Annotated in this window: 55 protein-coding genes (2 of these 55 running past the window's edge); 53 read left to right on the top strand and 2 right to left on the bottom strand. The window is 31.8% G+C overall.

Annotated features, from left to right (window positions below; all coding sequences use genetic code 11):
- The 25 genes from N5B56_RS01185 to N5B56_RS01065 form a co-directional block, all read left to right on the top strand.
- Positions 1 to 577, top strand: partial view of a YqaJ viral recombinase family nuclease gene (locus N5B56_RS01185; RefSeq protein ID WP_260978135.1) — the 3' end only. 578 nt of this gene lie to the left of the window's left edge; 577 of the gene's 1,155 nt are visible here — the last part of the coding sequence; its start codon lies beyond the left edge, outside the window; it ends in the stop codon at positions 575 to 577.
- A gap of 17 nt (positions 578 to 594) precedes the next feature.
- Positions 595 to 1,029, top strand: coding sequence for a hypothetical protein (locus N5B56_RS01180; RefSeq protein ID WP_260978134.1), 435 nt, complete (start codon positions 595 to 597; stop codon positions 1,027 to 1,029).
- A 1,604-nt stretch (positions 1,030 to 2,633) separates the two neighbouring features.
- Complete coding sequence (locus N5B56_RS01175) at positions 2,634 to 3,779, top strand: hypothetical protein (RefSeq protein WP_260978133.1); 1,146 nt, start codon at positions 2,634 to 2,636, stop codon at positions 3,777 to 3,779.
- Between the two features lies 1 nt (position 3,780).
- On the top strand, positions 3,781 to 3,957 hold the full coding sequence (locus N5B56_RS01170) for a hypothetical protein (protein WP_260978132.1): 177 nt from the start codon (positions 3,781 to 3,783) through the stop codon (positions 3,955 to 3,957).
- Between the two features lie 41 nt (positions 3,958 to 3,998).
- The gene (locus tag N5B56_RS01165; protein WP_260978131.1) at positions 3,999 to 5,492 is read left to right on the top strand and encodes a hypothetical protein; all 1,494 of its coding nucleotides are present in this window, start codon (positions 3,999 to 4,001) and stop codon (positions 5,490 to 5,492) included.
- The gene (locus N5B56_RS01160) at positions 5,483 to 6,955 is read left to right on the top strand and encodes a hypothetical protein (RefSeq protein ID WP_260978130.1); all 1,473 of its coding nucleotides are present in this window, start codon (positions 5,483 to 5,485) and stop codon (positions 6,953 to 6,955) included. Before N5B56_RS01165 ends, N5B56_RS01160 begins: the two co-directional genes overlap by 10 nt.
- A gap of 8 nt (positions 6,956 to 6,963) precedes the next feature.
- Positions 6,964 to 7,350, top strand: a complete 387-nt coding sequence (locus N5B56_RS01155; RefSeq protein WP_260978129.1) for a hypothetical protein — start codon at positions 6,964 to 6,966, stop codon at positions 7,348 to 7,350.
- A gap of 163 nt (positions 7,351 to 7,513) precedes the next feature.
- Entirely contained in the window at positions 7,514 to 8,161 is a 648-nt protein-coding gene (locus tag N5B56_RS01150; RefSeq protein ID WP_260978128.1) for a hydrolase, read from the top strand.
- Between the two features lie 504 nt (positions 8,162 to 8,665).
- Entirely contained in the window at positions 8,666 to 9,925 is a 1,260-nt protein-coding gene (locus N5B56_RS01145) for a discoidin domain-containing protein (protein WP_260978127.1), read from the top strand.
- Positions 9,926 to 10,061: 136 nt separating this feature from the next.
- Entirely contained in the window at positions 10,062 to 10,301 is a 240-nt protein-coding gene (locus tag N5B56_RS01140; RefSeq protein WP_260978126.1) for a hypothetical protein, read from the top strand.
- Between the two features lie 176 nt (positions 10,302 to 10,477).
- Positions 10,478 to 11,656 carry a CAP domain-containing protein gene (locus N5B56_RS01135; protein WP_260978125.1) on the top strand — a complete coding sequence of 393 codons (1,179 nt, stop codon included), beginning with the start codon at positions 10,478 to 10,480 and terminating at the stop codon, positions 11,654 to 11,656.
- Positions 11,657 to 11,777: 121 nt separating this feature from the next.
- Positions 11,778 to 16,490 carry a SpaA isopeptide-forming pilin-related protein gene (locus tag N5B56_RS01130; RefSeq protein ID WP_260978124.1) on the top strand — a complete coding sequence of 1,571 codons (4,713 nt, stop codon included), beginning with the start codon at positions 11,778 to 11,780 and terminating at the stop codon, positions 16,488 to 16,490.
- Between the two features lie 77 nt (positions 16,491 to 16,567).
- Complete coding sequence (locus tag N5B56_RS01125; protein WP_260978123.1) at positions 16,568 to 17,488, top strand: hypothetical protein; 921 nt, start codon at positions 16,568 to 16,570, stop codon at positions 17,486 to 17,488.
- 199 nt (positions 17,489 to 17,687) lie between these two features.
- Positions 17,688 to 18,887, top strand: coding sequence for a S1 RNA-binding domain-containing protein (locus N5B56_RS01120; RefSeq protein ID WP_260978122.1), 1,200 nt, complete (start codon positions 17,688 to 17,690; stop codon positions 18,885 to 18,887).
- Between the two features lie 25 nt (positions 18,888 to 18,912).
- Entirely contained in the window at positions 18,913 to 19,386 is a 474-nt protein-coding gene (locus tag N5B56_RS01115) for a DUF5684 domain-containing protein (RefSeq protein WP_260978121.1), read from the top strand.
- Between the two features lie 16 nt (positions 19,387 to 19,402).
- Complete coding sequence (locus N5B56_RS01110) at positions 19,403 to 19,789, top strand: PH domain-containing protein (protein ID WP_260978120.1); 387 nt, start codon at positions 19,403 to 19,405, stop codon at positions 19,787 to 19,789.
- Positions 19,790 to 20,197: 408 nt separating this feature from the next.
- Entirely contained in the window at positions 20,198 to 20,380 is a 183-nt protein-coding gene (locus N5B56_RS01105; protein ID WP_260978119.1) for a hypothetical protein, read from the top strand.
- A gap of 101 nt (positions 20,381 to 20,481) precedes the next feature.
- Complete coding sequence (locus N5B56_RS01100; protein ID WP_260978118.1) at positions 20,482 to 21,558, top strand: ATPase, T2SS/T4P/T4SS family; 1,077 nt, start codon at positions 20,482 to 20,484, stop codon at positions 21,556 to 21,558.
- Between the two features lie 18 nt (positions 21,559 to 21,576).
- Positions 21,577 to 23,184, top strand: coding sequence for a hypothetical protein (locus tag N5B56_RS01095; RefSeq protein ID WP_260978117.1), 1,608 nt, complete (start codon positions 21,577 to 21,579; stop codon positions 23,182 to 23,184).
- Between the two features lie 15 nt (positions 23,185 to 23,199).
- Entirely contained in the window at positions 23,200 to 23,499 is a 300-nt protein-coding gene (locus N5B56_RS01090) for a hypothetical protein (protein ID WP_260978116.1), read from the top strand.
- Positions 23,483 to 23,653, top strand: coding sequence for a hypothetical protein (locus N5B56_RS01085; protein ID WP_260978115.1), 171 nt, complete (start codon positions 23,483 to 23,485; stop codon positions 23,651 to 23,653). The genes N5B56_RS01090 and N5B56_RS01085 overlap by 17 nt, the downstream gene beginning before the upstream one ends.
- 1 nt (position 23,654) lies before the next feature.
- Positions 23,655 to 24,080: a hypothetical protein gene (locus N5B56_RS01080; protein WP_260978114.1), complete on the top strand. Its 426-nt coding sequence runs from the start codon at positions 23,655 to 23,657 to the stop codon at positions 24,078 to 24,080.
- A 136-nt stretch (positions 24,081 to 24,216) separates the two neighbouring features.
- On the top strand, positions 24,217 to 25,071 hold the full coding sequence (locus N5B56_RS01075) for a leucine-rich repeat domain-containing protein (RefSeq protein WP_260978113.1): 855 nt from the start codon (positions 24,217 to 24,219) through the stop codon (positions 25,069 to 25,071).
- A 10-nt stretch (positions 25,072 to 25,081) separates the two neighbouring features.
- Positions 25,082 to 25,930, top strand: a complete 849-nt coding sequence (locus N5B56_RS01070) for a CPBP family intramembrane glutamic endopeptidase (protein WP_260978112.1) — start codon at positions 25,082 to 25,084, stop codon at positions 25,928 to 25,930.
- Positions 25,931 to 25,949: 19 nt separating this feature from the next.
- Positions 25,950 to 26,159, top strand: a complete 210-nt coding sequence (locus N5B56_RS01065) for a helix-turn-helix domain-containing protein (RefSeq protein ID WP_260978111.1) — start codon at positions 25,950 to 25,952, stop codon at positions 26,157 to 26,159.
- Between the two features lie 28 nt (positions 26,160 to 26,187).
- On the opposite strand, the gene N5B56_RS01060 is transcribed toward N5B56_RS01065, so the two are convergent.
- Positions 26,188 to 27,498, bottom strand: a complete 1,311-nt coding sequence (locus N5B56_RS01060; RefSeq protein ID WP_260978110.1) for a tyrosine-type recombinase/integrase — start codon at positions 27,496 to 27,498, stop codon at positions 26,188 to 26,190.
- A 643-nt stretch (positions 27,499 to 28,141) separates the two neighbouring features.
- Between N5B56_RS01060 and mraZ the strand changes: the two genes are divergently transcribed.
- From mraZ to N5B56_RS00960, 20 genes are all read left to right on the top strand, one after another.
- The gene (gene mraZ / locus N5B56_RS01055) at positions 28,142 to 28,567 is read left to right on the top strand and encodes a division/cell wall cluster transcriptional repressor MraZ (RefSeq protein WP_022088215.1); all 426 of its coding nucleotides are present in this window, start codon (positions 28,142 to 28,144) and stop codon (positions 28,565 to 28,567) included.
- Between the two features lie 30 nt (positions 28,568 to 28,597).
- Complete coding sequence (gene rsmH, locus N5B56_RS01050) at positions 28,598 to 29,533, top strand: 16S rRNA (cytosine(1402)-N(4))-methyltransferase RsmH (protein WP_118565541.1); 936 nt, start codon at positions 28,598 to 28,600, stop codon at positions 29,531 to 29,533.
- A 2-nt stretch (positions 29,534 to 29,535) separates the two neighbouring features.
- Positions 29,536 to 30,021, top strand: coding sequence for an FtsB/FtsL family cell division protein (locus N5B56_RS01045; protein WP_178515385.1), 486 nt, complete (start codon positions 29,536 to 29,538; stop codon positions 30,019 to 30,021).
- Positions 30,022 to 30,027: 6 nt separating this feature from the next.
- Complete coding sequence (locus N5B56_RS01040; RefSeq protein WP_118565539.1) at positions 30,028 to 32,013, top strand: peptidoglycan D,D-transpeptidase FtsI family protein; 1,986 nt, start codon at positions 30,028 to 30,030, stop codon at positions 32,011 to 32,013.
- Between the two features lie 68 nt (positions 32,014 to 32,081).
- The gene (locus N5B56_RS01035; protein ID WP_199663680.1) at positions 32,082 to 33,803 is read left to right on the top strand and encodes a penicillin-binding transpeptidase domain-containing protein; all 1,722 of its coding nucleotides are present in this window, start codon (positions 32,082 to 32,084) and stop codon (positions 33,801 to 33,803) included.
- Between the two features lie 115 nt (positions 33,804 to 33,918).
- On the top strand, positions 33,919 to 34,890 hold the full coding sequence (gene mraY, locus N5B56_RS01030; protein ID WP_022088210.1) for a phospho-N-acetylmuramoyl-pentapeptide-transferase: 972 nt from the start codon (positions 33,919 to 33,921) through the stop codon (positions 34,888 to 34,890).
- 39 nt (positions 34,891 to 34,929) lie between these two features.
- Positions 34,930 to 36,117 carry an FtsW/RodA/SpoVE family cell cycle protein gene (locus N5B56_RS01025; RefSeq protein ID WP_117909840.1) on the top strand — a complete coding sequence of 396 codons (1,188 nt, stop codon included), beginning with the start codon at positions 34,930 to 34,932 and terminating at the stop codon, positions 36,115 to 36,117.
- A gap of 22 nt (positions 36,118 to 36,139) precedes the next feature.
- Entirely contained in the window at positions 36,140 to 37,333 is a 1,194-nt protein-coding gene (locus N5B56_RS01020) for a cell division protein FtsQ/DivIB (RefSeq protein WP_117909841.1), read from the top strand.
- A 170-nt stretch (positions 37,334 to 37,503) separates the two neighbouring features.
- Positions 37,504 to 38,622 carry a cell division protein FtsZ gene (ftsZ, locus tag N5B56_RS01015; protein ID WP_117909842.1) on the top strand — a complete coding sequence of 373 codons (1,119 nt, stop codon included), beginning with the start codon at positions 37,504 to 37,506 and terminating at the stop codon, positions 38,620 to 38,622.
- A gap of 130 nt (positions 38,623 to 38,752) precedes the next feature.
- Positions 38,753 to 39,130 carry a GntR family transcriptional regulator gene (locus N5B56_RS01010; RefSeq protein WP_118565537.1) on the top strand — a complete coding sequence of 126 codons (378 nt, stop codon included), beginning with the start codon at positions 38,753 to 38,755 and terminating at the stop codon, positions 39,128 to 39,130.
- Positions 39,130 to 40,038: an ATP-binding cassette domain-containing protein gene (locus N5B56_RS01005; protein ID WP_260978109.1), complete on the top strand. Its 909-nt coding sequence runs from the start codon at positions 39,130 to 39,132 to the stop codon at positions 40,036 to 40,038. The genes N5B56_RS01010 and N5B56_RS01005 overlap by 1 nt, the downstream gene beginning before the upstream one ends.
- A complete protein-coding gene (locus N5B56_RS01000; RefSeq protein ID WP_118565535.1) occupies positions 40,026 to 41,324 on the top strand; it encodes a hypothetical protein in 1,299 nt (432 codons plus the stop codon). Before N5B56_RS01005 ends, N5B56_RS01000 begins: the two co-directional genes overlap by 13 nt.
- Before the next feature lie 235 nt (positions 41,325 to 41,559).
- Positions 41,560 to 42,435 (top strand): pyridoxal 5'-phosphate synthase lyase subunit PdxS, encoded by an 876-nt coding sequence (pdxS, locus tag N5B56_RS00995; RefSeq protein ID WP_117909846.1) that lies wholly within the window; start codon positions 41,560 to 41,562, stop codon positions 42,433 to 42,435.
- Positions 42,436 to 42,495: 60 nt separating this feature from the next.
- Positions 42,496 to 43,068: a pyridoxal 5'-phosphate synthase glutaminase subunit PdxT gene (gene pdxT / locus N5B56_RS00990; protein WP_260978108.1), complete on the top strand. Its 573-nt coding sequence runs from the start codon at positions 42,496 to 42,498 to the stop codon at positions 43,066 to 43,068.
- 166 nt (positions 43,069 to 43,234) lie between these two features.
- Positions 43,235 to 44,140, top strand: a complete 906-nt coding sequence (locus N5B56_RS00985; protein ID WP_117909848.1) for a sigma-E processing peptidase SpoIIGA — start codon at positions 43,235 to 43,237, stop codon at positions 44,138 to 44,140.
- A gap of 90 nt (positions 44,141 to 44,230) precedes the next feature.
- Positions 44,231 to 44,932, top strand: a complete 702-nt coding sequence (sigE, locus tag N5B56_RS00980; protein WP_243003032.1) for an RNA polymerase sporulation sigma factor SigE — start codon at positions 44,231 to 44,233, stop codon at positions 44,930 to 44,932.
- Between the two features lie 99 nt (positions 44,933 to 45,031).
- Positions 45,032 to 45,808: an RNA polymerase sporulation sigma factor SigG gene (gene sigG, locus N5B56_RS00975; protein WP_022088199.1), complete on the top strand. Its 777-nt coding sequence runs from the start codon at positions 45,032 to 45,034 to the stop codon at positions 45,806 to 45,808.
- 179 nt (positions 45,809 to 45,987) lie between these two features.
- A complete protein-coding gene (locus N5B56_RS00970; RefSeq protein ID WP_117909849.1) occupies positions 45,988 to 46,251 on the top strand; it encodes a PRC-barrel domain-containing protein in 264 nt (87 codons plus the stop codon).
- A gap of 62 nt (positions 46,252 to 46,313) precedes the next feature.
- On the top strand, positions 46,314 to 46,763 hold the full coding sequence (gene nrdR / locus N5B56_RS00965; protein ID WP_022088197.1) for a transcriptional regulator NrdR: 450 nt from the start codon (positions 46,314 to 46,316) through the stop codon (positions 46,761 to 46,763).
- 89 nt (positions 46,764 to 46,852) lie between these two features.
- A complete protein-coding gene (locus tag N5B56_RS00960) occupies positions 46,853 to 47,368 on the top strand; it encodes a YqeG family HAD IIIA-type phosphatase (RefSeq protein ID WP_117909850.1) in 516 nt (171 codons plus the stop codon).
- A gap of 191 nt (positions 47,369 to 47,559) precedes the next feature.
- On the opposite strand, the gene N5B56_RS00955 is transcribed toward N5B56_RS00960, so the two are convergent.
- Positions 47,560 to 48,426, bottom strand: coding sequence for a shikimate dehydrogenase (locus N5B56_RS00955; protein ID WP_118565530.1), 867 nt, complete (start codon positions 48,424 to 48,426; stop codon positions 47,560 to 47,562).
- 406 nt (positions 48,427 to 48,832) lie between these two features.
- Between N5B56_RS00955 and aroD the strand changes: the two genes are divergently transcribed.
- The 8 genes from aroD to N5B56_RS00915 form a co-directional block, all read left to right on the top strand.
- Positions 48,833 to 50,095, top strand: coding sequence for a type I 3-dehydroquinate dehydratase (gene aroD, locus N5B56_RS00950; RefSeq protein ID WP_117909852.1), 1,263 nt, complete (start codon positions 48,833 to 48,835; stop codon positions 50,093 to 50,095).
- A gap of 243 nt (positions 50,096 to 50,338) precedes the next feature.
- Complete coding sequence (locus N5B56_RS00945) at positions 50,339 to 51,487, top strand: hypothetical protein (RefSeq protein WP_118565529.1); 1,149 nt, start codon at positions 50,339 to 50,341, stop codon at positions 51,485 to 51,487.
- A 139-nt stretch (positions 51,488 to 51,626) separates the two neighbouring features.
- A complete protein-coding gene (gene efp / locus N5B56_RS00940; protein ID WP_117910655.1) occupies positions 51,627 to 52,184 on the top strand; it encodes an elongation factor P in 558 nt (185 codons plus the stop codon).
- 221 nt (positions 52,185 to 52,405) lie between these two features.
- Positions 52,406 to 53,350, top strand: coding sequence for a D-2-hydroxyacid dehydrogenase (locus N5B56_RS00935; protein ID WP_117910656.1), 945 nt, complete (start codon positions 52,406 to 52,408; stop codon positions 53,348 to 53,350).
- Between the two features lie 74 nt (positions 53,351 to 53,424).
- Positions 53,425 to 54,288, top strand: a complete 864-nt coding sequence (locus N5B56_RS00930; protein WP_117910657.1) for a hypothetical protein — start codon at positions 53,425 to 53,427, stop codon at positions 54,286 to 54,288.
- Positions 54,289 to 54,663: 375 nt separating this feature from the next.
- Positions 54,664 to 55,293 carry a single-stranded DNA-binding protein gene (locus N5B56_RS00925; protein WP_022088190.1) on the top strand — a complete coding sequence of 210 codons (630 nt, stop codon included), beginning with the start codon at positions 54,664 to 54,666 and terminating at the stop codon, positions 55,291 to 55,293.
- A 291-nt stretch (positions 55,294 to 55,584) separates the two neighbouring features.
- The gene (locus tag N5B56_RS00920) at positions 55,585 to 57,234 is read left to right on the top strand and encodes a glycosyl hydrolase (RefSeq protein ID WP_260978107.1); all 1,650 of its coding nucleotides are present in this window, start codon (positions 55,585 to 55,587) and stop codon (positions 57,232 to 57,234) included.
- A gap of 219 nt (positions 57,235 to 57,453) precedes the next feature.
- Positions 57,454 to 57,671, top strand: the 5' portion of a protein-coding gene (locus tag N5B56_RS00915; protein ID WP_260978106.1) for a fibronectin type III domain-containing protein. It continues 934 nt past the right edge of the window; 218 of the gene's 1,152 nt are visible here — the first part of the coding sequence; its start codon is at positions 57,454 to 57,456; the stop codon falls past the right edge of the window.

Here is a 57,671-nt window from a genome sequence, read left to right as displayed (position 1 = left end):
TGAAAATTCATTGTTTATCAGGAGAGTAGACAGGGATTTGGATATTGAGGCAGAAATAATAGAGGCAGGACGTAATTTTTGGCAAAATAATGTTGAAAAAAGAATTGAGCCTGTTTATACAGAAGATGGAGATATGATTTTAAAATCCGTCAGAAATCGTCTCAGAAATGCAAGCAAAATAAACAATCTTGAACTAGATGGAGATGATACAGTTGAAAACGGTGATGAAGAATATACTCTTGAAGAGTTAGTTGACAAATATTTTGAATATTCGAAGGAAAAAAGTAAATACGAAAAGAAAAGAATGGAATATGAAAGTCAGATGAAAAAAATTCAGGCTTTTATCGAAACTAAAACTAATGTTAGTGAAGGTTTAATAATTTTAAACGATAATGCTGAAAAAAACTGTCAGATTAAATATTCTAAAAGATGTAGAACATCAATTAACAAAGAATCGTTAGAAAAAATGCAAATTGTAGATAAAGAATTATATGATGAATTAGTTGGTAAGGGATATTTAACAACTTCTGAATGTAATATTTTTAAACCTAAATATGTCAGAAAGGGCAATGATTAAATTGACAGGTTAAGTGTATGACATATGAAAGCATAAGAGAAAGTAAATGCGTCAAATGTAACAAGGCATATTTACTTGACAAACAAATTACAGACATTCAGAAAAGCAGAATCTACCTACATAACATTAATAAAACGATTGCAAACAACAGTAATGTGTTGCTTCAAAATAACATGACTTTATGGAACAAATTAGCCGATTGCAATTTACACAAAGTCATTCCTTGTGGAAAGTGTTTTAAAGCAAACATGGCTAGGCATCAAAAAGAAAGTGTCTTATTTTTAGATGAATTAACATATTACTGTGTATTTTTAAGAGGTAAAGATACAAGAAGTGAAAGTATTAAGTGTATGTGCAGGGTTATTGATATGTGTAAAAAAATATCACCTGAATATGAAAATATAATAAAAGCAGCTTCTTTTTTACCACTAAGAAAAAATAAAACTAAATAGTTTTTAAATCAGGCAAGGATTTTCTTGCCTGATTTAAAATATGGTGACAAAAACTATGTAATATTGTATAATACAAAATGAAATTGAAATCCTTGAAAGGGTGTAAATATTAAAACAAATATCTACTTTTGTAGACTTCGTCTTTTAATTTGCTGATTAGTTCGTTTAAGAAAAAAATAAATATCTACTGTTGTAGACCCTATTAATTCCAATGAGCCATTAAATGTTTAAGAAAAGAATAAATATCTACTGTTGTAGACTGAAACAGGAAACTGGAAAATGTGTATTGTTTAAGAAAAAAATGAATATCTACTATTGTAGACCAACTAACAGAACCATAATAGTTAAGTTTAAATAAAAAATAAATATCTACTGTCGTAGACCTAACCGTATCCATAGTTACAACTTAGTTTAAGAAAAAAATAAATATCTACTTTTGTAGACACTATTTTCGTTAATTGGTATAAAATGGTTTAAGTAAAGAAAGAATATCTACTTTTGTAGACAGCTTTGCGTGTAGCTCTGTTGGGATTGTTTAAGAAAAAAATAAATATCTACTGTTGTAGACTTTAGAAATATTAAGGTCCGTCATTAGTTTAAGAAAAAAAATAAATATCTACTGTTGTAGACTTATACAACATATTGTTTTATTTTTCAGTTTAAGAAAAAAAATAAATATCTACTTTTGTAGACCAACTAACAGAACCATAATAGTTAAGTTTAAATAAAAAATAAATATCTACTTTTGTAGACACTTTGCGTATATATCGTTCATATAAAGTTTAAGAAAAAAATAAATATCTACTTTTGTAGACACGATATGTAAATCTCCCATTCTTGCAGTTTAAGAAAAAAATAAATATCTACTGTTGTAGACTTTAGAAATATTAAGGTCCGTCATTAGTTTAAGAAAAAAATAAATATCTACTGTTGTAGACATCATCGGTAATGTCTAAAACTTTTATGTTTAAGAAAAAAATAAATATCTACTGTTGTAGACTTTGGTTATTGTTTATATATATAAAAGTTTAAGAAAAAAATAAATATCTACTGTTGTAGATTTACATAACGAAAACAATCGAAGGGGAGTTTAAGTAAAGAAAAAATATCTACTTTTGTAGACATTAAAATTAAAAATATGATTAATAAAAGGTTTAAGTAAAGAAAGAATATCTACTTTTGTAGACTCGTCGTCTTTTAATTTGCTGATTAGTGTTTAAGAAAAGAATAAATATCTACTGTTGTAGACGGAGCCATTTTATAACGATTTTGAACGTTTAAGAAAAAAATAAATATCTACTTTAGTAGGCTTTATAATTGTAAATGTAGATTATTAATTAGACAATTAACAAATCATAATAACAATTCAGTAAAAAACCACCATAAGTACATTTGTACTGAAGGTGGTTTTTTTGCATTAAAAATCTAAATTAATTATTGACAAAACTAAATTATAATATATATTTTATACAAAGATTGATGAATGCTTAAAGCACTTAATGATAAGAGACATCAGTCTTTATTTTACATACCCCCATATCATTAGTAAAAAGAGATACCATTAGGTGTCTCTTTTTGCGTTTATAAAAGAAAGGAGACATACTATGGAAAATAGTAACTTACAGATTTTGCTTCAAGAAGCAATGAAAGACGATTATGAAAAGAAGTTTGACTCATTTGAGGAATTATCAGAATTTGCAAATGCAGTTGAAAAAAATGCAGAATGGATAGTTATACCAACTAACAGTATTATGGCTGAGGCTACAACAGATGTTTGTGACGATTTTGAAGATGCAAAATTATTACAAGATACAGATAAAAACACCGGATTGGTATTAAATCTTATCGGTACTCAGTACTGCGTAGGATTATCTACATTGTCAACTTTGTTTCCGAGAGCAGGCATAAGCGGTCCAGCTCTTAGCAAGGTTAGCAAGAAGGAATTGGCTGAAATATTGAATTACTGTGTACAAACACGAAAAGGTGATTCAAAAATAAGAATTGATACAGGAAAAATCAGGGCTGTTCATAGTGGTGATGAACATGACTATGCCGAGTTAGCTGTTCCAAATCTTTTGAGAGCGGCAAGACAGGAAATATCTTCATATAAAGATAACTGTACTTTCGTCAGAGGTTCTTGGTCACATTACATTTGTTCGGCTATCTGGGACATACACGACAAAGAAATTTGCGAACATTATGCAAAACTCTTTAAGAGTATGGATTTGGAAATAGATGAGAAAGATATTAAGACTTGTTTGGTATTTCAGACTTCAGATGTTGCCGTATGTGGAGCTAATGTAAACTATATGATTCAGGCAAAAAACACATCATTGGCTTTAAATGGAGCAATAAAATTAAATCATAAAGGCAAGGCAAGCGTTATGGATTTTAAATCAAATATGAACATGGCTTTTTCAGGATTCAAAGCAGCATTTGAAGATATTGAAAAACTAAAGGACATTGAGATTAATTATCCGGAAGATTGTATTATCAATATGGCTAAAAAAGTTGAACTTCCATTAAAAGCAGCAAGAAAAGCAGCGGAGCATTACTACGAGATTTTTGGTAGTAAAAAGGCTAACGCCTTAATGGTGTATACTATTGGTCTTAATCATATCGTAGATATTTTAAAAACTGAATCAAACAAGAGAATGTCAGAGCGTACACTTCTTGATTATCAGGAAAAAATTGCAAGATGCATTCTTATGAATTTTAAGGATTATGATTATATGCGAAAGGTTGACTAAAATGAATAAAGTAAGAAAGAAAATAACAGGAGTTGACTTAAGCACACTTGAAATAGGAAAAAATGCAAAAGTTTTGTGCTGTGGAGAGTGGTTACTTACTTCCCCTGTGATTAATTATTGCAAGCATGGTGGAGTTGTTATTATCGAGACTAAGAACTCGATATACAGCACAAAATAGAGGGGATTTTCCCCTCTTTTTTATTAAGAAAGGAGAACAGAATGGCTAAATATGACAAAAATATTGGAGAAAATTTATATCATCAGGCTAAGAGACTGATAAATAAAAGTATAAATTTAAAAACAGCCGAAAGAGATACAAATAATGATTATATTTGTTTTGAAGGAAGAAATAGACAGTTATATGAAAAAAGAGCAGTAATGTGTTGTAGTAAGTGTAATACAATTAAATATTTTGAGAAGGAAGATACAAAATCTTTTAAACAAGATGATGATTATTACAGTTATTACAGTTCGACTCCTATTCAATGTCCTGTTTGTGGAAATAAACTTGCTAACGAACGAAGATATTTTAGTTCATTTAATAATTCAGTATATCTATACAAGACAATAGGTTACGACAAGGATTCAAATACGGCAGCAATTATCGAAATGCAGGGCAAACCTTTTGAAATTACTGAAAAGAAGACAATTAAAGGAATAGACAGTTTGGTTCTTGCAGATTTTTTCCCTTCTCAAAGTAATAATGATGTCTACGGATGCCATGAAATGGGAAAATATAAGTTCATACCGGAATTATTATTACTTCAATACTATTTGGATTTTCACCATTGTGAAGATTTTGGAAATGACATAGAAGAACTTGTAAAAGAATATTTAAAAAAGAACAACATGGATATGGATTTATCTTATCACTGTTTAGAAATAGAAGATGAATTGGAAGTAATTAGTATAATAAAAACAATGCTTTATTTACTTTTCAAGGAGCGTCCTTTTTTTGCAGAATTATTCAAAAAGGAAGCTGTGTTTAAAAATATTTTCTTTAAACTTTTTGAAAGCATCAGCAAATTAGACAGTTACAGTAAATACATAAAACCTCTGATGAATGTAACAAATTCTAAAGCAAAGACATATGATGAGTTTTTGAAGATTCCAAAAGAACTTGTAGAAAAATGTAATAATATAGATGACGTTGTATATTGGACCAAAGCAGTTAAAGATGGAATCCAGAATAAAAGTGAATATGAAGGAAGTCTTGCTGAATATGTAAAGATTATTACAAATAAAAAAACTTCATTTCAGGAGTCTTTTAATAATAAGGCAAAGAACATTATGAAATATTCACCTGTAGAAAAAGAAAAAACGGTTAAGTTATTTTTATATTGGTGCTTAAAGTCACGCTTATTGCCAAGTAATATTTTAAATATTATGGAATTAGGTTTTAAGTTAATGAATGAAGGTAATGTTAAAATTGAAGATTTGTATTATATAAATCAAAATAACATATATAAAAATGGCTTTTATTCTTGGTATTCATATTACAATCAGAAAACAAATATGATGTTTAACATTCACGACTATACGGAAGAACAACTTTATGCTGAGTGTCAAAAAGAAGCTGTTAATATAAGTAATTTGGAATTTCTAACAAAAGAAGGGATTTTGAGCGTATATAAAAATGATGTTGGAGAAATGGTCATAAAAACTAAAGATGGAATAATTTTAAAGGAAGGAGCGAACGAAGATTGGATTTAACAAATGTTATAGAAGAGATGAAAGAAGAATTAAGGCAGCAAATGATTGCTTTGGAAAAAGGAAATTCTTATTTTCATTTGTCTTATATGAATAATTATCATCTCGATTTTGCATATTGTAATGGTTGTGATGAAATCATAGAATATGATGAGGAAAATGATAGTAGATTCATCAATAAAACTACATCAACATACAGCTCAAATTTTAATTATGTAGAATGTAAGGAATGCGGAAAAATCATTTCAAAAAAATCAACTTTTTCATATTGCGTATCAAAGATGATTTATAATGAGGAAGACAATAATTTATATAGAATTTTGGTAACTATGGAAAACGATTTTGCTGATAGTATATCTTTTGATAAAGCAGATATATTCAACATGGTAAATTCTTGCAATATTGAAAAAGTAGATTTTATACGATGGTGCGATATTACTGATTTGACAGACTATAGAACTTTAAGAAAGCAAATTGAATCAAAAATTGACATAAGTGATTATATCAACGATTTTGCTTGTTCATATAATTCAAAGGATAATGTATCAATTGATTATGTAAAATTGGTCTGCTACAGCCTTATAAAAACTGAGAAAATAGAAAGAATAAAATATGCTTTTAAATACAGGGAATTGTATAAATTTATCAGCATTGTTTTGGATGAATTAATTCCTTTGCTTTTGAAAACAAATTCAACATGGGTAAACAAGGAAATAAAAAGCATTGTTAGTGAAGTCAATCTTCAGCTATCTAAAAAATTAGATGATAACAATGCGGCAGACGAAATTCTACAGACACCTTTGCAGTTTTTAAATTTTTCAGAAGACATTAAAGAATTAAGAAATTATAGACTGTATTGTAAAAATAACAAAATCAGCAATACAGACAATATAAATAGAACGGACATGTTGTTGACTAAGATAATTGGAGACAAATTATTCAAGAAAATTAATAAAATTAGAGCCAGAAACAGTTCACTAACAAGCGAAATTCTTTGCAAATGGTTCATAATAAAAGCTGCTAATACTCCGTATGACATTGAAAAATTGCTTTCTAATGCGATTAATGGAGAATACGAACTTACATATGATGAATGGACTAAAAGATGCTTTTTAGACATTAGGAGTGTTGTTGATTTTAACAAAAAGACACGTTCTCAGTATCAAAAAGGTAAGGATTCAGCAAACGGAAAAGATAATGGTTATTCTTATTTTGAAGGTAGTTACCGTTCTTATGACGAAACATTTGCAAATGTTGATAATGAACCCTTTATGACAGAGGATGATTTGTCATATCCAATTGATAACGCAGAAGTGTTTTTAGACGTATGCGATAAAGCAACCATATGTACACAGATATATCGTTTCATAAAGAGAGGTATTATTACATTAAACATTTCAGCAACTCAAAATAAAGCATATATTATCTTCGATAAAAAGGTAATTGCTGAATATGAATGGAGATGATTTTATTTATGACAGAAGAAAAGAAATCATACAACAAGAAAATGATAGGACTGATATTTAATAGTGCTGCATTAGTTACTAATGGTAATTTTGACTTACATAATCATGTAAAAGATAAAGTAAAAGACGATAAACAGCTAAACAACTTTTTTATCGCCGTACATGATTTTGGAGATAATGACACAAGTAAGGTAATGGAAGTGCTAAAAAAATGTGTTGAGTTCTATAAAAAATATGAAAATTTCTATGTATGTGAATTACAGGGGAATGAAAAAGAAAAAGAAAGTAAATTTGAAAAAGTATTAAACGAGGCAAATAGTATAAGCTATGAAAATGGTGATTATGCATTAAAAATTTTAAGTGCCTTGTTTGATATTTTTACAGAAGAAGTATAGAAAGAAGAAAAAGGTTGGCTATATGCTAACCTTTTTTTATTGACAAAAATAAAATATCATATATATTTAAACTAAAGATTGATATATGCTAAAGCACGAAGAAGTTCTTTTGGCAGATGTCAGTCTTTTTTTATTTATATAAAATAAAGAAAGGATGATACAAATGGATATTAAAACAGCAATCGAAAAGATACTTAGAGGAACAAAGAGAGAAGGAATTGAAGAATTAATCAAATACCTTGAAACAAGTGATTTTTACACTGCGCCTGCATCTACAAAATTTCATGGTTCGCATGAAGGAGGACTCGCTGAACATTCAATTAATGTTTACAAGTGCCTTGCAGCTAAGTACGAAAATCCTATGTGGAAGAGCTTATTTGAAAAATTACAGATTAAGCCTGAAAATCTTGCAATTTCAGCGATATGTCACGATTTATGTAAGATTGATTTTTATGCCATAGACTATAAAAATTCAAAATCTTATGAAAAAGCAGATATTGAAGAAGCAAAGAAGAACAATCAGAAAACATTGACAGACAAAGACGGCGAGTATGTGTGGGTAAAAGCACCATACTATACTGTAGATAATAAAGAACCTCTGGGACATGGCGAAAAATCAGTATTCAGAATCTTAAAATACATTAAACTTGAAGATGAAGAATTATATGCTATCAGATGGCATATGGGTTATACTGAGCCAAAGGAATTGTGGAATGAAGTTGGAAAATCTATGGAATTACACCCGCTTACATTGGCACTTCACGAAGCAGATTTGGAGGCTACCCATATTTTAGAAGTAGAAAAGAAATAGAAAGACAGTAGAATTTAGTAATTGAACAAAAATAAAATACCCTGCAGGTTTCCAAATATGGAAGCGTGTAGGGTATTTTTTGCTTTTAATCAATAAATGCGTGCTTTTTTATTGATTTAAAGTACTTTGAGGAAAAATTTTTTGTTTCATGTATATAATATCATTTTCAAATAATTTATTTCAACGTAAAAACAGATTAAATTATGAAAAATTAAAAAGAAGCCTGAATGTTAATCAGGCTTCTAAAAATTAAAAGAAAGGAGGTGCATCCAATTATTTTAGATTCACCTTTAAAACTAAATGAAAAAAAATACTGTATGTATGAAAAATACTACACTTACATATTATCAACTTGATACTAACTTTTTCAACATAAAAACAAAAAATTTAAAATTTATTTTCAATTTGTTAAAATGCCACATTTATGCCACTTTGAGGGCTATTGAAACGCCGTTTTTTATATGCTATCTTTTATAAAAATCATATTCGAAAAGAGGATTTAAAATGAGGAGTATTATTACGACGTTTTGTACAATTTTAATATTGTCGCTTGCTGCAGCAGGAGCATATACCATAATAACAAAGGATTCCAAGAAGGAAGAAATGACGCAGGCAACCAAAGAAGCCATGGAAAGTACGCTAGATACTTTAAAAAGTGAGCAGTATTATGAATTTGGTTCGGAAAAAGAATTTGAACAATATTTTGTTACGGGAATATGTGACAGAATGAATTCAATATCTCACGTAGACATTAAAATTAATAACATTGATTATGACAAGGGAACAATAGATGCAAGTACTACAGTATTTTACGGTTACTTGATTGGAGCTGGCTCTGTTACTGTGAGACAGACAATGTATTTTGATGAAAAAGAGATGCCTCTATATGATAGAACCAAAGTAGACATTGCAACAGAAGATGAAACATCTAATTCGGAAAATCTTGCTTATAAAAAGAATACCGCTCAATCAAGTTCTGAAGTTGATTCTATGAACGCTTCAGCAGCAGTTGATGGAAACGATAATACGAGATGGTCTTCCGATAAAGCGGAAGGTGATAATCCGTGGATGATGGTTGACTTAGGTAAAAAATATAATATTGATAAAATAAAAATTGTTTGGGAAACTGCCTACGCAAAAGACTACATAATTGAAACCTCAATAGATGGTAATGAATGGAAAACAGTTTATGCTAAATTAGACGGAGAGGGCGGAACTGAGAAAATAAAATTCCATGCTACAAAATGTAAATATGTAAAAATTCAATGCTTAAAAAGAGAATACGAAGAATATGGATGTTCAATATATGAATTAGAAGTATATTCTTCATATAAAACTGATGAAGTTTTTGAAAATAAATCAAACAATTATGTATTGCTAACAGCAGCAGCTACGGCAACTTCATCAGGAAGTGAATCCGGCATGGATGAAAGATATGCGATTGACAATAATGAAGGAACAAGATGGTCTTCAAATTTCAGTGATGATGCATGGATGATTGTTGATTTAGGAACAATATGCAATATATCCCAAATAAAAATCATCTGGGAAGAAGCATATGCTACTGATTATGATATTTTAGTATCAGAAGACGGAGAAACTTATAAAAAATTTTTCTCAAAATCAGACGGCAAGGGAAAAACTGAGAAAATAAACTTCAAAAATACTACTGCAAGATACATTAAGTTTCAGGGAATTAAACGTAAGTTGGAATACGGATATTCAATGTGGGAATTTTATGTTTACGGAGGGGCAGTACAATAAAATAATAAAAATTCAGGCTGAGTCGTTAGTTACGGCTCAGTTTTTTATTCCAAACTATACTATGCTTGATAATTGTGTTATAGTAACGTAGTTATTAATTAACAAATTAACGAAAAAGATGTATTGGGAGGAAAAAATGAAGTTAATCGGTTTAAAATTATTGGCAAATCAAATTGCAAAAAAGAAGGAAGAAGTATCTTACAGCTACGAAAATTTTGACATAAAAGACATCGGTAAATTCGACAATGGTTCAATGGATGGCGTTAAGGCTTCAATATGGGAGATAGGACTTCCAGTTATTATTATTTTATTAATGGTTTTTTTAGGAGTTTTAATATATGTTGGAGCAAAAAAATTAATTGAACAAAACAGATAGAAAAGTTGAGAAAATAATACTTAGCCATTATCATTTACGTTGACGCATCATTTGAGAAAATGGTATAAATATATCAAAGACAAGATATAGTGTTTTAAGACTAATAAACACAAGATATAGTAAATGAAAAATAGATAAAGTTAACGAGAAAATAGATTTTGGAAAGGAGTTTTAACATGAGAAATTCAAAGAAATTAAAAGATTGTATGATTAGAGTAGCAGCAGTGGTTACAGCTTTTACACTTACTTTTAGTGTTTGCGATGGAATTAATCGTATGGAGAGTGGTAAGGTTAAAGCTATTACTCCAGAGGTTGTTTCATTAGATTCAGGAGACATTACGGTTTACAGGGCAATTCAGTCAGCATTAATTGAATTTAACAGCGTAACAGATGCAAGTGAATATAAGATTTATCGTAAAAACGGAGGTAAAAGTAGCAAAAAGAAATATATTTACATTGGTAAGGTACTAGAAAGTGATTATGCTAAGATTGACTTAAACTACAGACAGTTTGCAGATTATACAATGTCAAAAAAGAAAAAGTATAGCACAAAGTTAAACTATACTTATAAGGTAGTGGCATACAAAAAAGTAGACGGTAAAAATGTAAAAATCACATCATCCACAAAATATTCAAAGAAACATAAACCGGGAAAGGTAGAGTTTGGATATGATGCATGGGCTTACACAAACATGATTCGTAAGGAAAAGAAAAGAAACGTAAAAATTTACTTATGGAATCACTTTCTTGAACAGGGAGCAATTGTAAGAGCAAAGGAGATGGAAAATGCACCAAAGCATAAAAATGGAAAAATTGACCACCACGTAAGACCTGATGGAACAGGATTCAGAAGTGCTTTTGGATATGGTTACACAAAACTTTCATGTGGTCGCATTTATTCAGGTATTTGTTCAGATGAGAACATTGGTATTGGTCTTGAAAACTTAAGCTGGCTTGGCATTATGAACAAGTTTATGAACTCTGACGGTCATGCAGCAGTTGTTGCAGGAATTTCAAGAGACGACTGCAATTCTTCAAATGAACCAATCCATTTAGCATATGGAGATGGTTATTATAGAGATTTGCTACCGGGTGAGGTTGAAAGAGATTGTCTTGGCATGTGTGCTGTAACATATAGTAAGTTTGGATATAAGAATGCCGGATATATTTACTATGAATACGTTATTGGTAATGTAACGGGCGTTTATAAAATAAATGATAAAATAAATGATGATTGGATTGGAAAACTCATTACAACTGACGGTTATTATTTAGGCACAAATGTTAAGGCTAAAAATTATAAAAAGTCAATGTACAGGGGTGATGATAATAGTGATTATGCAGGATATAAATAAAAAATAAAAAAACTCTTGAAAAATAAAATAAATTGTGTATATTTTAGGCAAGATTGATTAAAGCAAATTCCTTAGACGGAGTTTGCTTTTTTATTTAAATATTTTAAAAGGAGGATTTACCATGAAAAGAAAAATTAGAAAGTTAATTCACAACCATGGTTTAAAGGTACTGTCGGCGTTTTTGGCAATTACAATGATTTTTACCGGCATTACAGTTAAATCAAGTGCCGCTGAATTTCCATATGCCAAAACCGGAGTCAAGGCAACTTTATCATATTCATCATTGATTGATTATGATAAAAACAGTTCTCTTAGTTATTTTGGTTCGCATTCATTGCAGAAATTAAGACTTACTGCAAATGGTGCAACCGCAAATGTATTCTGTATGGACCCCGGAACGCCTGTCAGTGAGGGAGCAACATATGTTTCATCTGAACTTACAGGAACATATGCAGCCAAATATTACAAAGCAGCATTACATTTCTACTATAATAATGGAAGAACTGATACAACAAGGGCTGCTGCACAGCTTTGCATATGGGGAGCAAAGAGAGCAGACGAAAAGATTAGCGGAGATTTCAAGGCAAGCGACATTAATACTCAGGGATTTAAAAACGCTGTCAATTATGTTGCTAGAAAAATAGGTGCAAATACAGGCTCATTACAAAACATTTGTAGCGATATTTTATCCGAAGGTCAAAAAAGAGCTTATAATAGTAGTTTCAACATAGTTAAATGGACTACTGACTCAGGACAGGTTCTTTTAAGTGGTGAAGACATTGTTGAAGATGCTTTTTATAACTTTACACTCACTAAATCAGCAGTAAGTCCAAATGGCGGTGCAGTGTCAGGTATAAGTTTGTCAGGAGCTACTTATGGAGTTTATAAGGATAATGAGGGCAAGCAACTAATGAAGGATAAGGATGGAAAGGATGCAACCTTCACGACCAATTCAAAGGGTGTTGCTACGAGTACTTATCTAAGAAAAACTGCATCAGATAGATTAGATACGGTTTATATTAAAGAGATAAGCGCACCTCACGGATTATCAGTTAATAATACGGTTTATATTATGAATATTGATGTAAACGACGGCGAAACAAAAACTTTCAACGTTAACGACAATTATCAGGTAACAGATGATGTATGGTCAGGTACAATCAGCATTCATAAGGTAGATAATACTGCATCAGCAAATCCGATTGCAGGAGCGCAGTTTACAATATATGAATGGAATGGAAGTACTTACGTTTCTACAAACGACACAATTACAACAGACGCAAGTGGTAATGCAACAAGTAAGACATATACATATACAAGAAAAAATGCAGGTAAGTTTTTAATTGTGGAAACTTCCACACCTGCAGGTTACTATGTAAATAACTGGCAGAGTGAAGTTACATTATCAAAGGCTAATGATAAAATTCAAAAAACAGTAGTTAATGTACCAACAATAACTGCTAAAGCGTCAGTAAGAAAACTTGATAGTGTTACGGGAGTATCTATCTCAGGAGTTACTTTTGCAATTTATAAGTATACAGGAGCAACAACAGGATATGAAAAATTAGGAGTTCTTACAGAACATACAAATGGTAACGGCTATCACGGAAATGATACGGACATTGGATATTATACATATGATGGAATAACATCAGTAGGTAATTACAGAATTGTAGAGGAAGGTTATCCTGAAGGATATAAAAACTACAGCGGTGGTCCGTCAAGTTACTGGGATTTTACCGTAACTGCTGCGGATGATAATAAAGATTTTACATTCACAAGATATAATGACCCATTTTCAATAGACCTTACTTTAAATAAGGTAGATTCAGAAACAAAAACACCTATAAAGGGAGCAGAATTTGAACTTTACAGAAGAACAATTACAGGATATTCTTCAGCAGGTCCTAAATATGAGTATACTCTTATTACAAGAGATGTAACAGACAGTAACGGACAGATAGTATTTCCTGCATTGTTCTATGGTGGAACATACGTAGCAAGAGAAGTCGCTACCGATGATTACCATGTTTTAAAAAGTAGTGATAATGACTATGTAATAGACCTTGAAAAGATTTCTGTACTTCCTGACGGAATGGCAACTAACCCTATACTTAAGGGATATGCGTCAGTAACAGTTGAGAATGCACCGTATAAAGCACCAATTGAAGTAATTAAGAAATCAAGTTCAAAATTAAGTTCAGCATCAAATCCGGTAGCCAATGCAGGATTTTCAGTTTATGAATATAATGGAGAAGATTATCTTAACTTTGATACTAAAGGAAAAACACCTGTAACTACATTTAAAACAGATGCAAATGGTATTGGAAAGAGTGAACCTCTTAGAGTAGGAAGATATATTCTTGTAGAAACAAGCGTGCCTGACGGTTATCGTAAAGCTGATAATAAGGTTGTTGAAATTACTAAGGCTAGTGGCGATAAATACGAGGTTGAAATGACTGACCCTGAATTTGAGTCAAGAATTAAAATAGTTAAAAAAGACAGTAAAACAGGAAATGTTGTAAAGGTTGCAGGAGCAGGCTTTAAAATCTTCGATGTAACAAATAATAAATACGTGGAACAGATAGTTTATACTAAGGATGAAAGTAATCCTGATGTCGCTGCAAGCACAGAAACAGTTGATGAATTTTTCACGGATGAAAACGGAGAAGTAACATTACCAAATGTACTTCCTATTGGAGAATACAGACTTGAAGAAACTAAAGCACCTAACGGATATGTGATAAATGACAAGGCGATACCGTTTAAGATAAGCAGTGACATGAATTACACAATAGATTCACAGACATTAGACCCTATAACTGTTTTAGAGTTCTCAGATGATGCAGCAACAGGCGAAATTAATATTAAGAAAACAGGTAAGACTCCTACTAAGTTTGAAGATGGCGTATTCATATATGAGGAAACACCACTTATCGGGGCTAAATTTGAAATTAAGGCTGCCGAAGACATCAAGACTGCAGATAATAACGGATATGCATATAAAAAAGGAGACCTTGTAGATACTGTTGTAACAACAAAGAATGGGGCAAAAGTTGAAAACTTACCTCTTGGTAAATATGTAATCAATGAAATTGAAGCACCGGAAGGATATACACTTGATACAACCGACTATGAAGCAAACATTGAATATGCAGACCAGACAGTTCCGATTGTAATAAATGAACAGTCAATTAAGAATGAAAGACAGAAAGTTAACGTATTGGTAACGAAAAAGGATAAAGATACAAAAGAACTTCTAGCAGGAGGAATTTTTGGAATTTATTCTGCTGATGATATTCTTGATTACGAAGGAAACGTTGTAGTACCAAAAGATACATTGATTGAACAGGGAGAAACAGGAGAAGACGGCAAGGTGACATTAGGAGAAAAATCAAAATGTCCTGCCGCAAACTATTATCTTAAGGAAATTAAAGCACCTAAAGGATATGTAACTTCAGATGACGTGTTTGAAATTGAAGCAACCAAAGCACCACAGGAAGATAAGGTGATAGAGAGAAGTTTTGTTGTATATGATGACATTACCCAGACTTCAATTAAAAAGAGCGACATTACTAATGGCGAGCCTGTTATTGGAGCAACACTTCAGGTTTGGTATTATGATGATGAAGGCGAAAAGAGAATTGCTGATGAATGGGTAACTGAAAAAGAAGAACACTTAATTAAAGGACTTGAGGTAGGTAAAAAATACACTTTAACAGAAAAATTTGTTGCAAATGGATATGTAACAGCAAATGACATTGAATTTACCCTTGATAACACAGGCAAGGTTCAGCGTGTGGAAATGAAGGACGATATAAGTAAGGTTCAGATTAGTAAAGTAGACATGACAACGGGTGAACCAGTCATTGGTGCAACACTTCAGATAATTGATGGTAATGGAAATGTTCTTTACGAATGGATAACAGGAACAGAACCATTTTATATCGAAAGACTTCCAATTGGTGAATATACATTGCGAGAAACAATGGCACCAACAGATAAGGGATATGTAAAAGCAGAAGATGCTAAGTTTACTGTAGAAGATGTTGATTCAATTCAGAAAGTAGAAATGAAGGATGATTACACAAAAGTTCTTATTTCTAAGGTTGATTTAACTACAGGTAAACTTGTTATTGGAGCCAAACTAAAAATTGTAAATGAAGCAGGCGAAACGGTAACAGAATGGACGACAACTAACGAAAACTATCAGATACAGTATCTTCCGGTAGGTAAGTACACTCTTATTGAAGAAACAGCACCTAAAGGATATACAGTATCAGAAGCAGTTCCATTTGAAGTATTGGAAACAGGTGAAATCAAGAAAGTAACAATGTATGATGATACCATCAGAGGTACTATTTCATTAACAAAGGTTGATGAAAAAACCGGGAAGGTATTAGCAGGAGCAGAATTTACGGTTTATAATGAAAAAGGTAAGAAAGTTACAAAGATGACTTCTAATGGAGAAGGCATAGCAACATCCAACCCTATACCATTAGGAATTTATACAATCAAGGAAACAAAAGCACCTGAAGGCTATGTTAAGTCAAGTAAAAAGTATAAAGTTAAACTTGATTATAATAAAAATGATATTCCTGTATTCAGAGCGAACATAGGTAAGATAAAGAATAAGAAAAAACCAACTACAATAATTGACAAAGTTCCAATTATAGGCGATGACAGTCCTGTAACCGGATATTCAATTAAAATTGGAATATCAGCAATTCTTTTCATCTTATGCGGAGTGATTGGAATTTTAATTGCATTAGACAAATTAAACATTACAAAATACTCTGAAGAGGAAGAAGAGTCTAAATCTAAACAGGATTAAAAATTAAACAAGAATAAAAGCAAAGTCACCTTATGATGGTGGCTTTTGCTTTGTAATTTGCAATGAGAGGAGAATATATGAAGAAAATAATATGTGCAGGATTATTGATAATCACAACAGCATCATTGCTTACAGGTTGTGGTTATACATACGAAACTAATGTTCAAAGTTATGGACTGGCAGGAGAAAAAGAAATGACTACAATAGAATATGATTGTGGTGTTTCTGTAAAGTATTATACTTTTAAAAATGACCTAGTTGCTGTTTGTAAGAACAACTCAAAAAATAATTTAAACATATCATTTACCGCAATTACTGACGGATATAAGGAAAGTGTAACAAAAAGTTCATCAGATAATGAAACCGTAGGCATAGCATACGAAAACGAATCTAAGATTTATTTGTATGGTGACGGTCATTATGAGTACGAAACAAAGAACAATGAAACAAGTAGTGAGGAAGTAGTAACAGTAAATAAAAATTATCAGACGAATGAAACTATTAAGAAGGTAGATGGAATTGAATTCACAGAACTTACAAAAGATGCTAGTGAAGATAACAAGAAAATAATCGAAAATGAGAAAAAAGAGGGAAACACTAGCACTTCACTAATGAAAGAAAATGTATGTTTTCCTTCAGGTGATACATGCATCTTTTATTTTAAGGCAGATGATGTTGAAGGTAATTTCATCAAAATAACCGGAACAGTTAAGGAAAGCCGATATGAAAATAAAAAAAATGAAATAAAAGTATCAAAAGCAGATAAATCAAAAAAGAATAAAACAATAACAAATACTATAACCAATACACAATTTAAGATGTATACTGCAGATATTGTAAGTATTGTTAGTAACGGAGATGGAAAGATAATTGATATGTATGAATACTCAGCACCACTTGGACCTAGTGCGGTTATTGATTCAACCGTAAAATATAAGGAAAAGTCAAATATATATCATACATTTTATGTAAATTCTATATATTCATCTTATCATTAAATTTAATAATAAATGTGCCTGTTTTTTGCCACCACAAGGGCTATTGAAACGCCGTTTTTTATGGTGTATATTATTACAAACAGATACTATGTTCTGTTAAAAAATATAATAAGTTAGGGAAAATAGAGCTTAAAGGCTCTATTTTTTTTAACAAAAATTAAGAAAGGAGCGGCAGGAAAAGTCCTGTCAAAGAAGAAACATGGCAAAAATTGAAGAAGAAAACATCGAACACATTGCAGATGAAATTAATGCTGCAACAAAGTCAGAGTTGGAAAACGATGACGAATTCGGAGCCGAATTAGAGGTTGAAGAATCCGAAGAAGCAAAAAAGAAAATATCAGAGATTTCAATTTTCAAGGAAGACGATGAAAAAACTGAAGATTCTGAAAAAACTGAAGATTCAGGTGAAGAAAAAGCAACTGATGAGGCGCAGGAAGATAAAGAACCTATGAGAATCAGTAATGTTGTTTTATCACTTAACCCGGATGAAAGAATTGTGTCAAACTTAAGAAGAGAAGAAGAGGGAGTATGGCACGACTTAACAAATGCCTACATGCACAAGAAACCATTAACAGGAATAGTTGAATCACTTGAAAGACTTGATGGTGGATATGATGTGGTTACAACAAGCTACATGGGACAGAGAATTATTATCCCATTAAACGAAATGGGAATTTTGGTAAACAGTAATGAAAACGAAACTGATGAAGACATCAACATCAGAAAGGCTAAACTTGCCAACGGAATGCTCGGTGCAGAGATTGACTTTGTAATTGCAGGAATGGATAAAAACTCAAAATCAGTTGTCGCATCACGTAAAGCAGCAATGTTAGAAAAGAAAAGAAAATATTATGTTACTCCTAATGCAGATGGCAGAGCATTAATCTATCCGGGACGAAAAGTAGAAGCAAGAATCTTAGGAGTTGCAGAGAAAAAGGTAAGAATTGAAGTGTTTGGTGTTGAAGTGTCAGTACACGCTAGAAATATGTCATGGCAGTGGATTGCAGACGCTACAGAACACTATCATGTAGGCGAAAAGTTGTTAGTTTTAGTCGAAAAGGTTGAATATCCTGAAGGAAACAAGCATAACGAAGAATGGCTTAATGGAATTACAATAGAAGCCAATGCTAAGGCTTTACTTCCAAATCTTTCAGCAGAAAACTTTGAAAAATGCAACGGAAGAGGAAAGTACATTGGAGAAGTTACAGACATACATAATGGCACATTCTTTTTATGCCTTAATAATGGAGTGAATGCTATAGCACATTCAGTATCAGGTTCAGCATTGCCGCTAAAGAAAGATAAAGTTGCATTTGCATGTACGAGAAAAGACCCTAAAAACAATGTAGTGTTGGGAATCATTACAAGAGTAATTCAGACAGGTAATTACAGCAAGTAATTGATAACGCAGGAGAGGAGAAGAGATGAATTATAGTAATTTAGATTTGGAAACAAGAATATATGATAGTGCGTGGAAGTTTTTGCTAATTATATTGGCGGTCTGTATATTTTTAATCGTATGTAAATGGAAACTCTACACTAAAATGAATACTAAAGGAGTGTATTCGATTATTCCATTATACAATGATTACACTTTATGCAAATGCGTTATGACAGATAGGAATGCAGGAATGTTTTTTATTTTTAACTGCCTTCCTACTTTGATTATGTATTTCTTTCCTGATATTTTTGAAGGAACTTTTCCGTTTGCACCATTTGCAATCATAGGAATACTGTTATTTGCATTAACTATTAATGCTATAATTATGCATTGTTTATCTAAGGCTTTTGGGCATAGCGATTTATTTACTCTTGGATTAATCTTTTTACCTATAATATTCTATCCTGTACTTGCGTTAGATAATTCTGAATACTTGGGACCAAAAACATCTCTTTAGATAGAAAGGAAACAGTATGGCAGAAGACGTATTCTATACAGATGAAGATTTTAATGCAGATGAAAAAACTCTGTGGAAGGGTTATCGTAGAATTTTAGGAATTAAAGACTTTTTTACGAAATATACGATTACAAATAAAAGAATTATAGTCGAAAGCGGAGTATTGCGTTATACAAGTGAAGAGGTAATGCTGTTTAGAGTTAATGACTTGTCTTTGCGAAAAGGCATACTTGAAAGAGCGGTATCGTGTGGAACAGTAGTAGTGCGTTCTTCCGACAAGAATTCTCCGATACTTAATATAGGAAGTATCAGAGATAGCGAAAAAGTTAGAAATCTTCTATCTCATCAGGTTGAGATTGCAAGAAAAGAAGCAAGAGTTAGAAATACAGAGTATTCAATGTAAAAAAATTTTAAAAAAAATGGACTTATTCAGATACGAATAAGTCTATTTTTTTTGCTCAAAATCAAAAAAATTAAAAAAATAAAAAAATTCTTAAAAAAAATTACGCACAAGAAAATTAACTTCATAGAACTCTTTTTTAGTACAGGTTGCACAAAAAACAAGCATTTAATGCGGACACAAAAATGGCGTTTTGAAAACGCCACTTTTACGCCACTATGACGGTCGTTGAAGCGCCGTATTTTGCCCTATACATTATGCGGTGTAAGCAAGGTAAACAACTTAGTCAATTGTTTTTACTTGTATTTATAAATCAGATTGAGCTGCCAAATGGCAGCAACAAATGTATCATTCCTCACCCAATACAGGGAATGTTTACATAAATAAATTTTCAAAAGGAGGATGTAACCTATGAAGAGTTTTCTTGAAGAATATGGTTTAGCAATCTTTGCTATCATTTGTATCGTTATGTTGATTCTTATTGCTACACCAGTTGGTCAGGCTATTTCAACAGCAATCACAACAATCGTAACTTCATTCACAACTACAACTACTGGATATATGGATACTATTCAACTTCCTACATTCAAATAAGAGTTGCAGTTTAGTTAAAGTTTATTAAATAAAAGCCTCACGGAAATTGAAACCGTGGGGCTTTTATATTTCATCACAAGGAAAGGAGTATCAGAACATAAATGGATAACGACTCAAAACTTAAAATCGCAGATGAAATGTACGGTCCATTACTCCCTTATATAAAAGACGATGATGTGACAGACATCAATTATAACGGGGAAGGAGTTTGGATAGATGATTTAAATAACGGAAGGTATAAAGTTGATGTTGATATAGACCAAAAATTTGTGACGCAGTTTTCAACCAAACTATCAAATTTAATGAACGAACAGTTTAATAAATATACTCCGTTTTTGGAAGCGGAAACAGATACGTTAAGAGTATCGTTTATACATCCGTCAGTTACAAATACGGGATATTCAGTATCAATAAGAAAGACCCCGCCAAAACGAAGAATTACCCTTGAAAAAATAAAGGAAGATAATTATTGCTCTGAAGGTCTTGAAGCATTTCTTTCCAATGCAATTAAGGCAGAAATGAATGTAATTATATGTGGATTGCCAGGCACCGGAAAAACTGAATTTTTAAAGTATTTAACCACGTTTATTCCACCTTGGGAAAAGGTGATGACAATAGAAGATAACCTCGAAATCAGATATAGAGAGATTAATCCCGGTAAAGACTGCGTTGAAATGAAAGTCGGCTCAACGCTCAGTTATGACAGAGCAATTAAGTTATGTCTTAGACAGTTGCCTACTTGGGTATTACTTTCAGAGGCACGTTCAGTCGAAGTTGAAGAGTTAATTAAGTCAATGATTACAGGTACTCACTGTATCACAACATTACATACTGATGATGTGCGTAAAGTAGCAGACCGAATGAGAAATATGTCTAAGGCAGTCAATGTTAATGACGTATATAACTGCATAGATATTGCAATTCAAATTAAATCAGACGTAAACAACTCAGGAAAAATTAAAAGAAGAATATCACAGGTAGGTTTTCTTGTTCACGACATCATTACTGACGAGAATAAGACTGTAATGTTTTATGAGGAAGGAAATTTTGTAACGAACAATCTTCCTGAAGACATTTTACGAAAATTCAAAATGGCAGGAATTAAAGACCCATTCAAAAGAACTTTTGAGGATTATGAATTAAACGTGATTAATCCAAAACAGGATAAAGAAAAATAATAGAAGAAGGAGGACACTATGGCTGAAAACAATGTAGATAACACTAAAATAGAGGAAGATGTTTCAGCGGAAAACAATGATACAACTGTTAAAGCAAATGATGGAAATAATAACTCTCAAAAAGCCTCAAAGAAAAAAAAGAAAGAAAGTTATTTCTCACTCGGAGCGTTAAGAAGACAGGTTGAAGCATACGGATTCAAGTATTCGATTAAAGATTTCTTTAAACAGTTGCTATTTGTTTACGCAATATTAGGATTTGCAGCATATATGTATAAGCTGAAAATTCCTTGTTACATAGTATTAGCACTCGCAGGTGCGCTGTTAGCCCCTGCAATGGTTAAAGCTCAGTTCAGATTTTTATATGAACAGCAAAAATTTGCAGATGTTGGTGATTATCTTGAACAGATGATTTATTCATTTATGAAAAGACCCAAAATCCGTGAAGCCTTACTAGATACATCACAGCTCCTTGAAAGTCGTAAAATTAAAGAAAAAGTCGATAAAGCAATAGAATTCATAGATTCATCAGATTCAGAAAATTTGTATGAAGATGCATTTGCAATCATAGAAGAAGAATATGGTTGTGACAAAATGAAAAACTTGCATGAATTTCTTGTCAAAGTAGAAAGTGAAGGTGGAGAATATGATTCATCAATTCATGTATTATTACAAGATGTTCAAGCATGGGTTGAAAGAACTTACGTATACCAGAATAAACGTAATGGTGTAAAAGGAAAGATTATTCTTGCAATCGGTATGGCACTTTTCATGTGTGGTATTCTTACACATTTCATTCCTGATGAATTTTCAATAACCGGAAGAGTCACATATCAGGTTGTGTCATTAGTGTTTTTGATTCTAATGGCAATCATATACACGGTTTCGCAGACAAAACTTACAGGTTCGTGGCTTGATAACGGTGGAATACGAAGTGATAAGGAAATAATTAAGGATTACAGATATTATACATACTTCGATTATAAGAGAGAATTAATGGGTAATCTTGTATTCGTGGTAATATTTTTAATCATTGCAGCAGTTTGTTTCTTCCTTATTCCAAAAGCAAAAAATATGTCATATTGCTTTTTAATTATTTCATTTGCTTATGCAACAATGCCAAAGAGAAAATACAAATTGGCAAAGAAAAGACTTGAAAGCGATATACAGAAAGTATTTCCTTCTTGGCTTAGAGATGTAGCAATTTCACTTCAAACATCAACAGTTCAGGTTGCAATTATTAATTCATTTGATAAAGCACCAACCGTACTAAAGCCTGCCATTCAGCAGCTAATAAACGAATTTCAGGAAGACCCTGACGATATTGGACCGTGGAATAACTTCCTTAAAGATTATGATGTACCACAACTTAAATCTGCTACAAAAATGTTCTACAGCATTAATCATTTAGGAAAAGAGGATGCAGAAAAACAGATTAACTCATTAATTGAAAGAAATAATATTCTTGTACAAAAGGGAGATGAACTTAGAGCTGAAGACGCATTGTCTATGATTGGATATGTAGTAGCAATTCCGATGCTTATATCAATGATTAAGTTATTGGTTGATATGTTCTTGATGATACAAGAATTTTTAGGAATTATGAATACAATAAATATTTCACTATAAAGGAGACTAAAATACATGAACAATAGAAAATTTATTCCGGCATCAATTACAGCAGAAAAACTTTCATATGCATTTAATCTTGGAAATTTACGAAAAAGAGAAGCAGAAAAGGTGTTTAAATGCATTGAAGTTTATAAAGATTATGAAGACTTCAAACTTAATTGTGGATGGGATGAAGATACTGAAATCCCTAGTGAAAAGGAACTAATAGAATCAAAGGCATGTGCCTACATTTCATCCTATTTTGTTTATTTTTCTTGGATATTATGGGGGACGGATTTTAGGGAGAGTGATTTTTATGGACGAAATTCTTAGAGAACATGGAAGAACATGTTTCACAGCAATAATGATTATGATTTCAGTTGTATTATTTTTGGCATTCATGGCAGGTATGAGTGGAATGAATAAAAACGCCTTAAGTGGAGGAATAGGAGCAGTAGAAATTACAACACAAGAAGGAGGCGATTAATTTGGTTCAACTTTTGAAAAGATACGGAGAGATAATCTTTTATGCAATAACAACTGTTGTTGCTTTAGGATTATTAATTTACGGCTCATGTTTAGCCATTAGAGGATTTCAAGTAGCTCAGATGAGTAAAGTTACAAAGACATTTTCTTATAGTTCAAAACCAGACGAATCGGATGAAGTCCCGGAGATTGACTATGATAAGCAGATGATTGTCATAACAAAACATTCCCGTGGTTATGACACTGAAAATAATATAGTTAGAAGTTTGCAGGATAATGGTCTGATAAATATAAGCGGAGCGTCACAGGTAGATGTATATGGTGAAGTTAACAGTGACAGAGAAGGCAGTTATAACATCAATATTGTTGCAAAAAACAGTGAAGGAAAAAGTTCTGCCAACTTGGTGATTGTTGTTCCTGAAGATTAGAAAGTGAGGGAATTATATGGATAATCTAATATATGAATTTACGGCAGTAATAATAACGGCAGCATTGTTTGTAAAAATAATTCAGTTTTTCGTACAAACATACATGGCATTAATGTAAGAACAAAAGGAGGTACACATGAAACAGTTATTCGAAGCGTTTCTTGGAACAATATTTGTAATGTTGTTATCATTTTGTTGTCTTCAGTTATTGCTCGTTAACATGCAAATTAGCACTGCAAAACAATATACACAATCAGTTGTTGAAAAAATAGAAAACTCAGGGCTTGATGACAATGTAGTTGATGACATAATAGCAAAGACCAATGAAAGCGACCAATATCAGATAATCATAACTCCCGTAAGCGGTTATGAAGATAAGACAAGCTATCATATTGTGCTTACATATGTGGTTAACACACCTATATTTGATGTACTATCTAAACAAGATTCAACACAGGAAGCCAAAATAGATGCTTATGCAAGCGTAGGGGGTAATTATCCTAAAACAACAGCGTCACTAAATGAAAAACATGGAAATGTAGTTAAAACAATAAGCATAAGCTCAGGTGTTACCGCAGAGGTCTTTGCAGATGGTTATACATTAATCGAAGGTAGTGGCGTACTTAGTGATGAGTATTCTGCAAGTGATAATGCATGGAGTAATGAGGGAGTTGAAAACGATATTACATCAATAAGAATTGATGCGGATATAACAGAAATTCCAAAATATTTCTTTTATGGGTTAGAAAATTTAAAATATGTAAATTTAGGAGATAAAATTACTTCTATAGGAGCATACGCATTTTCAAACTGCAACAGTCTAAAAGATGTTACAATACCTAATTCAGTTCAATCAGTTGGGGCTTACGCTTTTTCAGATTGTAACAATCTCATAGACATATACGTTGATAATTCAGTTAAAAACGTAACTGTTGCACCGACATACGCTGAACGTTCAAGATTGTTCAAGGACATTATTTTCTTAAGATAAGGAGAAGAACATGGAAAGGCAATTAAAGAATATAAAAACATTGGCATTAATTTTATCGCCTGCAATTATATATGTCATAATTCAGTTTGTTTCACAATATTTGTTTTTTGTTGGAATAAACATATATGAAACTTTTAATAATTCAGGTGGAAATAAATTTTTGGAAATTGCTAAACGTTCTATAAGTATTCTTAATAGAAACATAATGATACCTACAATTATTGCAGCAATCATTACTTATTTAGTTTTAGTAAGAAAGAACAAAAGTATTTCATTAAAAAAAATGCTTAAGAAGTTAAACCACAAAGATTACTTATTACTTATAATAATAGGAATGGCAACGATACTGACAGGAAACATTTTTACTGACCTTATAACAGGTAATAATCAACAAATAGTAGAAACTTCAATGAGTATGAGTAGAATACCTCTGGAACTGATTGGTACAGCTACATTCATACCTGCTATAGAGGAAATAGTGTTCAGGGGACTTATTTATGAAAACATGAAGAAAAAGTTCAAAATTCAATATGCATTATTTGGTTCCGCTGTTGCGTTCGGTATTTTCCATTTTGATTTAAGACAATGTTTAAATGCAATGGTTCTTGGTATTGTTTCCGTTGTGATTTATGAAACGTTTGGAAACCTAAAAGCATCAATTATAGTACATTCCTCAGCAAATGTTACGTCATTAATTTTAAATTACATATGTTCCGTTAATGGTTCTGTGAAAGAACTTATTTTTAGCGATTTAGGACAAATCATAATAATGGGTGCATCAACTATGACTTTAGTCCTTTTGATTGCTAGAACGGTCAAAATTAAAGGCGTGACAGGCATAATTAAATTATTTAACTAACATGATAAGGAGCAATTTTATGGACGATAATAAAAAGACATCTCAACTAGACAAAATGTTGACAATTGAAGATATAATGGAGCATTTACATATTTCAAATACCACTGCGTATAAATTAGTGGAAATGAATTCTTTTCCGTCATTAAGAATTGGACGGAAATGGTTAATTCCCGAATCAGAATATAAAAAGTGGTTAAAGAAAGCGTATGGAACAGAAATCATATTATAAAATAAGAAAGAAGCCAACGGCTTCTTTCTTATTTTTTTAGTCCTCTTAAAAAAGGATTAGTAGAAGTACTATATGATATTTTTACTTTATCTGAGTTCACATTTTCAATGTTGTTTGATGCGGAATTCCCAATTTTATCTAAGATGCTAATGGCTTTACGACTCTTTTCATCTGATATTTTATAATATTTTTTTAGAGTTATATCTATGGAGCTATGTCCCAATAACTTGCTCACGGACAAAGCCTTCTCTGAATCTTCATTAATGATTACTGAAGCAAAAGAACTACGCAACTTATGAACAGAAATCTCCGGAAAATTCAATGTTTTGCATAGTAGCTTTAATTGATAGTTTAAAACACCATTAGTTACGGGGTCTTTTCCATTATAAGAGAAAACAAAATTGTTGGCTTTAACATTTTGAGGATATATTTTTTCCATATTTAAAAGAACTTCCAATGCTCTTTTATGAAGGGGGATTGTCCTTATGCTTGTTTTACTTTTTGGAGAACCGTTTTCTACAACTTTTTTTACTCTTTGCCTTTTGTCATTATCGTAATCGTAATGAAAAACGCTTTGTTCTACTATGTTTATATAACCTTTTTCAATGTTAACATTTTTCCATTTTAGCCCTGAAACTTCTCCGTATCTTAATCCTGTATAGCAAATGAAAACATATACTGAGTAACATATTCCATATGCGGAATTTGAATCTTTATTTGTATAATTATCACAGCTTTTATATGTTTCCCACAAGATTTCAATTTGCTTATAATTCAAAACAGTTTGTTTTTTAATCTTTGATTTAACATTATCTTCTGTTATGGTTGCAAAGATGGGAAATGCAGTTGGAACAATATCTTTTTTAGTAATGCCATAACTGATTATTTGATATAAAACATTTTTTGCTAAAGTAACATAACTTAAACTATATTTAGCTGCTATATCAAATAAAAATTTATTCACAATATCAGAAAAAATTTCGTTAGACATCTTATTTATATAAGAAATCTGCAAATTTCCTAATTTTGAATTTTTGATTTTTGTTTCTATACATATATAATATGAATCTTTTGTTTTACTTTTTATTTTTTCAGATTTCCAATTAAATAACCACATAGAAGAATATGTATAAAAATCCAATTTTTGAATGTCTTTTGAGATTATTTCCCTTTTTTCCAGTTCGTATTTTTTACACTTATCTAATGCATCCTTTTTAGTGGAGCCATAAAATTGATGTCTTCCCGTTGAATAAGACTTAGAATATACAAAATATTCATAGCCATTAATATTTTTTCTACTCCAAGAGCCTTCTCCGTTTGCTCGTCTTTGTTTCTCCATTAGTTATAAATCCTCCTATAATTTTAGCTGTTCATAATATAGCAACAAATAAAATTTTTTCAATATGTGATTTTATTAAAAAATGATATTTACATATTATTTACACAATATTTACCACATTTTATCCTTTTTTAGATATGATTTAATTGTTTTAGTTTGTTTTAAATTGTCAAATAAATAAGAATTGATTATTTACTTTTTCTTTGAATAATAGCCGTAAATAGCCTAATTCAAAGGATTTGTTAAATTTTATAAATTTTTTAATTGATTAAATGAGAAATAAATTAAAAAAGGATGTTGATGACACATCGGAAATTGAAATATAAAAGTGAATAGTAATTATTTTAAAAAGCTTCGTCTTATTTTAGGCGAAGCTTTTTATTTACACGAGCAACGAGCCAAAGTCCATGCTTGCGTGAGACCTTGGCGACTGCCGCGATAACTTGAGAAAATCGCAAAGCGTGTTTCGCATAGTTTGTATAAGAAAACTAATTTGTAAGAAATGTATGGCAAATACAGCAAAAAAAGTATTGCAGAAAGCCCATATTTGTACTAAAATAGCCTTATGAGTGGCACAAAGTGGAGAAAAGTGGTTGAAAGTGGTTAAAAATTAGCAAAAAACCATAAAAAGTAGGTGATTTCAATGTTAATGGGACAATACAATCAAAAAGTTGATACAAAAGGTAGAGCAATTGTCCCTGCCAAGTTTAGAGAAGAACTTGGGGAGAAGTTTGTAATTACCAAAGGATTAGACCAGTGTATATTCGGGTTTACAGAAAGTGAATGGAATATATTAGCTGAAAAAATTGGGTCACTATCATTAACAGACAAAAATGTCCGTAAATTTGTTAGATTTTTCCTCGCGGGGGCAGCAACCCTTGAGACTGATAAACAGGGAAGAGTTTTAATACCTGCAGAATTAAGGGCATATGCCTCACTTGAAAAAGATATAGTATGGGTAGGCGCAGGAAAAAGAATAGAAATCTGGAATCCGGATAAATGGGCAGAAAATACAGAATATGATGACATGGATGAAATTGCAGAGCACATGTCAGAACTTGGAATATAGAATATAAAACAATTAGAAAAGAGGGGTCATATGGATTTCAAACATGTGTCAGTACTTTTAGAAGAAACCATTGATGGCTTAGATATAAAACCAGACGGAATATATGTAGATGGAACATTAGGCGGAGGCGGACATGCATATGAAGTATGCAAGCGTCTGTCGAATAAAGGTAGATTCATAGGAATTGATCAGGATGGAGAAGCCTTAGAAGCAGCAAGAAAAAGATTAAGTGAATTTGAAGACAAGACATCATTAGTAAGAAGCAACTATTGTGAGATAGACACAATACTTAAGGATTTGAATGTAGAAAAAGTTGATGGAATCGTATTGGATTTAGGCGTTTCTTCATATCAAATTGATAATTTAGAAAGAGGATTTTCTTACAAATCAGATGCTCCACTTGATATGAGAATGGACACAAGACAAAGCAGAACAGCAAGCAGTGTTGTTAATGAATACAGCGAGATGGAACTTTACAGAATAATCAGAGATTATGGTGAAGACAAATTTGCAAAGAATATTGCAAAGCATATCGTAAAAGCGAGAGAAGAAAAGAAAATCGAAACAACAAAAGAATTAAGTGACATTATAAAGGGTGCGATACCTATGAAAGTACAGAGTAAAGGTGGACATCCTGCAAAGAAGACATTTCAGGCAATAAGAATTGAAGTAAACAGAGAATTAGAAGTGTTGAGTCAGTCGCTAGATACAATGATTGATCATTTAAAACCGGGTGGAAGAATTTGTATAATAACGTTCCACTCATTAGAAGACAGAATAGTAAAAGTTAAATTTAAGGAAAATGAAAATCCTTGTACATGCCCACCTAATTTTCCGGTGTGCGTTTGCGGAAAAGTATCAAAAGGAAAGGTTATTACAAGGAAGCCTATAATCCCTTCTGAAGAGGAGATTGAGGTGAATAAGAGAGCAAAAAGCTCAAAACTAAGAATATTTGAAAGGCGATAGCAATGAAACAGGAAAAAAGGGAGTACGGATATCGTAGTAATGCATATATAGACGGAAATACAGTTAGAAAAGAAGAAATAATTCCAGAGAGAACAAGACGAGTATATAAAGATGGAAAAAGAGTATATGAGTCAGAAAGACAAATAAGAGAAAGGGAAAGAGCATTACATATGAATGGTTCATATGTATTTTTCCTTACAGGAGTATTTGCGGTATGTCTTGCAATGTGCTTTGGATATTTATATGTACAGTCAGAAATTTCTCAAACAAGAAGTGAAATTTCAAAATTAAAAACAGACATTAGCACAGTAGCTTCACAAAATGACTCATTAAATTATTCTATAAACAGTTGTATGGATACAAACAACATTTATAAAAAGGCAACACAGGAAATGGGTATGACTCAAGCTACAGATGAGCAGATAGTTTTCTACAAATCAAGCGATAGCGGTTATACCGTGCAGTATGGAGATATTCCGAAAGAATAAAAGATTATGGTAGAAAATAGAAGAAGACCGGCAAGACGGTCATATAAGAGAGCAGAATTTAATAAAGGAATGCAGAAAAAGCTAGCGATTGTATTTGTATTAATCATCCTAGCTTTATTTGCGTTATGTATAAGAATTGGATATTTGACAAAGGCAAAAGGAGATGAATATTCAATTAAGGTATTGGCACAGCAAGGTTATACAAGCAAGACACTTCCTTATAAAAGAGGAGACATTTTAGATAGAAATGGAAATGTGTTAGCGACAAGCGTTAAAGTATACAATCTTGTGATTGATTCAAAGGTAATTCTTAGCAACAAAAAATATCTTGAACCAACAGTAAATGTTTTGACAAGATATTTTGACTTGAATAAAGATGAACTTACAAAAGGCATAAAAGAAAGAAAAGATAACAGTTACTGGGTAGTATTAAAGCAGTTAGAATACAAAGATATAGAAGGGTATAAGGATTATATTAATAAGGAAGAACCATCAAAAGAAGAAGCAAAGGAAATATCTTATGTAAAGGGTGTATGGTTTGAAGAAGAATATAAGAGAATGTATCCGTATAATTCATTAGCATGCAGCACTTTAGGATTTGTTAATAAAGATGGAAGTGCGAATATTGGAATTGAATCAAGTTATAATGATGTACTTTCAGGGCTTAACGGACGAGAATATGGATATGTAAATTCAGATAACAGTATGGAGACTGTAATTAAGGATCCTACTAATGGAGATACAGTTGTATCGACTATAGACATGAATATACAAAGAATTGTTCAAAAAGCAATAAAGAAATATATGAAAAAATATCAGCCAAAGAGACTTGCAGCAGTAATAGCAGACCCTAATACAGGTGAAATACTTGCTATGGCTGATAATACAACGTTTAATTTAAATGAACCATGGGATTTATCATTTAAATACACAGAACAGGAACAGGAAAATCTTTCAGAAAAAGAAATTTCTGATGAACTTAATTCAAGATGGAAAAACTTTTGTGTAAGTGATTCATTTGAACCGGGTTCAACAATTAAACCGTTTACTATTGCTGCGGCATATGAAGAAGGAAAAACTACAAGAAACAGCACATATTTTTGTGATGGATATGAAGTTGTAGGTGGATTTACTATTAGATGTCATGATGTTTCAGGACATGGAACAATCACAACAAAACAGGCATTGGCATATTCATGTAATGATGCTCTTATGAGAATCGGATTTGATTTAGGAGCAAAAAAATTAGTTGAATATCAGAGAAGATTTGGATTTGGTGCGAAAACAGGTATAGATTTACCAAGTGAAACAAGAGGACTTGTATATGATAGTAATATGGGTGCATCAAGTTTAGCTACTAATTCATTTGGACAGAATATCAATGTAAACATGATTCAAATGGTTGCAGGATTTTCTTCTTTAGTAAATGGCGGAAATTATTACGAACCACATGTAGTAAAAGAAGTTGTTTCAGAGGATGGAGAATTAATTGATAATTATTCAAAGACTTTAGTAAAGGAAACAGTAACTGATAAAACTTCTGATTTTATAAAAGAAGCGTTAAGAGCTGTAGTTACAGACGGAACAGGTAAAACAGCAGCTATTCCGGGATATACAATTGGTGGTAAAACAGGTACAGCAGAAAAGCATTATACAGATGGAAAGACAGGAAGAATTCCAGGAGAATATATCGTTTCATTTTTAGGATGTGCACCTGTTGAAAATCCTGAGGTAGTATGCTATACAATCATGGATTCTCCAAAAGAGGATACACAGTCCACAGCGTTTAGTACAGAATTTTGGACATATATTATGAAACAGGTACTTCCATATATGGGTGTTTCTCAGACTGAAGATGCAGGAAAAGATAAGGATATAACAAATACAAAAAAGAGTGATATAAAGGATAATTATTCTCAGGGAATAACACAGGAGGATATGCCTGTAGAAACACAGACAGAAAATCAAAATGATTATACAGGTGAAGAATAATTATTTATACAGAATATGTTTAAAATGACAGAATATATTAGTAGTAATCATTAAAAAAATGGTTATTTATGAAACTGGGTAAAGTAAGAACCAAGCAACGTAAAATGATGCTTATATATGTCTGCATAATATACATAATGATGTTAGGGGTATTTGGAAAACTTGTATATATAATGGTAGTTAAGGGTGAATATTATTCTCAGAAAGCGTTGGATGTGCAGGAAAGAGAACGTAGAATTAAAGCTGCCAGAGGAAAAATATTAGACAGAAATAATAATGTTATTGCGTCTAACAAAACTGTATGTACGGTTTCGGTAATTCACAGACAGATTAGAGATACGGACGCAGTAATTAAGATGTTATGTGAAGAACTGGATTTAGAAGAAAAAGAAGTAAGAAAAAAAGTAGAAAAAGTAAGTGTAAGAGAAAAAATAAAGTCCAATGTGGATAAAGAAATAGGAGATAAAATACGAAGCTATGATTTTGACGGCGTAAAGGTTGACGAAGATTACAAAAGGTATTATCCTTATTCTTCGATGGCATCAAAAGTGTTAGGATTTACCGGAGCGGATAATCAGGGCATTGTAGGACTTGAGGTTAAATATGACAAATATCTTCAGGGCAGGGACGGACTCATTCTAACGCCTACTGACTCAAGGGGAATAGAGTTAGATACAGCATTAGAAGAAAGAGTTGAACCTGTACCCGGCTATAATCTGGTTACAGGAATAGATATAAATATTCAAAAATATTGTGAGCAAATAGCTTACAATGCATTAGGAGCAAAGCAGGCAAATTATGTTTCGGTGATAGTTATGAATCCTAGAAACGGAGAAATAATGGCCATGGTAAATGCACCGGAATTTGATTTGAACAATCCATATTCTCTTACAGAAGAATTTTCAAATGATACTTCCGGAAAATCAAAACAGGATTTACTTAATAATATGTGGAGAAATCAATGCATAAATGACACATATGAGCCGGGTTCTACGTTTAAAATTGTTACGGCAACCGCGGCTTTGTCAGAAAATCTTGTAAGTTTGGATTCGACATTTAATTGTCCGGGATTTGTAGTTGTAGATGACAGAAGGATAAGATGCCATAAGACTACTGGGCATGGAAGTCAGGATTTTGTACATGGAACCATGAATTCGTGCAATCCGGTATTTGTAAATGTTGGATTAAGAGTTGGAGTAAAAAAGTTTTATAATTATATGGATAAGCTTGGACTTTTAAAAACAACCGGAATTGATTTGCCTGGCGAAGCAGGAACAATTATTCATAAACAGAAAAATGTAGGGAATGTTGAATTAGCAACAATGTCATTTGGCCAGTCGTTTCAGATTACACCTGTACAGTTTTTGACTGCGGCAAGTGCCATAGTAAATGGAGGTAATTTGGTAACTCCACATTTTGGTGTTGAAATTCGAAATGAAAACAATGAAACAGTTAAAAAATTAAAATATAATGAAAAGAAAAATGTAATAAGCAAAGATGTTTCAGAAAAAATGAAATATATTTTGGAAAAAGTGGTTGCTGAAGGAACGGGAAATAAAGCACAGGTTGAAGGATATAGAATAGGTGGAAAGACCGCCACATCGCAGAAACTTCCAAGAAGTGCCAGAAAATATATAGCATCTTTTATGGCATTTGCACCTGCTAATGATCCACAGGTTATTGCGATGATAATTGTTGATGAACCGCAAGGAGTATATTATGGAGGAACAGTAGTTGGACCGTTAATGAAACAACTATATGAGAATATTTTACCGTATGTTGTTAAATAAAATATAATGCATACTTATTAAAAATGTGATATATATTTAATGCACGTAAATTAAATCGCTTTTCTATTTGTAAAGAAGTGATTATAATTATAAAAAAACAGAAAGAGGAGAAAAAATGGATACAAATATTATTTTTGGAATAATTATGTCATTTGTTATTAGCATAATTTTATGCCCTATAGTAATTCCAATATTAAAAAAAGTAAAATTTGGACAGTATATTAGAGAAGAAGGACCGGAGAGTCATAAAAGCAAAGCAGGAACACCTACAATGGGTGGAATGATTATTTTATTTAGTTTAATCGTAACATCTTTGTTCTTTATAAAAGATTATCCAAAGATTGTTCCAATATTATTTGTAACAATAGGATTTGGAATTGTAGGATTTTTAGATGACTTCATTAAAGTAGTTATGAAGAGAAATGAAGGCTTAAATCAGATACAGAAAATGTTGTGTGAAATTGTTATCACAGCAATATTCGCATTTTATATGGTAAAATATTCAGGAATGGGAACAGAAATTATAATTCCATTTACACATGGTCAGACAGTTGACATGGGATGGTTGTTTATACCAATGCTGTTCTTCGTTGTATTAGGAACTGTAAATGGAGCTAATTTTACAGATGGTTTAGATGGATTGGCCACAAGTGTTACATTAATGATAGCAGTATTTTTCATGGTGGTTTCAATAGGAACAAATAGTGGAATAGCACCAGTTACAGCAGCTTTAGCAGGTGCATTAATGGGATTCTTATTATTTAATGTATATCCTGCAAGAGTATTTATGGGAGACACAGGTTCCTTAGCACTTGGCGGATTTGTTGCTGCAACAGCATATATGATGAAAATGCCATTATTTATTTTGATAGTTGCATTTATTTATCTCATGGAAATAGTAACAGTTATGATGCAGGTTACATATTTCAAAATAACAAAGAAAATATATGGTCAGGGAAGAAGAATTTTCAAAATGACACCAATACATCATCATTTTGAAAAATGTGGATATATGGAAACACAGATAGTTGCAGCATTTACAGTTATAACAGCAGTATTATGCCTTTTAGGATATGTAGCATTATAAAATGACAATATAAATTAAAACGCTTAGAAAGGAGTAAATATGAAAACAGAGTACAATTCAGTTTCAGAAGATGAAATTGTTAAAACTAAAAAAGAAAAGAAATCTGTAAATTATTTTGACTATAGCCTTTTATGCGTTTTAATTTTTTTGATTTGCCTTGGATTTGTATTACTTTATAGTGCAAGTTCCTATTCGGCTCAGTTAGCTAAAGGCGATGCAAGTTATTATGTAAAAAGAGAAATTATATTTACTATTGCAGGAGGGGTTGTAGGTTGGTTTGTTATAAAAAATTCAAAGTTTTTTATAACACTTATGAATAGAATGGCAATGCCAATGTACATAGTTTCTATTGTTTGTGTTGTTATGGTTGTGGCAACACCTCTTGGAATCGAAAGAAATGGTGCAAAAAGATGGTTAGGATATGGAATATTTTCTTTCCAGCCGGCAGAATTTGTAAAATTTACGGTTATAGTGCTTACTGCAAGTCTGTTGTCAAAATGTTCACAAAAGGCGTTAAAGGATTACAGAAACATATGGCGCGTATATAGTTATACAATTGTAGCAACACTTTCAATCATGGTATTAACATCTAACTTAAGTTCAGCCATTATAATTGCAACAATACCGGCTATTATGATTTTAGTAGTAGGTGTGCCAAAGAAATTTGTTAAACAGGCGATATTTCTTGTAGCATTAGCAGCAATTCCAATGGGAGCATATTTAACATTACATGGTGATGGATTTAGATTGAATCGTATTTCGGTATGGCTAAATCCGGAAGATAATGCGGCTGATGGTGGATTTCAGGTGCTTCAGGGATTGTATGCCATAGGTTCAGGAGGATTATTTGGTAAAGGATTAGGACAGAGTGCACAGAAACTTGGTTTTGTTCCTGAAAGTGCAAATGATATGATTTTTTCAATTGTATGCGAAGAATTAGGATTGTTTGGAGCAGTTGCAATTATTGTTTTATTTGCATTTATAATAAGAAGAATGAGAATTATAGCAGGAAATGCACCGGATTTATTTTCGTCATTATTGGTTGTTGGTGTTATGGCACAAATATCAGTTCAGGTAGTGCTTAACATAGCGGTTGTAACAAATTCAATCCCGAACACAGGTGTATCCCTTCCGTTTATAAGTTATGGAGGAACATCAATATTGTTCCTGTTATATGAAATGTCACTTGTATTAGCTGTCTCAAAACAGATTAAGAGAATACAATAAGAAAAGGAGTTGATGCAGTTTTATGAGCAGAAAAATGGATAGAAAACGTGCGCAGATGAAAAAACAGCGTCAACATCGACATCAGACGCAGATAAAAAATCATCAGCAGGCGGAAAGAACCGAACAAAGACGAAGAAACGAAAGAGAAAATAGAGAAAGAAATGAAAGACGTCAGGAAGAGCTAAGACGTCAGGAACAGAGAAAGAAAAAACTTCAGGCTAAAAAGGCAGAAGAAAAAGAGAGAATTCTGCAGAAAAAAGCACAGGAAAGAGCAAGAAAGAACGAGGAGAAAGAAGAAAGGCGTATTCAAAAAGAAAGTAAAAAAAGAATACGTAAAATGCGATTTAGAAAGGCAACAAGAACTTTAAGAAAGGTGCTTAAAGTTGTTTTAAGTATTTCTGCAGTTGTGGCAGCGGTATTTTGCATTATATATTTTGGCTTTAAATTAAATTCCGTAGAAATGAAAGGAAATGAAATATACACACAGCAGGAATTGACGGATTACATATTTAAAGATGGAAAAAATAAAAATACATTTGTATTCTGGTTAAAAGCGAAAACCGGAATGGGAAAAGTGGAAATTCCGTTTTTAGATAAATATGATGTCAAAATGAAGTCACCATCAAAACTTCAAATATCGGTATATGAAAAAAGTCTAATTGGTTATGTGGAAAAAGATGGCATATATATTTATTTTGACAGAGACGGTGTTATAGAAAAATTAGCTACCGAGAAAATAAAAGGTATTCCAAATGTTGTTGGAATCGAAATTAATAATCCTAAATTGTATGAAAAATTTGAAGTTAAAGATGAAGATGTATATGATTTGCTACTGACTGTTTCCCAGGCAATTCAGAAATATAACTTTAATGTAAAGAAAATTGAAATTACAGAAGATGGACAGGCTTCTATTTACATAAAGAAAGTAAAAATTGAATTTGGAAAAGGTAGAGACTTAAATGAAAAAATGATAGATTTGAGTGATATGATTGATGGAGGACTACTTAAATATAAAGGCACTCTTAACATGAAGTCTTTGAGTACAGATGGAAGCGGATATACTTTAAAGGAAAATGAAACTAAGACATCATCCCAGAGTGAAAGTGAGAGTGTGGATAGTACAAATCAGGATGAAACACAAAATAATAGTAATCCGGTAAGTAATGAAGCAACAAATGAAGCAACAAATGAAGAAACTACAGCAGTTGAACGGTAAAAATTTAAAAATATTATTATTTTGTAAAAAAATTTGTTGATATTTTTTTCAAACGAATATATTATATATAATATATGCAATGAAGTAGATTTTTTGTCTACATTGTTGTATACTAATTGAGTTAGAGTATCGAGAATAATGAATGAAATGAAACGAAGGAGGACAAGCTCTTGATAGAAATCACAACAAATGAAACAGAAGCAGTTGCAAAGATTATCGTTATAGGCGTTGGTGGCGCAGGTAATAATGCTGTTAACCGTATGATAGATGAAAATATAGGTGGAGTAGAATTTATTGGTGTAAATACAGATGCACAGGCATTAAAGAGATGTAAAGCACCAACAACATTACAGATTGGTGAAAAGGTAACTAAGGGACTTGGTGCAGGAGCTAAGCCTGAAGTTGGTGAAGCAGCAGCAGAAGAGAATGTTGAAGAATTAGCTCAGTTAATCAAGGGAGCAGACATGGTGTTTGTTACTTGTGGTATGGGCGGTGGAACAGGTACAGGAGCTGCACCTGTTGTTGCAAGAATCGCTAAGGAACAGGGCGTACTTACAGTAGGTGTTGTTACAAAGCCATTTAGATTTGAAGCTAAGACAAGAATGAACAATGCATTAGCAGGAGTAGAAAGATTAAAGGAAAATGTTGATACTTTAATTGTTATTCCTAATGATAAATTACTTGAAATCGTTGATAGAAGAACAACAATGCCTGAAGCATTAAAGAAAGCTGATGAAGTATTACAGCAGTCAGTACAGGGTATTACAGACTTAATTAATGTACCTGCATTAATTAACCTTGACTTTGCTGATGTACAGACAGTTATGAGAGATGCAGGTATTGCACATATCGGTATCGGTTCAGCAAGTGGTGATGAAAAAGCTAACGAAGCAGTTCAGATGGCTGTAACATCTCCATTACTTGAAACAACAATTGAAGGTGCTAAGCACGTTATCGTTAATATTACAGGTGATGTATCACTCTTTGAAGCTAATGAAGCAGCAAGTTATGTTCAGGAATTAGCAGGTGAAGATGCTAATATCATCTTTGGTGTTCGCTATGATGATACATATCCTGATGAATGTTCAATTACTGTTATGGCTACAGGAATTGATCAGGGTAGTGCAATCACAGCTAATCCATTTGCAACAGGAAAAACAACAAGACCTTTTGGCGGAATATCAGGTGCATCAACAATTAAGCCATTTACATCAAGTCAGCCGATAAAACCACAGCCAACAGTAGAACCAAGAGAATTAAAGATTCCTGATTTCTTACAGAACAAATAAATTAGATTAAAATATATAAAAGAGACAGACTCGTATTTGATATAGGTCTGTCTCTTTTTGCGTTCAACTTGACAAATAACTACACTACAACTATGCTACATTATATGAGTAATGTAGTAGGAGAAACATAATGGATATTAATGAAAATAGTATGGTCCCTATTTATGTTCAAATTGCAGATGCTATAGAAGACGATATTTTATCAGGTAAACTCGAAGAAGGAGAATCATGTTATTCACAATTGGTTTTGGCAAAGGAATTGCATGTTAATCCGGCAACAGCTGCAAAGGGAATAAATCTTCTTGTCAACAGAGGAATTTTAATTAAGAAAAGAGGTCAGGCAATGACCATTGCAGTTAATGCTAAAAAACTTGTTGAAGACAGAAAACGAAAAGAAGAGATGACTAAGATAGTAGATGACCTGGTTTGCTGGGGAAAAAGATTATCGATGTCTAAACAGGAAGTGATTGAGCTGATAGAAGAAAAATATAAGGAGATAGGGCAGTAATGAGTAATGAGATTAAAATAGAAAATCTGAAATTTGGATATGGATATAAAAGTAAAAAGATATTCAATGGTTTAAATGTTAGCATAGCACCGGGACAAATAGTTGGAATAGTTGGAAGAAATGGTGAAGGAAAGACAACATTGATGAAGCTTATAGCAGGAAAACTCAGTCCCGATGAAGGAAGTGTATTAATTGATGACAGGGATCCGGCAACTGACATTGAGACTGCTAATAAAATAATCTATGCATCAAGCACTTATAATACTGAGAGCAGATCAAAGTTAAAAGATATACTTCAATATCATAAATTAATGTATAAGAATTTTGATATTAATTTTGCAAATAAGTTAATGGATGTTTTTGATATAGAACAGAACAAAAGGATAGGACGTTTGTCGAAAGGTCAGACAACAATATTTAATTTTATATGTGCAATTGCTTCAAGAGCAGAAATTACAATTTTAGATGAACCTGTATCGGGAGCGGATTCTGTAAGAAGAAAACAGATATACGATATTATATTACGTGATTATATAGAATATCCAAGAACAATATTAATTTCAAGTCATTTGCTATCAGAGATGGAAAATATACTTGCAAATATATGTATGATTGGGGCTGGACAGATTCTTTATAATGGCGATGTAGATGAAATGAAACATAAAGCATTTAAGGTAAAAGGAACAAGACAGCAGGTAACTGAATTTGTAAAAGATAAGAAAGTTATTTTTAAACAATTATGCGAGACTAATAATATTGCTGTTGTGGAAGAAGATTACAATAAAACTGTTATGGAAGAGATTAAGGATAAGGGACTTATTGCTGAAAGATTGACAGCAGAAGAATTCTATATGTATAGAACAACGGTAAATTTAGGAGAGGATTTGGAAAAATTATGGGAAAAATAGAGCGTAAAAATATATTTGATTTGTATAAATTGCGACTCAAAATGTATAGAATAAAGCAGGTTATGATGATTATTATACCGGTAACGTTTTTTATGGAAATTGATTGGGTTTTGAGTCTTTTATTTTCTTACTTTAATAATGAAAAAGGGGACATAATATTTGATTACATGGGAATTGATGGACAATATGCAATTATTGCATCTATTATATTTATAGTAGTAATGACATATTTTAATTCTTTTTATAAAGACTACGTAAATAATTATCCGTGTAACAGTAAAACAATATATTTATCTCATTTTCTAACAATGAATACAGTTGGAATAATATGGATTTTACAATGCACATTAAATATGGTGTTAGGATATGGTCTGGCAAAATTAATAGAGCAATATAATGATAAATTAGTTGTTGTTAATGAAATGGTTGTAAAAAATGTATTGTTGTTTTTTGTTATGGGACTAATGTGGATAGTTTTCGTCACATGTATTATGCAGTTTGTAAGTACAGTGTTTAGGAAAAGTATAGCAGCTTCTATTGTGATGGTTGTACTATTTGTATCAATTTTTATTTGGCAAAGAAATAATATTATTTTTGATATGGCAAAGACAGTTGTTAATTTCTATTGTTTTGAAAATAATATATGGGTGTACATATGTAAAATATTAATTACATCAGTTGTTTGCTTTAGTGCAGGGTTATTGTTAGAAATAAACATAAAAGACAGTAAAAATGGAAATAAAGTAATTAGTGCGGTGCTATTAGCAATTACACTAATGGCAGCAGTTATGGGTACATCATATGTTAGTGAACAAAATGTTGTTGATTATGTTGATGATTATGTTGATGATTCTGTAGAAACTGTAAGATATCCATTGAATATTTCAGATGGTGAAAAAATTGATATGGATGCTGATATTGAAAGTCAAATGATGATACATGGTTATTCAATTTCAGCACTGGAAGATGGAGAAACTGAACCGTATGTAGAAATAGTAAGGCATGCACCGGAAATACATAGCGATTATATTAAGGATATATATGAAAATATGGAATTTAATGTATATATAAAGAATCATAAGATGCATATAGAAAGCAAACAGCAAAATAAACTGTATTTAGTGTTGTCTAAAGATGTATTTTTAGGTAGTTTTACGAATAGATTTGACAATAGTAATGTTGGGTACAATACTGATGTGGAAAATTACTATTTGTCAAGTTATGAGGTAAATGTGCATATTCCAAAAAAATATATAGTTCAGGAAGAAAGTGTAGGATGGGATTAAAATATAAGTCATGATAATAAGCATAATTAATACAAATGAATAAATATAAAAAACTGGTATTGTCTAAAAATGCTAAAATGGATATTTAGACAGTATCAGTTTTTTTGTATTATGTAAAAGTAAAAAAGATATATCAAATTAGAAGCCTAAATATAAAAGAGAATAGGTTGAATTTACAGACGCGTTTGTAATCCTAAAAATAAATACAAATAAAGGTATTATAAGGAGAGCAAAAATGGCAAATAAAAGATATGAACTTAATAAGGAATTAGCACAGATGTTAAAGGGTGGAGTAATTATGGATGTTACAACACCGGAACAGGCAAAGATAGCAGAAGAAGCAGGAGCATGTGCGGTAATGGCACTTGAAAGAATTCCGGCAGATATTAGAGCAGCAGGCGGTGTAGCAAGAATGAGTGACCCTGCAATGATTAAAGGAATTCAGGAAGCAGTTTCAATTCCTGTCATGGCAAAGTGCAGAATCGGTCATTTTGCTGAAGCTCAGATTTTAGAAGCAATTGAAATCGATTACATAGATGAAAGTGAAGTGTTATCACCGGCAGATGATGTATTCCATATTGATAAGACAAAATTTAATGTTCCATTCGTATGTGGCGCAAAGGATTTAGGAGAAGCTTTAAGAAGAATCAATGAAGGTGCTTCAATGATTAGAACAAAAGGAGAACCTGGAACAGGTGATGTTGTTCAGGCAGTGCGTCATATGAGAATGATGAATCAGGAAATTGCCAGAATCGGATCAATGAGAGAAGATGAATTATACGAAGTAGCAAAAGAATTAAGAGTTCCATATGATTTAGTATTATATGTTCATGAAAATCACAGACTTCCGGTTGTTAACTTTGCAGCAGGTGGAGTTGCAACTCCTGCAGATGCAGCTTTAATGATGCAGTTAGGAGCAGAAGGTGTATTTGTAGGATCAGGTATATTTAAATCAGGAAATCCTAAGAAACGTGCTCAGGCTATAGTAAAGGCTGTAACAAACTACAATGATTATGAAATGCTTGCTGAATTATCAGAAGATTTAGGTGAGGCCATGGTTGGAATTAACGAGCAGGAAATTGAACTTTTAATGGCAAAAAGAGGAGAATAATATAATTTTAAAATGTAAATTTTAGATTATATCTGATACTAAAATGTAAGGAGGCATACAATGAAAGTTGCAGTACTTGCAGTGCAGGGCGCATTTATAGAACATGAAAAAATGCTTGAAAAGTTAGGGGTAGAATGCATTGAACTTCGTAAAAAAGAAGATTTGGATAAAGAATTTGATGGCATTATACTTCCAGGGGGAGAGAGTACAGTTCAGGGTAAATTAATCAAAGAACTTGGAATGGAAGACGAAATAAAAAATAAAATAAAAAAAGGACTTCCGGTACTTGCAACATGTGCAGGAATGATACTTTTAGCTGAAGAAATAGCAAATGATGATAAAGTTCATTTAGGACTGTTGCCTGTAAAAGTAAAGAGAAATGCTTATGGAAGACAATTAGGCAGCTTTTATACGGAAGAAGAAATGAAGGGGATAGGAAAGGTCCCAATGACATTTATCAGGGCTCCATATGTGGAAGCAGTTAAATGTGGCACAGAAATTATGGCTGTGGTAAATGAAAAAATTGTAGCCGTAAAATACAATAATATGTTAGCAATGTCATTTCATCCTGAATTAAATGAGAGTGATAAAATACATAAATATTTCGTAGATATGATAATAAATAATAAATAAAATTTACTTTTATTTATTAAAGATTAAAGATGTCATGAAATCAGATTTTACGTTTTAAGAAAAATACATTTACATTTTTTGTAAATGTATTTTTTTATTACACGAGAGTTCGACAAATTTTTCGGGGATTTAAGTATATAATGGCTTTACCATTTGGAGGTGAAGGATGCATGTAATATATGTAGACGTGTATTTTGCAATAAACTTTCTAATGGATTTTATTATTTTAGTTGTTGCAAAACAGATACTTAACTTTAAAGGAAAAATAGAGGTACGAACAGCAATCAGATGTGTTATCGCAGCTTTATTTGGAGCAACTTACAGTGTAATAATATTAGTGCTTAAAGTAAAATACGGAGTGTTGCAAATATTATTTACATGGCTGGTTGTCCCATACATAATGACCGGAATTGCGTTTAATAACAGAAAGTTATCTGGAATAAAAATGCTGACTGTTGTATATTGTGTTACTTTTGTGTTGAATGGGGTGGTATCAATGCTTAGCAGCTATAGTTTTTGGGGGAAAACAGTGGCACAGGCAAAAACACAGGAACACAAAAAATTAAATGTACTAATGCTGATGTTTGGAATAGTAATTGGATGTCTGTTAATGAAGGTGGCAGTTTATCAAATGCTAAACAAACTCAAGATCCGCAAAAATCTGTATAATGTACGAATTGTAAATGGCGATTCAAAGATAGAAACAGTCGCTTTAGAAGATACAGGAAATAGTTTAAGAGAACCGTACAAAGGCAGACCGGTATCTGTTTTGCAATACAATGTAATAAAACAAATTTTAACCGGAAATGAGAAATGTTTTCTTATTCCATTCAAATCAGTTGGAAGTCAAAATGGAATATTGACGGGAATTACTGTTGATTATATGGAAATTAAAAATAGAGACATTAATTTGAAAATTTCAAATCCGGTATTAGGAATTTATAAAGGAATGTTTAATAACGATAAAAAATATCAGATGCTTTTAAATTCTGAATTTATTCTACATAATAGTGAAACAAATCAAAAACAAATAGGCGATTGCGAGAATTGTAATACACGCTCACAATTTTGAAACAAAGTAAATAGATGATTGCGAAATTGCAATGCATGTCCACAATTAAAAATAAAAGAGAGGAGAGAAAAATTGCTTAAAAATTTAAATGTGATTCCTGTGCTTACCAGATGGATACTTTCAGATGAGTCTAATGAAGTACATTATATCGGAGGACCGGATGTGCTTCCGGCTCCACTTGAGGGTGAAGAAGAGGCGAAACAGCTAGAAAAATTAATAAATGAAAATGATGAATCAGCAAGAAGAATGTTGATAGAACATAATTTGAGACTGGTTGTATACATAGCAAAAAAATTTGATAATACAGGGGTAGGCGTAGAAGATTTGATATCAATAGGAACAATTGGTCTTATTAAAGGAATAAATACGTTTAAGACAGATAAAAACATAAAACTTGCTACATATGCATCACGTTGTATTGAAAATGAAATACTAATGTATTTGAGAAGAAACAATAAAACAAAACTTGAAGTATCTATAGATGAGCCTTTAAATGTTGACTGGGATGGTAATGAACTTTTGCTTTCGGACATTCTTGGAACAGATGAGGACGTTATATCAAGAGGACTTGAAAATGAAGTGGAGAAAAGTCTGTTAAAAAAAGCAATTGAAAAATTAAATAAACGTGAAAAATCAATAGTGGAAATGAGATTTGGACTAAATAATAAAGATGGGGAGGAGATGACACAGAAGGAAGTCGCAGATTTTCTTGGAATATCACAATCGTACATATCAAGATTAGAAAAAAAGATAATGAATCGACTTAAAAAAGAAATTGTAAAATATGAATAATGTATAAAGAGCCGTGTTTTTGTTAATCATTTAAATGTAATACAAATTGACAAATATTTGTTTGTTGATAAGAAGTAATTGAATGATTTGGAGGAAAATATGGCTCTTTTTAAAGTGGAAATAAGTGGAGTAAACACGACACAATTACCGTTACTGACAAATGAAGAAAAAACTGAACTTTTTAAAGAGATAAAAAAAGGAAACAAAGAAGCAAGGGAAAGGTACATTCAGGGGAATTTGAGACTTGTGCTAAGTATTATTCAGAGATTTTCGGGAAGCAATGAAAATATGGATGATTTGTTTCAGATTGGATGCGTTGGACTTATAAAAGCAGTTGACAATTTTGATGACACATTAAATGTAAAGTTTTCAACTTATGCAGTACCTATGATTGCAGGAGAACTAAAGAGATTTTTAAGAGATAATGCATCAATCAGAGTAAGCAGGTCGATAAAAGATACAGCGTATAAAGCTATTTATGCTAAAGAGCGTATAATGAAGACAAGCAATAAAGAACCAACCATAAGTGAAATATCCAAAGAAATTGGAGCTACATCTGAAGAAGTTATATATGCCTTAGATGCAATACAAAGTCCGGTATCTTTATTTGACCCGGTATATGACCAGGGAGGAGATACTTTGTATGTGATGGACCAGATAAGTGATAAAAAAAATAAAGAAGAAAAATGGGTAGATAGAATAGCTCTTGCTGAAGCAATTAAAGGGCTACCGGAAAGAGAAAAAGAAATAATAGACTTAAGATTTTTTAAGGGAAAAACACAAATGGAAATAGCTGATGAAATAGGAATTTCTCAGGCACAGGTAAGCAGACTTGAAAAAAATGCGATAAAGGCAATGAAGCATTATATGCGATAAGGAGTGATAAAACGCTATATGGGATAAAAATGTAAGGCAATATATGTAATAATGATAAAAAAATAGATGACATGGAAATACAAAATAATATATCAGTTAAAATAATAAAACACTATATAAGATATAATCATAAAATATAAATTTTTCTCATAAAATAAAAAAAAGACTGCAGAGCAAAAATGAGAATATGTGAGTTAAAACAGAAAGAAGTAATTAATTGTTGTGACTGTAAAATGATAGGCTCGGTAGAAGACTTGGAATTTGATATTTGCACAGGATGTATAGAAGCACTGATTGTGCCCGGGCCTACAAAATTCTGTAATCTTATATGTAGCGATTTTGAATATATAATTCCTGTAAAATGTGTAAAGCAGATTGGGGATGATATTATTTTGGTTAGTGTAGACTTAGATGATGTAAAGCATAAGTACAAAACGTCTTGACCAGATAACTAATTCTTTTTATAATCAATTTATGACTGGAATTAAGTATTAGGAGGCAGAATATGAAGTGTCCATTTTGTGGAGAAGAAAATACAAAGGTAATTGATTCAAGACCGGCAGAAGAGAATAATTCTATCAGACGCCGAAGACAATGTGAGGTATGTGGTAAGCGTTTTACTACATATGAAAAAGTAGAAACAATACCGCTTATCGTTATAAAGAAGGATGATAACAGAGAACCTTATGATAGAAGCAAGATAGAGAGGGGAATTGTACGTTCATGTCATAAAAGACCTGTATCTTATGATCAGATAGTATCTACGGTTGAAGAAATAGAGGCAGAGATATTTAATAAAGAAGAAAAAGAGATTTCAAGTAATGAGATCGGTGAAATCGTTATGGATAAAATAAAAGAATTAGACCAGGTTGCATATGTAAGATTTGCTTCTGTATATAGAGAATTTAAAGATGTAAATACATTTATGGATGAGTTAAAGAAGTTTTTAAATTAGTGCATCTTATGATGTAGAAATATTTTAAATTAGAGCATCTGGATGATGTGGAAACATAGTTAAGTAAAGATAGAACGCAGGAGAAAAATATGCTTGAAAGATTTTACCCAAATGAATATGTAAATTCTGTAGAAGATATAGATTTTGACATGTATTATAAACAGGGGATAAGAGGAGTGATATTTGATATTGACAATACATTAGTTCCTCATGGACATCCCGCTACAGATAAGAGTATTGAATTTTTTGAAAAATTAAGAAAAATAGGACTTGATACGTGTCTTATTTCAAATAACCAGGAACCAAGAGTTGAGCCATTCGCTTATGCAGTTAAGTCAAAATACATATTTGATGCACATAAACCTTCAACTAGGAACTATAAAAAAGCGATGGAATTAATGCACACAGATGTAGATTCTACAATATTTGTAGGCGACCAGATATTCACAGATGTGTATGGCGCAAACAGAACAGGAATCCAGAGTGTGATGGTTAAAAAAATCGATAAAAAAGAAGAAATTCAAATAGTTTTAAAAAGAATTCCTGAAAAATTTATTTTATGGCGTTGGAAAAAGAAAATGTCTAAAACCGATATGAGTAAATAGTATAAATCATAAGTTTATATGAGTCTGATAAATTGATTATACAACCCTAAATTATATAAATATTGAAAATGTGAGATTTGTTTTATTGAATAATAAAAAAATTACGGATGATATTGAAAAAATTATATCATCCGTAATGAATAAAATAATTCATTTTAAAATTTATTGTTCAAAATTAATTGATAATATTTCTAAAAAAACTTTGATTTGATTTCATTAACAGGCATTTCTTTCCCTGTCCAAAGCTTAAAGGCTTCAGCCCCCTGATATAAAAGCATATATAAACCATTGAATACAGGGCAACCTATTTCTTTACTCATTTTCATAAGTTTTGTTTCGAGTGGGTTATAAACAATATCAGAAACAATTAATTCAGGATGTAAAAAGGAACTGTCTTTAATAACACAAGAGTAGGTATTTGGCGCCATACCAAGAGAAGTTCCGTTAGTTAAAATTGTGCTTGAATCCAATGACTTCTTTAAAGAAGTTTCGTCATTTAAATCATAGAGAGAAACTTTAGCTGAAGTAACTTTATTCAACTTGTCAATTAAAATCTGAGCTTTATCAAAATTAGTTCCGGGTCTGTTGTAAACATCGATTTCTTTCACGCCATCTATTGCAGCCTGAACAAGAATTGAAGATGCAGCACCACCGGCACCCATTAATGTCATTTTACCTCCAATTATATCAAATCCGGCATCCTTAACAGATTGCATATATCCAATTCCGTCAGTATTGTGACCAATAAATTTTCCGTCTTGATTAACAACTGTGTTTACAGCACCTATTAACTTTGCTGCAAGAGATAAATCATCACATAATTCCCACATTTTTATTTTGTCAGGCATTGTACAGTTGAATCCGGCAACTCCTAATGTTCGTAGACCTTCAACTGCTGATTCCATATTATTTTCATCCACATCAAAGCATAAATATACATAATCTAAACCTAAAAGTCGAAAGGCTTCATTGTGCATTGCGGGTGATTTGCTATGTGCAACAGGACTGCCAAGAAGTCCTGTAAGTTTTGTTGACCCTGTAATATTTATATTTTCCATTGTAGTACCTCCGTTGTAATTATTTGAGCCGGTATATTTTTGTTCAATAAACTTTATTACGGTTATTGTTGGATACTTTTATAATTCTAATTTAGTTGATATATGCTGAATTAATTCAACACCATATATTATGATACATAAATTTGAAAACAAATGGAAGTGGGTTTTAATAAATGCCGGGTATTTTTCTAAATGATATACACTATTACTGCGTGTAAATGTAAAATAACTTCAATAACAAACAGCATTTAGAAAGTTTTAGTTAGTTATGCAAATGTCATTTAGACATTTTTGCTCTTTTATATAAAAATCATATATGTTATAATGTACGTCAAATGCCGTAATTTAAACAGATGGCAAATAATGTAAAAGGAGGAATAATTCCGAAAAAGGAATTAGAAGAAAAATGAAACAAATTAAGGTCGGAAACCTTGAACTTAGCGACGGTCACCCCAAAGTGTGCGTACCGATAGTAGGCGAAAATCACGATGAAGTGATAGAACAGGCAAAAAAAGTTGTGGAGATGAATCCGGATATAATCGAATGGAGATGTGATTTCTTTGACAGCGTTTATATTGATGAAGTGGAGAATATGCTGATAGATTTGCGTGAGGTAATTAAAGATATACCATTAATCTTTACTTTCAGAACAGATGGCGAAGGTGGAAAAAAATTTATCTCAAACAACAGTTATTATGATTTGAATGTTCAGGTAGCTAAGACAGGACTGGCTGAATTAATAGATGTAGAAGCCTACTCTAAAGATTCAATTGCCTTAGATATGATAGAGGAAATACATAAGGCGGGAGCAAAAGTAATTGGTTCAAATCATCATTTTAATGAAACGCCGTCAAGAGAAAAGATAGTGGAAACATTAATGACGATGGAAGAACTTGGAGCAGATATATGTAAAATGGCAGTAATGCCAAGTTGCGAAGAGGATGTTAAGGAACTCGTATATGGTTCTATTGAGGCAAATGAAAAAATGATAGCACCTATAGTTACAATGTCAATGGGAGAATTAGGCGCAGTAACAAGAGTATGTGGAAAGACAACAGGCTCAGTAATAACATTTGCGGCAGGTGTAAATACATCAGCACCGGGACAAATGACAATTAAACAGGTTAGAAATATATTAGGTATTAATTGTGATGATATCAAAGATAAAAATATATTTATGATTGGCTTTATGGGCACGGGAAAAACTACAATATCAAATGCGTTAGGCTATATTACAGGAATGCCGGTTGTTGATATTGATAAATACATAGAAGAACAGGAAAATATGTCTATAAGTGATATATTTGAAAAAAATGGGGAAGAATATTTTAGAAAACTTGAAACAAAAGCTTTAGAAGAGATGCAAATTAATGCAGGAAAAATAGTATCATGCGGTGGTGGAGTTGTTCTTAAAGATGAAAATATAGAAATAATGAAAGAAGGCGGAAGAACAGTACTTCTCACGGCAGAACCGAAAACTATTTATGACCGCATATGCGAAAATAAAGACAGACCACTTTTGAATAATCATATGACAGTAGAATATATAGAAAAAATGATTGCTGACAGAGAAAAAAGATATCAAAAGGCAGCTCAGGTTTCTATAGCAACAGATGGAAAAAGCAGAGTTGAAATCTGTGGTGAGATTTTAGAGCGTATAAGTTTTTAGCATAGGATAAAGATATAGTATTAGAAAGAAAATGAAAATCCGATAGGTTTAGCCTGTCGGATTTTTTACGTGATGAAAATACAGTGGTTTAAATATTAAAGAAAAAATAATCTGAAAAAATAATCTGAAAAAATAATCTGAAAAAATACTTTCGTTACTAAAACATATAGATATAAATAGAAGTATATGTTATGGTTATCATAAAATTAGTGTTCGAATAATTTAGTTGGAAAGGAGATTTATATGACTAAAGGAAGAAGTAGAATTACAATTAATTATATTAAAAAAATTGTAATTGCATGTGTAATATGTGTTGTAGGTATAGTTGGAACTATTAATGTAAATGCTGATACAAAAAAAGTTGATATCGTAGTTAATAAGACAAAGACTATAAAAGTGAAAGAGCCAAGCGTAAAAGTAAAATGGACAATTAAAAATAAAAAGATTGTTAAAATAGTAAAAATTAAAGGTAAGAAAAATAATATTTTAAAAATAAAGGGAATAAAAAATGGCAAGACAAAAATTATAGCAAAATATAAAAATAAGAAGAGAGTATTTATTATTAATGTTGTTAATAAAAACAAGAAAAAGAATACAGATTCAGAAAAAATAATAAATAATCAGGACAAAACGCAAAATAGTGAAACAACATCATCACAGAATACTGCAAATAATAAGAATGAAGAGACAACTACAAATGGAGAAGCGGGAAAAGGCGATAATCAAAATCCTGTAAATGAAACAAAAATAAAATTGTCATATGTTAACGATAAAATAACTTTAAAGGATAATCTAATAATTAAATATTCATTGACTAATGGCAAGGGAGTGATAGCACTAGATTATAAAACAGAAAAATTGGAAAAATATATAGATGGAAAATGGGAAATCATCGAAAAGAAAAATGAGTATCAGAATACAATGTATGAGGTTAATGATAGTGAGATGATTAGAAATGCAGATTTGAATAATTACTATGATATTTCAATCGGGCAATATCGATTAACCAATAAAGTTAATGGACAGGAATGTATCGTTAATTTTAATGTATATGAAAATGATACAAAATTTGTTGGTATATTAAAGAATAATCAAATAAATATGAATGATGAATTATCATTTTATGTTTATGCTGTAGGTAATGAAGATAATACATATCCGGGAAGTCTTCAACCGGGAAAACTTGAAATATATGAGGATAATCAGTGGAAGAACATTGAATTGAGTGACGATGCAAGATTTCCGGAAATTATAATATTGATTGAAAATTTAAGACCGGGATATTTTAGTATTCCTATATTCCAGGATTATGTAGGACTACATTCCGGACACTATAGATATATTCATACAATAGAAGGAATAAATATTCCTATGGAATTTGACGTTTTATAATACATTTTTCTAGTATAATAAATAGAAAAATAGCACGCTTAATAATTGCTGTAGTAAAAAATAGTTGAAATAATAATAATATTATTATAAAATAAAACGTAGCGTGGTAAAACACAATGAACTGTTAGGAGGAAATATTATGATAGCAGCAGGCGATTTTAGAAATGGTGTTACAATCGAAGTTGAAGGACAGATTTATCAGATTATCGAATTTCAGCATGTAAAACCAGGTAAAGGCGCAGCGTTCGTTAGAACAAAATTAAAAAATATCAAGAGTGGTGGTGTAGTTGAAAAGACTTTCAGACCAACTGAAAAATGTCCTAAGGCTCACATCGATAGAAAATCAATGCAGTATTTATATGCAGATGGTGGATTGTATAACTTTATGGATACAGAAACATTTGAACAGATTGCATTATCAGAAGAAACAATCGGTGATGCACTTAAGTTTGTTAAAGAAAACGAAATGGTTACAATCTGCTCACACAATGGTGATGTATTTGCAATTGAACCACCTCTTTTCGTAGAATTAGAGATTACAGAATCTGAACCTGGTGTTAAAGGAAACACAGCTACAGGTGCTACAAAACCTGCAGTGGTTGAAACAGGAGCAACAGTATATGTTCCATTATTCGTTAATCAGGGTGAAAAGATTAAGATTGATACAAGAACAGGTGAATACCTTTCAAGAGTATAATCTGATTTTAGGATTAATAAATAAAAAGAAGTTCCTGTTTGGGAACTTCTTTTTTTATGTTGTGCACCTTGCGGTGCACGTTTCTAATAGGTGAAAGTCTTTAACATGAAAGCAATGTTTAGAAAAACATTGAATGAAGTTAATTTTACATAAATGCTTTGGCAAATGACCACTGACTAATGGAAGTGGTAATACATATAATAGTAGGAGATATTGGGCTGATGAAAGTAGTAATTTTAGACGCAAAAACTTTAACGAATGATGATATTGATTTTTCGGTATTTGATGAATTTGGTGAAGTGACAATTTATGATTATACTAAATATAATCAGATAGCGGAAAGAATAAAGGATGCTGAAATTATTTTGTGTAATAAGTCGATAATGAACAGAATGACTTTGAAGGATGCAAAGAATGTAAAGTATATAGGACTTTTTGCTACAGGATATAATAATGTGGATATAGAATATACAAATGAAAGAAATATAACGGTATGTAATGCAGGAAGTTATTCTACAAATGCTGTAGCACAACATGTATTTGCTCTTATTCTTGAACATTACAATAAAGTTGGAGAGTATAACAAATTTGTTAAAGACGGAGGGTGGATACACAGCGAAAAATTTTCGCCATTTAAACCAATGAAGGAAATGGATGGAAGAACATTAGGAATTGTAGGATATGGTTCAATAGGAAAGAAAGTTGCAAAAATTGCACAGGCATTTGATATGAAGGTCTTAGCGTATAACAGAAGTCCTAAGAAAGATGAAAGCGTCCGATTTGTAGAAATGGATGAACTGCTTGAAAAATCAGATATAGTTTCTATTCATTGCCCATTAAATAGCGATTCAGAAAAGATGTGTAATAAAGAGTTTTTTGAAAAAATGAAAGATGGAGCACTGTTTATAAATACATCACGAGGCGGAGTAGTTGATGAACAGGCATTAATTGATGCTGTTAAATCTAAGAAAATATCAGGAGCAGGTCTTGATGTAGTAGCAGTAGAGCCGATGGAAAAGCATGAAGAGATTCTTGATATAGATAATATAATTATTACACCTCACTCAGCATGGGCACCTGTTGAAACCAGGACAAGACTTGTTGAAATTGTAAAAAATAATATTAAAAAATGGGTTGCAGGAGCCCCTGTAAATGTTATAAAATAGAACCGAAGGGTGTTAGATATAAGTTATAGTTCTAAAAGAAGATACAAATACTTATATTTAAGGAGGATTAACCAATGAGAAAGGTTATCAGGAAAATTTCAGCTGCTATAGTTGCAACAACTATAACAGTAGCTATGTGTGCAACATGTTTTGCAGGTACAACATTTGAAGGCTACTTTGGACAGAGAGAAAATTGGTACGAAGGAGCTGACGGTAGTTTGTCAGGCGCAACAGCAAGTTCTTTCTCAGCTGATATGGATGCGATTGGCTGGGGCGGTGTTTGGGGAGCACAGGCACACAGAGACATCACAGTGAAGAAAGGACAGAAGTATACTCTTAGTTTTAAAGCAACAACTACAACGGCTGAAAAATGGGTATTCTTTAAAGTTACAGATTCACAGGACACAGTAGTTTATGCAGACTGGTTACACTTACAGCCGGGCGTAACAGAAAACTACAAGGCAACATTTAAAGCATCTGCTAATGCAACATTCATTTATTATGGAATGGGTGGAGAATTTGGTGACAGAACAGAAGAACAGGGTGATATTTATGCACTCTCAGAAGTACTTCCTAATGATGCTGATTCAAGTTTTAGTACATCAGTAAAGGTTACAAACTTCAAATGTGTTAAGTCTAAAGCGAAACTTAAAGTGACAAAGGACAAAAAGAAGAATGGTATAGCTCTTTACAATTACTTAAAGAAAAATGGAAAAATCTTTAAACAGGTTGGAGATTTTGTATGTACTATTCAGACATCAGGAAACAAGATTCAGATAAAAGCAATTCAGAATCAGGAAGTAGTTGCTGATGTTAAGTTAGCAAAGAATAAACCACAGGCAACAGTAAAGAAATTAAGAAGCAGCATAGCTTCAAGTGCAATCAACAGCGCTTTAAAGACAGAAACAAAAATGACATTAAAGAACCTTGGTTATTAATATTGTGCCGACATTTGTGAATGATGTTTGCAAATGTCGGTATTTTTTTGTAGTAGAGGAAATGTCATTATTACAAAAGATAAAGTTCACGGCAAAGTTGAGACTTTGGGGTAAAAATTTAGGGGCAAAAAAATAGATATAATAGAAAATTGTGTGTAAATGAATAAAGAAAATATCGATTTTATAGTAAATAATAGTAATTATTTCGAAGTGAAACCCTAGTATTCGACGATAAACGAGCACAAAATTGAAACAAAAATTATATAAGTCGAAAAAGGTCGAACACATTTTTACATAAAAGTGGAAAAAGGAAATATAATTATAGAGATAAAAGAAATAAGAAACCAAAGGTTGGTACAGAAGGGGGAAGCACACATGATCGACAAGATTATTGAGAACAACCGCGTTAGCATTGTAGGTGAGATTGTATCTGAATTCAGATACAGCCATGAAGTTTTTGGAGAAGGATTCTACATGGTAGATGTATCTGTAGACAGACTTAGTGAATTAACGGATATTATTCCGTTGATGGTATCTGAGAGACTTGTTGATGTAACACAGGATTACACAGGAAGACTTGTAGAAGTATCAGGACAGTTTCGATCCTACAACAGACATGAGGGGACAAGAAACAAATTGGTGCTTTCTATTTTCGTAAGAGAATGGGAAGAAGTAGAAGAGAATCTTGATGCAGGCAGAACAAATCAGATTTTCCTTGATGGATTTATTTGCAAACCACCAATTTACAGAAAAACACCGCTTGGAAGAGAAATCGCAGATTTACTTATTGCAGTTAACAGACCGTATGGTAAATCAGATTACATACCTTGCATTGCCTGGGGCAGAAATGCAAGATATGCATCAGCTTTTGAAGTGGGTGGACACATTCAGATATGGGGAAGAGTGCAAAGCAGAGAGTACATTAAGAAGATTAATGAAGATGAAAGCGAAAAGCACACAGCATATGAAGTGTCTGTCAGCAAATTAGAATATGTAGACGAGTAAAATCGTTAAAAAAAGCAGAAAAACATCCCAAAACAGACTGAAAAGTTTGTTTTGGGATGTTTTTTCTTGCAAAGGTGCCACAAACAAATAAACAAATTAGTGATATTATTTATTTATACAACAAATTATAAATCATATTATTCTAAAAAATAAAATAACATCTAAAAAAAAGATTGATTATAAGCAAAATTGTAAAAAATGCATAAAAGTTGTTGACTTTATAAGAGAATAATCGGACAATAGAGTGGAAGAAATACCATCAGAGATGGTATGCATATAAAGGAGGAAAACATGAGAAATTTTAAGAGGGGAGTTGCATTTGCCATGGCTGCAGTTATGACAGTGTCAATGACTGGAGTGATAAGTGCGGATGCAAACGAAGAAAGTAGCACTATATCAAGCTGGAAAGAAGAGGCAGTTATTACACCAACTGAAGGCAAACTCGTAGGAGCAGGATACATTAATGTTAAAGTTAATACATCTGTAACAGATGCAGAAAGCTATAATATTGTATTTGATGGAAAAAAAGCAGTCGAATTAGAAGCTAATGGTGAGAATGAACAGATGGCAGAAGTTTATACAACATCTATAGCAAAGCATACATTAAAGGTTGAGGCTGTTTTAGCTTCAGGTGAAACAGTAGAGTCTAATGAAAGAAACTTTTTTGTATCTAAAAAAGGAATTGCTTTAGGCGAAGATATGAGTAAAACAGTTGAACTTAAAAAAATGAATTTATCATGGTATTACAATTGGCAGGCAACACCTTATAATAATTCAATTGATGATGGAGTTGATTTTGTACCAATGATTTGGGGAAGAAATCAGGATGATCCGGATGGAACAAAAGATGAAAATTTATTTAAATACATTGCAGAGCAGTGCGCTTTAGTCCCAAAGGATGCTAATTACATACTTGGATACAATGAACCGGAATTATCAGCTCAGGCTAACATATCAGTTGTACAGGCACAGAAAGGCTGGGAAGAAATACAGAAACTTGGAAAAAGAACTGTATCTCCGGCTATTAGTAATCCTAACGGAACATACAGTGGATGGCTTACACCGTTCTTAAAAGGTGGAACAGTTGACTATAATGGAGTTCAGATAGAGATTGAGGGAGTTAGTTGCGATTGTGTAGCAATTCATACATATATTAGTCAGAGAAGTGTTAGCATGGTGATTGATGCTGTAAAGAAAGTACATGAATTATATGGAAAGCCTGTTTGGATTACCGAAATGGGAATTTTTGGAAGCAAGGCATATGGAGACAAATTCGATTATAGTTATCAGAAACCTGGTGAAAATGAAAAAACAGGTGCATTTATTAAAGAAGTATGTGCACAGTTAGATGAGATGGATTTTGTAGAAAGATATGCATGGTTCCCATACAATATTAATTCAGCAAATGATATTGATTCAAATGATGCAAGTGGATCAACTGCATTATTTGATTATGACTCAGGTAAATTAACAGATAATGGATTCTTATATGCATCATTAGGTAATCCTAAAGGTTATGAAACATATAAGTTAACTGATGCTGATAAGTATGTATATGAGGAACCAACAACACAGCAGCCACCAACAACTGCGACACCTAAGGTAGAAGAAACAACAACTCAGGTTACACCAACAACTGTAGTACCTGTAGAAACAACAAAGGCAATTACAATTGGTAAAGTTAAGATTAAGAGTGCAAAAGCAACAAAGAAAAAATCTGCTAAAGTAACATGGAAGAAAGTTTCAGGTGTTAAGCAATATCAGGTTCAGTATTCTTTGAATAAGAAATTCAAAAAATCAAAGACAAAGAAAACCGGTAAATTATCAATTGTATTAAGCAAATTGGCAGGTGGTAAAAAATACTTTGTAAGAGTCAGAGGTATTAATGGCAGTGATAAAGGACCATGGTCTAAAACAAAAACATTTAAAACATCTAAGTAGAATACAATAAAAATGTTACAATTTTCACACCTGATTTAAAAGAAAATGATTGAAGGTATGTGAAAAATAGATAGTATTTCAAATTATAAATCGTTTTATTTGTGAAAATATTATATTTTGGATTGTAAAATAAAAACGTTTATGATAAGATGTTCATAGATTGAAAATAAACGTTTTCAAAAAGAAAAAAAACAATTTTATTTGAGGAGGAAATTGAAGATGAGAAAGGTTTTCAACAAAGTTATGGCAGGTGCTATGACAACAGCTTTAGTTGCCACACTTGCAGTAGGATTCAAGGTAAACACAACAGACGTTAAGGCTGATACAGCTAACGCACTTACAGGTAGCTGGACAAGTTCAGCAGAAAGTTATGAACCAAATGATGCTGTTATTACACAGACAACATTTAAGTCAACAGCAGTAGATAATGTTTCTGC

Origin of the sequence: Eubacterium album, assembly GCF_025336545.1 — a bacterium.
In the GTDB taxonomy this organism is placed as follows: domain Bacteria; phylum Bacillota; class Clostridia; order Lachnospirales; family Lachnospiraceae; genus Eubacterium_U; species Eubacterium_U album.
The sequence above is the reverse complement of the archived record's forward strand: the minus strand, read 5'-3'. Positions and strand labels throughout refer to the sequence as shown.

Coding starts and splice junctions, on each gene's coding strand:
- N5B56_RS01065 (WP_260978111.1), top strand. CDS start 25,950: ATGGACGATAATAAAAAGACATCTCAACTAGACAAAATGTTGACAATT.
- N5B56_RS01070 (WP_260978112.1), top strand. CDS start 25,082: ATGGAAAGGCAATTAAAGAATATAAAAACATTGGCATTAATTTTATCG.
- mraZ (WP_022088215.1), top strand. CDS start 28,142: ATGTTAATGGGACAATACAATCAAAAAGTTGATACAAAAGGTAGAGCA.
- nrdR (WP_022088197.1), top strand. CDS start 46,314: ATGAAGTGTCCATTTTGTGGAGAAGAAAATACAAAGGTAATTGATTCA.
- N5B56_RS00945 (WP_118565529.1), top strand. CDS start 50,339: ATGACTAAAGGAAGAAGTAGAATTACAATTAATTATATTAAAAAAATT.
- N5B56_RS01110 (WP_260978120.1), top strand. CDS start 19,403: ATGGCAGAAGACGTATTCTATACAGATGAAGATTTTAATGCAGATGAA.
- sigG (WP_022088199.1), top strand. CDS start 45,032: ATGGCTCTTTTTAAAGTGGAAATAAGTGGAGTAAACACGACACAATTA.
- N5B56_RS01040 (WP_118565539.1), top strand. CDS start 30,028: ATGGTAGAAAATAGAAGAAGACCGGCAAGACGGTCATATAAGAGAGCA.
- N5B56_RS01130 (WP_260978124.1), top strand. CDS start 11,778: ATGAAAAGAAAAATTAGAAAGTTAATTCACAACCATGGTTTAAAGGTA.
- N5B56_RS01120 (WP_260978122.1), top strand. CDS start 17,688: ATGGCAAAAATTGAAGAAGAAAACATCGAACACATTGCAGATGAAATT.
- N5B56_RS01145 (WP_260978127.1), top strand. CDS start 8,666: ATGAGGAGTATTATTACGACGTTTTGTACAATTTTAATATTGTCGCTT.
- N5B56_RS00970 (WP_117909849.1), top strand. CDS start 45,988: ATGAGAATATGTGAGTTAAAACAGAAAGAAGTAATTAATTGTTGTGAC.
- N5B56_RS01115 (WP_260978121.1), top strand. CDS start 18,913: ATGAATTATAGTAATTTAGATTTGGAAACAAGAATATATGATAGTGCG.
- N5B56_RS01000 (WP_118565535.1), top strand. CDS start 40,026: ATGGGAAAAATAGAGCGTAAAAATATATTTGATTTGTATAAATTGCGA.
- N5B56_RS01010 (WP_118565537.1), top strand. CDS start 38,753: ATGGATATTAATGAAAATAGTATGGTCCCTATTTATGTTCAAATTGCA.
- N5B56_RS01085 (WP_260978115.1), top strand. CDS start 23,483: ATGGACGAAATTCTTAGAGAACATGGAAGAACATGTTTCACAGCAATA.
- N5B56_RS01090 (WP_260978116.1), top strand. CDS start 23,200: ATGAACAATAGAAAATTTATTCCGGCATCAATTACAGCAGAAAAACTT.
- N5B56_RS00985 (WP_117909848.1), top strand. CDS start 43,235: ATGCATGTAATATATGTAGACGTGTATTTTGCAATAAACTTTCTAATG.
- N5B56_RS01095 (WP_260978117.1), top strand. CDS start 21,577: ATGGCTGAAAACAATGTAGATAACACTAAAATAGAGGAAGATGTTTCA.
- N5B56_RS01165 (WP_260978131.1), top strand. CDS start 3,999: ATGGCTAAATATGACAAAAATATTGGAGAAAATTTATATCATCAGGCT.
- N5B56_RS01060 (WP_260978110.1), bottom strand. CDS start 27,498: ATGGAGAAACAAAGACGAGCAAACGGAGAAGGCTCTTGGAGTAGAAAA.
- N5B56_RS01135 (WP_260978125.1), top strand. CDS start 10,478: ATGAGAAATTCAAAGAAATTAAAAGATTGTATGATTAGAGTAGCAGCA.
- N5B56_RS01125 (WP_260978123.1), top strand. CDS start 16,568: ATGAAGAAAATAATATGTGCAGGATTATTGATAATCACAACAGCATCA.
- N5B56_RS00955 (WP_118565530.1), bottom strand. CDS start 48,426: ATGGAAAATATAAATATTACAGGGTCAACAAAACTTACAGGACTTCTT.
- N5B56_RS00925 (WP_022088190.1), top strand. CDS start 54,664: ATGATCGACAAGATTATTGAGAACAACCGCGTTAGCATTGTAGGTGAG.
- N5B56_RS01075 (WP_260978113.1), top strand. CDS start 24,217: ATGAAACAGTTATTCGAAGCGTTTCTTGGAACAATATTTGTAATGTTG.
- N5B56_RS01170 (WP_260978132.1), top strand. CDS start 3,781: ATGAATAAAGTAAGAAAGAAAATAACAGGAGTTGACTTAAGCACACTT.
- pdxT (WP_260978108.1), top strand. CDS start 42,496: ATGAAAGTTGCAGTACTTGCAGTGCAGGGCGCATTTATAGAACATGAA.
- N5B56_RS01150 (WP_260978128.1), top strand. CDS start 7,514: ATGGATATTAAAACAGCAATCGAAAAGATACTTAGAGGAACAAAGAGA.
- efp (WP_117910655.1), top strand. CDS start 51,627: ATGATAGCAGCAGGCGATTTTAGAAATGGTGTTACAATCGAAGTTGAA.
- N5B56_RS01025 (WP_117909840.1), top strand. CDS start 34,930: ATGAAAACAGAGTACAATTCAGTTTCAGAAGATGAAATTGTTAAAACT.
- rsmH (WP_118565541.1), top strand. CDS start 28,598: ATGGATTTCAAACATGTGTCAGTACTTTTAGAAGAAACCATTGATGGC.
- N5B56_RS00930 (WP_117910657.1), top strand. CDS start 53,425: ATGAGAAAGGTTATCAGGAAAATTTCAGCTGCTATAGTTGCAACAACT.
- N5B56_RS01175 (WP_260978133.1), top strand. CDS start 2,634: ATGGAAAATAGTAACTTACAGATTTTGCTTCAAGAAGCAATGAAAGAC.
- mraY (WP_022088210.1), top strand. CDS start 33,919: ATGGATACAAATATTATTTTTGGAATAATTATGTCATTTGTTATTAGC.
- aroD (WP_117909852.1), top strand. CDS start 48,833: ATGAAACAAATTAAGGTCGGAAACCTTGAACTTAGCGACGGTCACCCC.
- pdxS (WP_117909846.1), top strand. CDS start 41,560: ATGGCAAATAAAAGATATGAACTTAATAAGGAATTAGCACAGATGTTA.
- N5B56_RS01005 (WP_260978109.1), top strand. CDS start 39,130: ATGAGTAATGAGATTAAAATAGAAAATCTGAAATTTGGATATGGATAT.
- N5B56_RS01105 (WP_260978119.1), top strand. CDS start 20,198: ATGAAGAGTTTTCTTGAAGAATATGGTTTAGCAATCTTTGCTATCATT.
- N5B56_RS01100 (WP_260978118.1), top strand. CDS start 20,482: ATGGATAACGACTCAAAACTTAAAATCGCAGATGAAATGTACGGTCCA.
- N5B56_RS00920 (WP_260978107.1), top strand. CDS start 55,585: ATGAGAAATTTTAAGAGGGGAGTTGCATTTGCCATGGCTGCAGTTATG.
- N5B56_RS00960 (WP_117909850.1), top strand. CDS start 46,853: ATGCTTGAAAGATTTTACCCAAATGAATATGTAAATTCTGTAGAAGAT.
- N5B56_RS00935 (WP_117910656.1), top strand. CDS start 52,406: ATGAAAGTAGTAATTTTAGACGCAAAAACTTTAACGAATGATGATATT.
- N5B56_RS01045 (WP_178515385.1), top strand. CDS start 29,536: ATGAAACAGGAAAAAAGGGAGTACGGATATCGTAGTAATGCATATATA.
- N5B56_RS01155 (WP_260978129.1), top strand. CDS start 6,964: ATGACAGAAGAAAAGAAATCATACAACAAGAAAATGATAGGACTGATA.
- N5B56_RS01020 (WP_117909841.1), top strand. CDS start 36,140: ATGAGCAGAAAAATGGATAGAAAACGTGCGCAGATGAAAAAACAGCGT.
- N5B56_RS01180 (WP_260978134.1), top strand. CDS start 595: ATGACATATGAAAGCATAAGAGAAAGTAAATGCGTCAAATGTAACAAG.
- N5B56_RS01140 (WP_260978126.1), top strand. CDS start 10,062: ATGAAGTTAATCGGTTTAAAATTATTGGCAAATCAAATTGCAAAAAAG.
- N5B56_RS01035 (WP_199663680.1), top strand. CDS start 32,082: ATGAAACTGGGTAAAGTAAGAACCAAGCAACGTAAAATGATGCTTATA.